This is a genomic window from Flavisolibacter tropicus, from assembly GCF_001644645.1.
GTDB lineage: Bacteria > Bacteroidota > Bacteroidia > Chitinophagales > Chitinophagaceae > Flavisolibacter > Flavisolibacter tropicus.
Map to the genome: position 1 here is coordinate 1,672,474 of NZ_CP011390.1, position 57,671 is coordinate 1,730,144.

The 57,671-nt window shown below is 40.2% G+C and carries 49 protein-coding genes (1 of these 49 running past the window's edge); 20 read left to right on the forward strand and 29 right to left on the reverse strand.

All coding sequences use genetic code 11. From position 1 onward, the window contains the following. Positions 1-23: 23 nt before the first annotated feature. The 3 genes from ykgO to SY85_RS07020 all read right to left on the reverse strand — a co-directional run bounded on the left by ykgO (position 24) and on the right by SY85_RS07020 (position 889). Complete coding sequence (gene ykgO, locus SY85_RS25010; RefSeq protein ID WP_014220631.1) at positions 24-140, reverse strand: type B 50S ribosomal protein L36; 117 nt, start codon at positions 138-140, stop codon at positions 24-26. 23 nt (positions 141-163) lie between these two features. Beyond that, a complete protein-coding gene (infA, locus tag SY85_RS07015; RefSeq protein WP_066402859.1) occupies positions 164-382 on the reverse strand; it encodes a translation initiation factor IF-1 in 219 nt (72 codons plus the stop codon). 102 nt (positions 383-484) lie between these two features. Then, a complete protein-coding gene (locus tag SY85_RS07020) occupies positions 485-889 on the reverse strand; it encodes a hypothetical protein (RefSeq protein ID WP_066402860.1) in 405 nt (134 codons plus the stop codon). Between the two features lie 431 nt (positions 890-1,320). Here SY85_RS07020 and SY85_RS07025 point away from each other — a divergent pair, with 431 nt between their 5' ends. The 6 genes from SY85_RS07025 (at position 1,321) to SY85_RS07050 (ending at position 9,130) form a co-directional block, all read left to right on the forward strand. Next, a complete protein-coding gene (locus tag SY85_RS07025; protein ID WP_066402862.1) occupies positions 1,321-2,199 on the forward strand; it encodes an alpha/beta fold hydrolase in 879 nt (292 codons plus the stop codon). A gap of 183 nt (positions 2,200-2,382) precedes the next feature. Then, the gene (locus tag SY85_RS07030) at positions 2,383-2,967 is read left to right on the forward strand and encodes an RNA polymerase sigma-70 factor (protein WP_066402863.1); all 585 of its coding nucleotides are present in this window, start codon (positions 2,383-2,385) and stop codon (positions 2,965-2,967) included. Then, positions 2,964-3,935: a FecR domain-containing protein gene (locus SY85_RS07035; protein WP_082886318.1), complete on the forward strand. Its 972-nt coding sequence runs from the start codon at positions 2,964-2,966 to the stop codon at positions 3,933-3,935. Before SY85_RS07030 ends, SY85_RS07035 begins: the two co-directional genes overlap by 4 nt. An 18-nt stretch (positions 3,936-3,953) precedes the next feature. Further along, entirely contained in the window at positions 3,954-5,789 is a 1,836-nt protein-coding gene (locus tag SY85_RS07040) for an LA_2272 family surface repeat-containing protein (protein ID WP_066402868.1), read from the forward strand. Between the two features lie 52 nt (positions 5,790-5,841). After that, the gene (locus SY85_RS07045) at positions 5,842-8,298 is read left to right on the forward strand and encodes a TonB-dependent receptor (RefSeq protein WP_226999034.1); all 2,457 of its coding nucleotides are present in this window, start codon (positions 5,842-5,844) and stop codon (positions 8,296-8,298) included. Between the two features lie 121 nt (positions 8,299-8,419). Continuing rightward, positions 8,420-9,130, forward strand: a complete 711-nt coding sequence (locus tag SY85_RS07050) for a head GIN domain-containing protein (protein ID WP_066402871.1) — start codon at positions 8,420-8,422, stop codon at positions 9,128-9,130. An 89-nt stretch (positions 9,131-9,219) separates the two neighbouring features. On the opposite strand, the gene SY85_RS07055 is transcribed toward SY85_RS07050, so the two are convergent. Continuing rightward, on the reverse strand, positions 9,220-10,383 hold the full coding sequence (locus SY85_RS07055; protein WP_066402874.1) for a homogentisate 1,2-dioxygenase: 1,164 nt from the start codon (positions 10,381-10,383) through the stop codon (positions 9,220-9,222). Positions 10,384-10,912: 529 nt separating this feature from the next. Between SY85_RS07055 and SY85_RS07060 the strand changes: the two genes are divergently transcribed. Beyond that, positions 10,913-13,018 (forward strand): OmpA family protein, encoded by a 2,106-nt coding sequence (locus SY85_RS07060; protein WP_066402880.1) that lies wholly within the window; start codon positions 10,913-10,915, stop codon positions 13,016-13,018. Between the two features lie 186 nt (positions 13,019-13,204). Continuing rightward, the gene (locus SY85_RS07065) at positions 13,205-14,017 is read left to right on the forward strand and encodes a hypothetical protein (protein ID WP_066402883.1); all 813 of its coding nucleotides are present in this window, start codon (positions 13,205-13,207) and stop codon (positions 14,015-14,017) included. A gap of 4 nt (positions 14,018-14,021) precedes the next feature. Here SY85_RS07065 and argH read toward each other — a convergent pair whose 3' ends face one another. Genes argH through SY85_RS07110 form a run of 9 tightly spaced genes read right to left on the reverse strand, consistent with a single transcriptional unit; the run spans position 14,022 to position 22,653 of the window. Beyond that, on the reverse strand, positions 14,022-15,320 hold the full coding sequence (argH, locus tag SY85_RS07070; protein WP_066402885.1) for an argininosuccinate lyase: 1,299 nt from the start codon (positions 15,318-15,320) through the stop codon (positions 14,022-14,024). After that, on the reverse strand, positions 15,317-16,390 hold the full coding sequence (locus SY85_RS07075; protein ID WP_066402888.1) for a M20 family metallo-hydrolase: 1,074 nt from the start codon (positions 16,388-16,390) through the stop codon (positions 15,317-15,319). Before SY85_RS07075 ends, argH begins: the two co-directional genes overlap by 4 nt. Further along, positions 16,383-17,168, reverse strand: a complete 786-nt coding sequence (gene argB, locus SY85_RS07080) for an acetylglutamate kinase (protein ID WP_066402890.1) — start codon at positions 17,166-17,168, stop codon at positions 16,383-16,385. Before argB ends, SY85_RS07075 begins: the two co-directional genes overlap by 8 nt. Further along, positions 17,161-18,111 carry an N-acetylornithine carbamoyltransferase gene (locus tag SY85_RS07085; protein WP_066402893.1) on the reverse strand — a complete coding sequence of 317 codons (951 nt, stop codon included), beginning with the start codon at positions 18,109-18,111 and terminating at the stop codon, positions 17,161-17,163. Before SY85_RS07085 ends, argB begins: the two co-directional genes overlap by 8 nt. A gap of 47 nt (positions 18,112-18,158) precedes the next feature. Next, on the reverse strand, positions 18,159-19,334 hold the full coding sequence (locus SY85_RS07090; protein WP_066402895.1) for an aspartate aminotransferase family protein: 1,176 nt from the start codon (positions 19,332-19,334) through the stop codon (positions 18,159-18,161). Positions 19,335-19,344: 10 nt separating this feature from the next. After that, entirely contained in the window at positions 19,345-20,325 is a 981-nt protein-coding gene (argC, locus tag SY85_RS07095; protein ID WP_066402897.1) for an N-acetyl-gamma-glutamyl-phosphate reductase, read from the reverse strand. Position 20,326: 1 nt separating this feature from the next. Then, positions 20,327-20,674, reverse strand: coding sequence for a cupin domain-containing protein (locus tag SY85_RS07100; RefSeq protein ID WP_066402898.1), 348 nt, complete (start codon positions 20,672-20,674; stop codon positions 20,327-20,329). Then, positions 20,675-21,868, reverse strand: a complete 1,194-nt coding sequence (locus tag SY85_RS07105; protein ID WP_066402905.1) for an argininosuccinate synthase — start codon at positions 21,866-21,868, stop codon at positions 20,675-20,677. It lies immediately after the preceding gene. A gap of 20 nt (positions 21,869-21,888) precedes the next feature. Further along, the gene (locus tag SY85_RS07110) at positions 21,889-22,653 is read right to left on the reverse strand and encodes a GNAT family N-acetyltransferase (protein WP_226999035.1); all 765 of its coding nucleotides are present in this window, start codon (positions 22,651-22,653) and stop codon (positions 21,889-21,891) included. Between the two features lie 520 nt (positions 22,654-23,173). Here SY85_RS07110 and SY85_RS07115 point away from each other — a divergent pair. Both SY85_RS07115 and SY85_RS07120 read left to right on the forward strand, forming a co-directional pair. After that, complete coding sequence (locus tag SY85_RS07115; RefSeq protein WP_066402910.1) at positions 23,174-23,680, forward strand: metallophosphoesterase family protein; 507 nt, start codon at positions 23,174-23,176, stop codon at positions 23,678-23,680. A gap of 179 nt (positions 23,681-23,859) precedes the next feature. Beyond that, entirely contained in the window at positions 23,860-24,969 is a 1,110-nt protein-coding gene (locus tag SY85_RS07120) for a pyridoxal phosphate-dependent aminotransferase (RefSeq protein WP_066402911.1), read from the forward strand. A gap of 162 nt (positions 24,970-25,131) precedes the next feature. On the opposite strand, the gene SY85_RS07125 is transcribed toward SY85_RS07120, so the two are convergent. Both SY85_RS07125 and SY85_RS07130 read right to left on the reverse strand, forming a co-directional pair. After that, the gene (locus SY85_RS07125) at positions 25,132-25,590 is read right to left on the reverse strand and encodes a hypothetical protein (RefSeq protein WP_066402912.1); all 459 of its coding nucleotides are present in this window, start codon (positions 25,588-25,590) and stop codon (positions 25,132-25,134) included. 166 nt (positions 25,591-25,756) lie between these two features. Next, positions 25,757-26,824, reverse strand: coding sequence for a TolB family protein (locus SY85_RS07130; protein ID WP_066402913.1), 1,068 nt, complete (start codon positions 26,822-26,824; stop codon positions 25,757-25,759). 73 nt (positions 26,825-26,897) lie between these two features. Here SY85_RS07130 and SY85_RS07135 point away from each other — a divergent pair, with 73 nt between their 5' ends. The 3 genes from SY85_RS07135 to SY85_RS07145 all read left to right on the forward strand — a co-directional run bounded on the left by SY85_RS07135 (position 26,898) and on the right by SY85_RS07145 (position 30,532). Then, positions 26,898-27,878 carry a tetratricopeptide repeat protein gene (locus SY85_RS07135; protein WP_066402914.1) on the forward strand — a complete coding sequence of 327 codons (981 nt, stop codon included), beginning with the start codon at positions 26,898-26,900 and terminating at the stop codon, positions 27,876-27,878. A 178-nt stretch (positions 27,879-28,056) separates the two neighbouring features. Further along, positions 28,057-29,151, forward strand: coding sequence for an Ldh family oxidoreductase (locus SY85_RS07140; RefSeq protein WP_066402920.1), 1,095 nt, complete (start codon positions 28,057-28,059; stop codon positions 29,149-29,151). Positions 29,152-29,212: 61 nt separating this feature from the next. Next, positions 29,213-30,532 carry an aspartate kinase gene (locus SY85_RS07145; RefSeq protein ID WP_066402922.1) on the forward strand — a complete coding sequence of 440 codons (1,320 nt, stop codon included), beginning with the start codon at positions 29,213-29,215 and terminating at the stop codon, positions 30,530-30,532. Between the two features lie 83 nt (positions 30,533-30,615). Here SY85_RS07145 and SY85_RS07150 read toward each other — a convergent pair whose 3' ends face one another. The 12 genes from SY85_RS07150 to SY85_RS07200 form a co-directional block, all read right to left on the reverse strand. Next, entirely contained in the window at positions 30,616-32,955 is a 2,340-nt protein-coding gene (locus SY85_RS07150) for a hypothetical protein (protein WP_066402923.1), read from the reverse strand. 250 nt (positions 32,956-33,205) lie between these two features. After that, on the reverse strand, positions 33,206-35,545 hold the full coding sequence (locus SY85_RS07155) for a hypothetical protein (protein ID WP_066402924.1): 2,340 nt from the start codon (positions 35,543-35,545) through the stop codon (positions 33,206-33,208). Between the two features lie 106 nt (positions 35,546-35,651). Next, positions 35,652-36,701, reverse strand: a complete 1,050-nt coding sequence (gene queA / locus SY85_RS07160) for a tRNA preQ1(34) S-adenosylmethionine ribosyltransferase-isomerase QueA (protein ID WP_066402925.1) — start codon at positions 36,699-36,701, stop codon at positions 35,652-35,654. Between the two features lie 372 nt (positions 36,702-37,073). Continuing rightward, a complete protein-coding gene (locus SY85_RS07165) occupies positions 37,074-37,490 on the reverse strand; it encodes a single-stranded DNA-binding protein (RefSeq protein ID WP_066402926.1) in 417 nt (138 codons plus the stop codon). A gap of 675 nt (positions 37,491-38,165) precedes the next feature. After that, the gene (locus SY85_RS07170; protein WP_066402928.1) at positions 38,166-40,649 is read right to left on the reverse strand and encodes a TonB-dependent receptor; all 2,484 of its coding nucleotides are present in this window, start codon (positions 40,647-40,649) and stop codon (positions 38,166-38,168) included. 52 nt (positions 40,650-40,701) lie between these two features. Continuing rightward, a complete protein-coding gene (locus tag SY85_RS25310) occupies positions 40,702-40,938 on the reverse strand; it encodes a hypothetical protein (protein ID WP_099459374.1) in 237 nt (78 codons plus the stop codon). A 60-nt stretch (positions 40,939-40,998) separates the two neighbouring features. Continuing rightward, the gene (locus tag SY85_RS25315) at positions 40,999-41,448 is read right to left on the reverse strand and encodes a class I SAM-dependent methyltransferase (protein ID WP_099459375.1); all 450 of its coding nucleotides are present in this window, start codon (positions 41,446-41,448) and stop codon (positions 40,999-41,001) included. Positions 41,449-41,452: 4 nt separating this feature from the next. Beyond that, on the reverse strand, positions 41,453-42,100 hold the full coding sequence (rpe, locus tag SY85_RS07180; protein ID WP_066402931.1) for a ribulose-phosphate 3-epimerase: 648 nt from the start codon (positions 42,098-42,100) through the stop codon (positions 41,453-41,455). 183 nt (positions 42,101-42,283) lie between these two features. Continuing rightward, entirely contained in the window at positions 42,284-43,813 is a 1,530-nt protein-coding gene (locus SY85_RS07185; protein ID WP_066402938.1) for an MBL fold metallo-hydrolase, read from the reverse strand. A gap of 336 nt (positions 43,814-44,149) precedes the next feature. Then, on the reverse strand, positions 44,150-45,514 hold the full coding sequence (locus SY85_RS07190) for an APC family permease (protein WP_066402940.1): 1,365 nt from the start codon (positions 45,512-45,514) through the stop codon (positions 44,150-44,152). Positions 45,515-46,182: 668 nt separating this feature from the next. Then, positions 46,183-47,523, reverse strand: coding sequence for a TlpA family protein disulfide reductase (locus tag SY85_RS07195; RefSeq protein ID WP_066402942.1), 1,341 nt, complete (start codon positions 47,521-47,523; stop codon positions 46,183-46,185). Between the two features lie 426 nt (positions 47,524-47,949). Continuing rightward, on the reverse strand, positions 47,950-50,517 hold the full coding sequence (locus SY85_RS07200; protein ID WP_066402944.1) for a M14 metallopeptidase family protein: 2,568 nt from the start codon (positions 50,515-50,517) through the stop codon (positions 47,950-47,952). A 405-nt stretch (positions 50,518-50,922) separates the two neighbouring features. On the opposite strand from SY85_RS07200, the gene SY85_RS07205 reads away from it, so the two are divergent. From SY85_RS07205 to SY85_RS07220, 4 genes are all read left to right on the forward strand, one after another. Further along, positions 50,923-51,957, forward strand: a complete 1,035-nt coding sequence (locus SY85_RS07205; RefSeq protein ID WP_066402947.1) for a PhoH family protein — start codon at positions 50,923-50,925, stop codon at positions 51,955-51,957. A gap of 204 nt (positions 51,958-52,161) precedes the next feature. Beyond that, positions 52,162-52,584, forward strand: a complete 423-nt coding sequence (locus SY85_RS07210) for a nuclear transport factor 2 family protein (RefSeq protein WP_066402948.1) — start codon at positions 52,162-52,164, stop codon at positions 52,582-52,584. A 325-nt stretch (positions 52,585-52,909) separates the two neighbouring features. Then, entirely contained in the window at positions 52,910-53,458 is a 549-nt protein-coding gene (locus SY85_RS07215) for an inorganic diphosphatase (RefSeq protein WP_066402949.1), read from the forward strand. Then, positions 53,455-53,877 (forward strand): sulfite exporter TauE/SafE family protein, encoded by a 423-nt coding sequence (locus SY85_RS07220; RefSeq protein WP_226999037.1) that lies wholly within the window; start codon positions 53,455-53,457, stop codon positions 53,875-53,877. The genes SY85_RS07215 and SY85_RS07220 overlap by 4 nt, the downstream gene beginning before the upstream one ends. 53 nt (positions 53,878-53,930) lie before the next feature. Here the strand turns inward: SY85_RS07220 and SY85_RS07225 are convergent, their stop codons facing one another. Further along, entirely contained in the window at positions 53,931-54,722 is a 792-nt protein-coding gene (locus SY85_RS07225) for a C40 family peptidase (protein ID WP_066409464.1), read from the reverse strand. Between the two features lie 147 nt (positions 54,723-54,869). Between SY85_RS07225 and SY85_RS07230 the strand changes: the two genes are divergently transcribed. Then, positions 54,870-55,451, forward strand: a complete 582-nt coding sequence (locus SY85_RS07230; RefSeq protein ID WP_066402953.1) for an RNA polymerase sigma factor — start codon at positions 54,870-54,872, stop codon at positions 55,449-55,451. Next, entirely contained in the window at positions 55,448-55,810 is a 363-nt protein-coding gene (locus tag SY85_RS07235) for a hypothetical protein (RefSeq protein WP_066402954.1), read from the forward strand. Before SY85_RS07230 ends, SY85_RS07235 begins: the two co-directional genes overlap by 4 nt. A gap of 26 nt (positions 55,811-55,836) precedes the next feature. On the opposite strand, the gene SY85_RS07240 is transcribed toward SY85_RS07235, so the two are convergent. Next, a complete protein-coding gene (locus SY85_RS07240) occupies positions 55,837-56,871 on the reverse strand; it encodes a hypothetical protein (RefSeq protein ID WP_066402955.1) in 1,035 nt (344 codons plus the stop codon). A 173-nt stretch (positions 56,872-57,044) separates the two neighbouring features. On the opposite strand from SY85_RS07240, the gene mnmA reads away from it, so the two are divergent. After that, positions 57,045-57,671 carry the 5' portion of a tRNA 2-thiouridine(34) synthase MnmA gene (mnmA, locus tag SY85_RS07245; RefSeq protein ID WP_066402958.1) on the forward strand. The gene runs 474 nt beyond the window's last position, so the window shows 627 of its 1,101 coding nt (coding positions 1-627); the start codon lies at positions 57,045-57,047; its stop codon lies beyond the right edge, outside the window.

A 57,671-nucleotide genomic window follows, 5' to 3' on the forward strand; every position in this document is an offset into this window, starting at 1 on the left:
AAATTATCAAATCTGAAATTTGATTATCCTTGTCTTTGCTTGTAACGAGGGTTCTTCTTGTTGATAACGTAAAGTCTCCCTTTGCGACGCACGATTTTGCAATCGGCACTACGTTTTTTTATTGATGCTCTAACTTTCATAAAATTTGAGTTCTATCAGTTTATTATTTATAACGGAAATTGATTCTTCCCCTCGTTAAATCATATGGGCTCATTTCAACGCCCACTTTATCACCAGGCAAAATCCGTATATAGTGCATCCGCATTTTACCAGAGATCGTTGCAATGATCTCATGGCCGTTTTCAAGCTTTACTCGAAACATTGCGTTTGACAATGCTTCTAAGATCGTTCCATCCTGTTTAATTAGCGGTTGTTTAGACATACTGATTTTGGGAGCGCAAAGATATAATAAATACTCAAAAAAAATAAAAGAGGCTCTAAAATATCACATTTTGAGCCTCAATTTTACGTAAAATTAAGATTTTCAATGAATTATTGGCTTCTCCAACGGCACTTTTGTCATCTGCAAATAGTGATTTTGCAGTTCGTGCACGTACAAAGGCATATCAAAATGCCGTTTATCTTCCCGGTACCACATCTCCAAATGTGAGAAATCGCCCGGCTTTGGCGTCAATACCCGGAAAGGTCCACGCAGGTATTTTATCCCCTCTGGCACTTCCTGCCGTTCAAAACCCAGCTTTAGCAACTCGTCTTCGTTTAAGGGAACCGGAAGGATCTGGTCAGGGGTAAACCAGAATTCTTGAACACCATTATCAATGCAAACCATGTCATCCTCGCGATCTACATCTGTTACAATGCCCTCTCTTTCAACGCCTTCATCCTTAACCCGTACAAAATCGCCAGGCTTTAAATCTGTGAGTTTTACCATAACCGTGTGTTTTTAGTTTTCCTAATTTAATCAAATAACCCAATAATTACACCACAGTAATTGCTTTACCTAAGGATTTCAAGCCCCGCCTGACCGAAAACTGTTCCCTTTTCAGTTTATTAATTTGCTTACAGCATTCGTTGCATTGCTGCTAGTATTTGAAAACAATCGCCATTTGCCCCTCTTTTGTCCTAATTATTTTAATTATAAATACCATGTAATTCCTATTTATCCTGTATATATCTCGTCTCTATATAGAGGCGAGATATATACGAGACATATACGAGTTATATACGGGTTATATACGAGATATTGCAGAATGAGGGAAGGCTAAAAAGACTGATTATTTATCATTCGCCCCTTCTCTAGGCCAGCCTCTCTCAGTATCGTTTAATCGCTTATTTTTATTGACCTAAATCAAACCAACTGTCATGAAAAAGGTCTGCTTGCTTTTGTTACCCCTTTTCCTGTCTTTCTTTTCTATTGCGCAGGATGAAATGGAAAAAGAATTTGCCCGCCTCACCAAGAACACTACTGGTGTTCCTTATGGCAATAACAAAGCCACAGGTAAGTACTACAACATTCGTGGTTTTAAGATGTATGCAGAAACTTATGGACAGGGAAAACCGCTTCTCATTATTCATGGCAACGGAGGCTCCATTGGCAACTTTGTACATAACCTCCCCTATTTTTCTAAAAAATATAAAGTGATAGTAGCTGACAGCCGTGCGCAAGGCAACTCAAAAGACCCTGCCGACTCCCTGTCCTACGAAATGATGGCTGATGATTATGCCGCCCTGCTAGACGCAATGAAGATCGATTCAGCCTATGTTATTGGATGGAGCGATGGTGGCATAAATGGCTTACTGCTGGCAATGCGCCACCCTGAAAAGGTAAAGAAGCTAGCCATTACCGGTGCCAACCTTTGGCCAGATACTACTGCCATATTCTCTGACATTGCAGAAATGCTGCAGCCAGCCTATACAGCCCTTAAAAACAAAGCCGATAAAAATGCCCAGGAGAAAGCGGGCTGGAAACTAATGCGCCTGCTGGTGGAAGAACCACATATTACAACAGACGATTTAAAAACTATACAGGTTCCCACTTTGGTCATTGGCGGTGATCAGGATATTATTCGCCCAGCGCATACCCTTTTAATTGCCCAAAATATCCCGCAATCCTATTTATGGATACTACCCAATTCTGGTCACTCTACCCCAATTATTTATAAAGATGAGTTCAATAAGACGATTGACAACTTTTTCAGCAAACCTTATCGAAAGCTTACAGGAATTAGCCGTGCATTCTAAAACAACGAGTATAACATCTTCTTAAAGGGCTTTTCAAAAAGCCCTTTTTTATTTCCACCAGCTGGAAAATCAACTTTTCTATTTAATATTTTTTGGCCACATAGGGGTATAGGCGTTCTGAGTTGTTTTCCTAATAAAGTAGTTTTGACAAGCGCAGTATACCTTGCACACCACCAAAACACAATGGACGAATCAGAAGACGAGCTGATAGAAAGGCTGAATAGTCGGGATGAAGCGGCTTTTGAACAGGTGTTCAAACAACACTACAAGAGCCTGCATGCCTATGCCTTTACAATGCTGAAGGATGATGATATGGCCGAGGAAGTGGTGCAAAATGTTTTTTATAAGCTTTGGGAACGGTCCACAGAGTTGAATATTACCAGTACAGTGGCCGCCTATCTTTTTAGGGCTGTACATAATGAATCGCTTAATCACCTCAAGCACCTCAAGGTGCGCTCCCAGCATCAATTATATGTTAGCTATCGCAACGATGCACATGCAGATACTGCTACCAAGAAGTTGCAGGTAAAAGAACTAGAGAAACGATTACATGCGGCCTTAACCGAGTTGCCTGAGGGCTGCCGTACGGTTTTTCAATTGAGTCGTTTTGAAGAATTGCGCTATAGTGAGATTGCCGATGTTTTAGGTATTTCCGTAAAAACAGTAGAGAACCAAATGGGCAAGGCTTTAAAGCTATTGCGTACCAAACTGGCCGGTTTTCTTACCCTGCTATTTATTTTATTAACCCTTTTAAACCGTTACCTGTGACCCCTAACTTCTACCATATTGACGACATGTTGCTGATGAAGTATTTGTTGGGCGAAGCCAATCGGGAAGAACGTGCTGCGGTAAAGGATTGGTTAAGTGCTGAAGAAGCCAACCGGCTTTATTTTCAACAAATGCAAACCATCTGGAACCAGAGCAAGACCTTAGCCACCACTAAAGTGGTGGATGAGAACCTGGCCTGGCAACGATTTCAAAGACGCATACACCCAGAGGAACCAGTAAGAAAAGTGGAACGATTTGCCTGGCTACGGATAGCGGCTTTATTCATTCTCATTGCCGGAGCAGCCCTGTTTGCCTACCAATGGTTAAACCGCGAAGCGCCTGTGCAACAATTAGCTGTACATACTCAGACCAATACGCTTATAGATACACTACCAGATGGTTCTGTCATTACACTAAACAAGAATTCCGAGCTCTCCTACCCTTCAAAATTTAAAGAAGACACACGCACTATAGCATTAAAGGGAGAAGCTTTCTTTAATGTAATGCCCGACAAGAAAAAGCCTTTTGTGATACATGTTAATGATGTATCCATACGTGTAGTAGGTACTTCATTTAATGTACGCAGTGAAAATGGCGCAACAGAAGTAATAGTAGAAACGGGAATAGTGCAGGTAACACGTGGCAATAAAACCATCGAACTGCGCCCTAAAGAAAAAGTAACTGTAGAATCGAAGGATACCACTTTAGCCAAAGCAGTTGAAGAAGAAAAACTCTATAATTACTATCGCACGAAAGAATTTGTGTGCGACAATACCCCACTGTGGAAACTGGTAGAAGTGTTAAATGAGGCTTACGGCTCCAATATTGTCATTGACCGGCCAGCCCTGCGCAACCTGCGAATGAGTACCACTTTTACCAACGAGTCACTAGATCAGGTATTAAATGTGATCAGTCTCACTTTTAATATCAACGTTACCCGAACCAAAGATTCCATCTTATTACGCTAAAAAGAATTAACAGCCACTATGAACACAAGAATGATTTGGAGACGTTTGCTCTTCACAGGGCTTTTATTAGGCAGCATTATTACAGCCTATACACAAAGCTTATTGGATAAAACAATCACCATAAATGTAAACAGTCAAAGACTGGAACATGTATTAGAGATCTTAAGTAATAAAGGAAACTTCTATTTCTCCTATAATACCAATATCTTAAAGAAGGATTCCCTGGTAACCTTGGCCGTTTCTAACAAACCGGTTCAACAGATCCTGCAAACTTTATTACCGGATCATTATGAGTTTCTTGAAAGCGGCAACTACATTATCATCCGTAAAGCGCCTATTAAAGTAACAGTCGTTACAAAGAAGGCTGTAAGTGATGACAAGTTTTATTTAGTGAGTGGTTATGTACTGGACAATGATACTTACCTGCATTTGCCCAATGCCAGTATTTATGAAAAAGCACAATTAGTTTCTGCCCTTACTAATAATGAAGGCTATTTCAAGCTGCGCCTAAAACAAAAAACCAAGCGTGCGGAATTAACCGTCAGTAAAGAGTTCTATCAGGATACGTCAGTAGTTGTAGACCCTGGGTTTAATCAGCAGGTAACTGTTACTATTTCACCTATTACTACTGGCACCTACAGTATTATTACTCCAGAGGATTTCATGGCCCCTGATCAATTAAAGGTGCGCGTAGAGAGAGATTCCACAATCACAGAATATACTTATACCAAAACAGACTCTACTGTTGTAGAGCGTACGGGTGTTGGCCGTTTTCTACTCTCTTCCTCCCAAAAGATCCAAAGTTTGAATCTAAAAAACTTCTTTACTTCACGCCCCTTTCAGTTGTCTTTAACTCCAGGACTTAGCACACAAGGCAAAATGAGTGGACAGGTAATAAACAACTTCTCGCTGAATGTATTTGGCGGATATACAGGCGGTGTGAATGGTGCTGAGATAGGCGGCTTATTCAACATCAATAAGAAATATGTGCAGTACTTCCAGGCAGCTGGTCTCTTTAACATAGCTGGTGAACATATGCATGGTTTCCAGGTGGCTGGTATTACCAATACAGTATTAGATACCGTCAAAGGATTCCAGGCAGCCGGTGTACACAACCACGTATCGGGTTCTCTTAGCGGGTTTCAAACCAGTGGGGTTTACAACCATGTGGGTGATAGCATGAAAGGATTCCAGGCAGTGGGTGTGGTCAACTACGTGCGCAATAAAGTAAGTGGAATGCAAGCGGCAGGTGTTATCAATTTTGCTAACAGGGAAATGAAGGGTGTGCAGGTTGCTGGTGTTGCTAACTATGCCAAAAACCTTAAAGGCTTACAAATAGGATTAATTAATATAGCTGACACTTCTAATGGTTTTAGTATTGGATTAATCAATATCATTTTAAAAGGGTATCATAAGTTTTCGCTCTTCAGCAATGAAGTAGTAAACTTTAATGCGGCCTTCAAAACCGGTAATTCAAAACTGTACAGCATACTGCAAGGAGGTATCAATCTAGACTCCTCAAGAAAAGTTTACACGTTTGGTTATGGCTTGGGAAGCGAGCGGCGCCTAAGTAGAGTGCTCTCGCTTAATCCTGAATTAACTTGTCAATATTTATATTTGGGCGCATGGGATTACACCAACCTGCTGAGTAAAGCGCATGTAAACCTGAACATACGTTTAGGAAAATATGTATCGCTATTTGGCGGACCTACATTCAATGTCTATTATTCAAACCAGGATGTAAACTTCCATGGTTATCGCGCCAGCATACCGCCATCTGGTTATCATACCTATGATTTGGGTACAGATGTTAAAGGATGGTTAGGATGGAATTTTGGAATTAATTTTTTCTAAATCAGCATAGGGGTTAAAGCGCGTACAGTTGTTATCCTTCAAAACGACTACAATGAGGATAATAGCAAGAAACCAAAACTCAAAGATGGAAGTTGTAGAGAAGCATTCCAAGTTCAGAAAAACCAGATTAGATTTTTCAAAGAAGCTCTTTAACATATTTGCCTTTTTATTGGTTATACAAGTAAGCGTATATGCACAAGCGCAAGAAAGCAAATCAAAAAACCAATCGCTTACACAACAATTGAGAGGCGTAATAGTAGATGCCGCCATTCAAGCACCAGTAGAAGGCGTAACCGTTTCTCTACCAGCTTTACATTTAACTGCAGTAACAGACGCAAATGGTGTGTTTAGATTTCCATCTGTACCAGTAGGTGTGCATCAAGTACATGTATCACATATAGGCTATAAAGATGTGGTACAGGATAATATATCCATCAACTCAGGAAAGGAAGTTGTACTAACAATAGCTATTGAAAACAAGATACAAACAGCTGAAGCTGTAGTAGTACAAGCCAAAAGCAAACGCAACAAGCCACTTAATGAAATGAGTGCGGTTAGTGCACGTGCGTTTACAGTAGAAGAAACGCAGAAATATGCGGCGGCTGTTAATGATCCATCGCGTATGGCCACTTCTTTTCCTGGAGTGATGACAACAGACGATGGCAATAATAATATTGTTATCCGTGGTAATTCTCCTACTGGATTACTATGGCGGATGGAAGGTGTAGATATACCTAACCCGAATCACTTCAGCAGTACAGGTAGCAGCGGTGGCGGTATTTCTATCCTGAGCGCACAGCTTTTGTCTAACTCTGATTTTATTACGGGTGCATTTGCTGCTGAGTATGGCAATGCGCTGAGTGGCGTGTTTGATCTGAAACTACGGAAAGGCAATAATGAGAAAAGAGAATATACATTGCAAGCAGGCCTCTTAGGATTAAACGCTGCGGCTGAAGGTCCGCTCGGTAAAAAAGGTGGCGGCTCATTCCTGGTAAACTATCGGTACTCCACATTAGAATTATTAACCAAGATTGGCGTGCCACTGGATGCAGGTACTACCAACTTCCAGGATATTTCCTACAACTTTTACCTACCTACCAAGAAGGCTGGAACATTTACCTTCTTTGGCTTTGGCGGCTTAAGCTCTCAAGCAGAGAAAGCAGAAATGGATTCTTTGAAATGGGAAAGCCGTGGTGATCGCTATACCTCTGAATTTATTTCTAATACAGCAGCTACAGGCCTTACACATACGATACTACTTGGCAACCGTACGAATCTACGCTCGGCCCTATCCTATTCATTTAACAAGATAGGCGACGACTATAAATATGTACAAGACGACTATAATTACCGCACCGATTATATTGATCGCTTTATAACAAAGAAGTGGACGCTAACATCAACACTGAATCATAAATTCTCCACGCGCAGTATGGTTCGTGCTGGTATTATAGCTACGAACACTGACATTGATTATTACCAAAAATCAAAAGAGAATGAAACCGCACCCATGAAAGAAGTGATCAATACGACAGGTACTACACAAACCTTACAAGGCTTTGTTCAAGAGCAATATAAAGTAGCCAACAATCTAACGGTAAATGCCGGCCTGCATTATCTAAAACTGCTATATAACCATACACAGGCTGTAGAACCAAGGGCCAGTATAAAATGGGATATGAATAACAGAAGCTCACTGGCCTTGGGTTATGGCCTGCACAGTCAGACACAAGCGCTGGGTGTATATTTTGCCCAAACAGAAAACAGCGATGGCACACACTCCAACCCCAATAAAGATCTAGGTCTCACAAAAGCTCACCACATTGTACTCTCCTATAGAAGAGCCCTTGGAGCTAATACAGCGCTGAAGGCCGAGGCTTACTACCAGCATTTGTTTAATGTACCCATTAGCACCAGTGATACGAATACCTTTTCTATGCTGAATGTACAAAGTGAATACATCACAGATCCGCTGGTTAACCAGGGCAAGGGTAAGAATTATGGATTAGAATTATCCCTGGAAAAATATTTAAGTCGCCATTTCTATTACGCCATCAACACTTCATTCTACCAATCAAAGTATACTGCTGCTGATGGAATTGAATACAATACCCGTTTTAATGGTGGTTACCTGGCCAATATCATTGCCGGTAAAGAATGGGTTTATGCAGAAGGGAAAAAGGCATTTGGCATTAACCTTAAAACCATCTATGCTGGTGGACTGCGAGATACGCCCATTGATGAAGCTGGTTCGGTGGCAGCCGGATATGCTATTTACTATCAGAAACGCGCCTACACAGAGCAGAACCCTGCTTACTTCCGCACTGACCTCCGTTTAAGCATGAAGTGGAATAGAGCTCACCTAACCAGCACACTATCTCTAGACGTACAGAACCTTACCAACCGCCAGAATGTATACGGTCAGTTTTTCGATAGTGAAAAAGGTAAAGTAACAACCAGTTATCAAGCAGGATTGATTCCTATTCTTAATTACAAAGTAGAGTTTTAAGAGCCTATTTAAAAATTGTATAAAGATCTGCCACGGTTTCAAAGAATGTTTATTTAGGCAAAAACGGTGGTAACCGTGGCAGACCATTCCAGATTTTAAAAAGTTATAAAAAGAGTATTACATGAAACAGTTAAGTATCTTATTCATTTCGCTGATCGCGCTTGTTAGCACTTCCTGTAAAAAAGTATATGGCGATGGTCCTATGGTTACAGAAACACGCGAGGTAAATAATTTTAGTGGTGCAGATCTACGGTGTTCAGGAGAGGTTATATACCGTCAAGGGAATGAATACAAAGTTGTAGTTACCGCCCAGCAGAATATTCTGAACATCCTTCAAACCTATACAAGCAACAATCGCCTAGTAATACGATTTAAAGATGATGTAAAAGTACGCTCACACGATCCCATACGTGTAGAAGTGACAGCGCCTACTGCTTCAGGCTTTCGGATCTCCGGTAATGGTAGTATACGCACTGAGGGTTTACTAACATCTTCACGTATGGACCTGGAAGTGAGTGGGTCTGGCAATATCAATATAAGTCAGTTTAAAGTGGATTATATTGATGCCACTATTAGTGGATCAGGAAACATGAGCGTAATTGAAGGATCGGCTAATGAAGAAAACACCCGTATTTCCGGGTCTGGCAATATTGATTTCTTAAATGTACCTGTAGCCAAGGCTACAACTGAAACAAGCGGATCTGGCGATACATATGTCAACGTATCACAAAACCTTGATGTTAAAATCTCAGGATCTGGATCCGTTTTCTACAAGGGTAGACCCGTAATCAGCACACGCATTTCTGGCTCAGGGAAAGTTTTACCCCGCTAATATTTCCTTTCAGAATTGACATAAGAAGAGGGCAGGTATTATACCTGCCCTCTTCTTTAAACATAAAATGAATTATTTTATTTAAAAGCTTATTCTGTAATTACCCAGCTCGTTGTATAGTCAGCATTCTCGATTGCTAATGCCTGCTTGGTAAGCATAAGCGGGTGGAAGGTATCGACCATTACAGCCAGCTCTTGTGTTTCTTTTTTACCAATACTTTTTTCTACAGTGCCTGGATGTGGACCATGAGGAATACCTGCAGGGTGCAATGTGATCATACCCCTTGTTACGTTCTTACGGCTCATAAAATCGCCGTCAACATAGTACAGCACCTCATCACTATCAATATTGCTGTGGTTATAAGGAGCGGGTATAGAATCAGGATGGTAATCGTATAAACGAGGCACGAAGCTGCACACTACAAAGTTGTTGGACTCAAATGTTTGGTGCACTGGCGGTGGCTGGTGCACGCGACCGGTAATCGGCTCAAAATCATGAATAGAAAAGGCGTATGGATAACAGCAACCATCCCAGCCTACTACATCGAATGGATGAGTACCGTAATGCAAGTTGTATAGCACACCTTTCTTTTTCGTACGTACTTGAAAATCGCCTTTCTCATCATGAGTCACCAGGTTCTGTGGTGCACGAATATCGCGTTCGCAGTAAGGCGCGTGTTCTAATAACTGACCATATTTGCTTAAATAGCGTTTAGGAAAGCGAATAGGGCTAAATGACTCTACAATAAAGAGACGGTTATATTCTTTTTCAAAATGAATTTGATAAATAGTACCACGTGGAATAACCAGGTAATCGCCATACCCAAAAGGCAGATCACCATACATGGTTTTTAATACCCCATTGCCCTCGTGAATAAAGATCATTTCATCAGCATCGGCATTCTTATAGAAGTAGTTTTCTACACTCTTCATTGGAGAAGACAATACAATATGACAGTCATTATTTACCAACACGGGTACACGGCTTTCTAAATAATCCTCAACTGGCTTTACGTGAAAGCCCTCAAAGCTGCGGTGACGTAACATTTTCTCCTCAGCCACTTCTGGCGCTACACTAACCGGGTTTTCTGTTTTTATGATCTGCGTAGGCGGGTGTACATGGTACAACAAGGTATAATCGTTAGAAAAGCCTTCTGTAGAAAACAGTTGTTCTGAATACAAACCACCATCAGGTTTGCGGAACTGTGTATGACGTTTATGAGGAACGTTTCCGAGTTTGTGATAATAAGGCATATAGCAATTTTCTGGGTAGCAAGGTAGGATATAGTGGAATAAAATGAAAATTTATGAAGCCCACTTATAAAAATGGCTAAAGAAGTAAAAACCATTTTAGAGACCCCACACTTGGCATTTAGGCTCCCCCTTTAATTTCATAAGAATCTCTGTTTAACGGCAACTCGAAACAGCAAATACAATTAAATAGAAATAAAAGATGGAAAAGGGAATAGCTACTGAAGTAAATTCTTAAATAAGATGCAGAATTCGGGAGATTGCTCTTTGAATTATAATAAAACAATGAACGATTTCATTACTACTTTTCATCTACTCCAAGGATATTAGCATTTTTATTAATGGGCGCTAAAAATTCAAATAGTCTAACAGGTAAGCTTGTCTTTACTTTCAAAGGAATTACAACATTTAAGTGTTTATAACTAACGTTTATTTAAAGGAAAAGCTAAACTGTAAAAATTAAGTATTACTAGTACTTCTTTGTATTTTCTTTGCGCCCAATTGTATTTAATACAGCAACCAACTTCTAACAATGAGAAAAAATTTAATCCCGTACCTGGCGTTATCAGCGTCCCTACTGCTGATGCGCAAGGAAAACCTTATAGCCCAGGACCTGATTGGCTATAATTACAACAATTATATAGGCGTCAATGGTGTAACCAGCAACCCGGCTTCTATTGCAGCTAGTCGTTATAAGTTTCACTTTAACCTTGTTACTGCAAATGGATATGGCGGCACGAATGCCTATATTATTAATAAAGGCAATAGCTCTTTTTTCAACTTTGATCAATGGAAAGAACGCCGGAACACAGTAAATGAAAAGAAAAATGGCTGGGCCAATATTGACATCTTAGGCCCTTCTTTCTTACTGAACTTAAATAAGAAAAACGCATTAGCCGTCACTACGCGTTTGCGTACTATGGCCAATATGTACAATCTTTCAAATGGAGCAATTTCTTTGTTTGAAGAGCCTACCTCTGATTTATTTGGCAAAACTTTCAATGAGAAAAACGTAAAAGTCAATGCACATGCCTTTGCTGATTTGGGCCTATCCTATGCCAAAGTCATTAAAGACCACGGTAAACACTTTCTAAAAGGAGGTGCAACTTTGAAATATATTCAGGGCTTCTCTGCTGGAACTATACGCATGGATAACCTGGATATTAATATCAAAGATGCCAACACGTTGAATCAAGCCAACGGAAATGGTTCTATTATGTATGCTAAAAGCCTGGACAGATGGATGGAAGGTGATGACTTCAAAACCAGCCAACTTAGTATGCGTAACGGAACCTTTGGACTAGACTTGGGTGCTGTATATGAGATCAGAAATGGAACGTTTAAGCCCAATGAGAATAAATTCAAATCTCAGTTCAGAACGATCCCCTATAACTTCCGCTTTAGTTTTGCTGTAACAGACTTTACTGTTGCTCCTATAAAATATAAAGCTGGGGCTCAAAGTGCTAAATACAAGCTAACAGCCGCCAATGTAAACATTGAGGAATTTGAAGGTAAGGGAACTGATAACATGGAGGAATATTTAAAATATCTTCAGTCTGAAAATCTGTTAACGAAAACAGCTGCTACTGAAGATGTAAAAATGTTCTTACCTACCAGCTTACGTGGCAATATAGATTGGCATGTTGCCAAACATTTTTTTGTAAATGCAGATGCCTTAGTAAGTGTGCATGGTGCAAACACTAAAAAGAATGGCACCAACTATATTTCAACGCTTAGTCTAACACCTCGTTTTGAATCACAATGGTTTGGGCTATCCTCTCCAATCTCCTTTAATAAGGAGGAATTTAATTGGGGTGCCAGCTTACGCGTAGGCCCTATATTCATTGGTTCTGGATCAATATTATCCAGCATGTTCAAGAAGGAGTTCAGCAACCTGGATGCTTATGCTGGATTATCTATTCCGTTGTATCAAGGCAAGCGCCAGAAAAAAGAAAAGAAAGAAACCCCGCCACCGCCACCAGTTGAAGCACCAGCTCCTAAGCCTGTGGTTGTTATTTTAGATAGAGACAAAGATGGAGTACCAGATGAGCAAGATGCTTGTCCTGATGTAGCAGGATTAGCCAAATACCAAGGCTGTCCAGATACAGATGGTGATGCCATCATAGATAGTAAAGACAAATGCCCTACGCTACCCGGCCTTGCTAAATATGACGGTTGCCCTATCCCAGATACAGATGGAGATGGCATTAATGATGAAGAAGATAAATGCCCAAACCAACCTGGTACAAAAGCCAATAATGGCTGTCCAGAAATTAAGGAAGAAATAAAGAAAACGGTAGAAAGAACAGCTAAACAATTGTTCTTTGTTTTTGGTAAGGCTACGATTACAACTAACAGTTATCCAGCGTTGAACGAGTTAGCAACTATAATGCAGGAAGACAATATGCTGTTACTGGATATTGAAGGACATACAGACAATGTAGGAAGTGATGCCAGCAACCAAAAGCTTTCCGAACAACGTGCCGAAGCTGCCAAACAGTACCTGATTCAAAAAGGAATCAATGCTGATCGTATAACCTCGAAAGGCTTTGGTGAAACACAACCTATTGCACCAAATACTACAATTGAAGGTCGGGCGCAAAACAGGAGAATTGTACTAACCATTCGAAATAATTAATTCCCAACTACTCTTTATAAATACCGCCTACTGGCGGTATTTTTTTTTGCTTTAAACTCAGCAATATTTTTAAAACTCATCAGTAAAAGAGTAATCACTTTCAGTTGATTTTAGGCTCAACATGTGGAATGATTTTTTCACAGCAATCTAACAAATGGAGTACGAATTACTTCATAATTTATTGTTGTGAAAAAACACCTGGCCATCCTCCTTTTCCTATGCGCCATTTTTATCAATGGGTATACGCAGGATATTTCTGGGTTTTGGAAAGGTACGCTAACGATGACCGGGGGGTGTTTTCCTATTAATCATATTGAACTGCAATTAACCATATCTGGCACTTCTGTTACTGGGGATTGCTACCAGTATATGGATATAAATAACTACATAAAAAAAAGATGTCGGGGTACATATGACCCAAACACCAAAAAGATAACCGTACAAGAGGAGATTGTAACAACCTATAAGATACCTCAGCATTGCGTAATCTGCATTAAAAACTTTGTTCTAACCTATAGCAAAGAAGGAAACGTGGAAACGTTAGATGGAGGGTGGACAGGCAGGATTTTAGACTCTCCTAGCGACTGCCTCCCTGGTACAATTGTGCTAAGCCGCATTAAAGAATCGGCCTTTACCAGTATACCTGAAGTGAAAGTAGATACCGGTACACTGCGGTTAGATTTTTATGATAATGGGCAAGTGGATGGCGATTCGATTACTGTATTGGTGAATGGCAAAGTAGTATTATCTCATCAACGATTAACAGGTCAGCCAATAACCACCTATGTTCGTATTGATATTGACAACCCCTTCCAGGAGATAGAAATGATCGCTGAAAACCTTGGTAGCATCCCTCCAAATACAGCTTTGCTTATCATAACAGCAGGAGAAAAGCGGTACCGATTATTCCTTTCCTCTACTGAAGCTAAAAGTGCTGTTGTACGCTTTGTCTATGAGCCACCTACGGTCGGGCAGCTCAACGGGACAACCAGTCAATGATGAGCTAAAACTTCTTTACGACTTGGTTAAACGCCTTGCGTATAGCATCATTGCCTAAGTTGCCAATACTTCCTTCATGCGTATGTGCCAAGCCTTTGCTAAAATCAAATTGGAAAACACCTTTTTCAATTTGATTTCCCACTTCTTGGTAGGCTTGTCTGAAAGGAATGCCCTTATTCACCAGCTCATTCACCGCTTCTACACTAAAGAGGTACTTATATTTCTCATCAGCCAGAAGGTTCTCTTTTACCTGAACTTGTTCCAACATTACACCCATTAGCTGCAAGCAGGCCTTTAATTCTTCAATCGCTGGAAATAAGATCTCCTTTGTAAGTTGAAGATCACGGTGATAACCAGAGGGCAAATTATTCAGCAATAATGTAAGCTCATTTGGGATTGACTGAATTCTATTACACTTGGCACGAATCAACTCAAACACATCAGGATTCTTCTTGTGCGGCATAATGCTGCTTCCTGTAGTCAATTCATTAGGGAAAGAAATAAAACCAAAGTTCTGGTTCATGTAAATGCAGCAGTCCATTGCCAACTTACTTAAGGTTGCAGCAATGGAGCTGAAGGCAAAAGCGGTGATCTTCTCTGTTTTACCCCTGGTCATTTGTGCATACACAGAGTTATGATTCAAGGAACCAAACTGAAGCAATTCAGTAGTGCGTGTTCTATTCAGCGGAAACGATGACCCATAACCTGCTCCACTTCCCAAAGGGTTTTTATTAGCCACAGCATAAGCGGCAGCGGCTAATTCCAGATCATCCACAAGACTTTCTGCATAAGCGCCAAACCATAAACCAAAAGAGGAAGGCATGGCAATTTGTAAATGCGTATAGCCGGGAAGTAAATGATCCTTATACTTTTCGCTTTGTGTGATCAGCAGATTAAATAACTCCTGAACTGCATCTTTTACATTTAGTATTTCTTGACGTAAATACAGCTTAATATCTACTGCTACCTGATCGTTACGACTACGACCGCTATGAATCTTTTTTCCAATATCACCTATACGTTCTGTCAGTAACAATTCTACTTGAGAATGTACGTCTTCAACATCTGGCTGAATACTAAAAGTTCCTTGATGGATCTCTTCAGCAATTGCTTTTAATGCCAGAACAGCTGTAGCCGCTTCGTCCTGGGTCATCAACCCAACTTCACCTAACATGGTCACATGGGCAATAGAACCTTGCACATCGTATTGAGCCAACAATTGATCAAACTCTTTGTCTCTTCCAACTGTAAAGGATTCAATCAATTTTGAAACAGAGGTATTCTCTTTTTGCCAAAGCTTCATAGCACTACTTTATTTAATAGCTGAATATATAGTTCAATGCCTTCATTGATCTCGTTAACATAAATAAACTCATCGGCGGAGTGACTCCGTGCCGAATCTCCCGGTCCCATTTTTAAAGCGGGGAATGGCATGAGGGCTTTATCGGAAGTTGTTGGTGATCCATAATAACTACGACCTAATGATGAGCCTGCTTTTACCAAAGGATGATCTAATGGAATCATAGATGAACGCAGGCGGGTGCTTCTCGGCATCATTTCGCTTTGCGTATTTGATTTAATGATATCCACAACTTCTTCAAAAGTATATAATTCGTTTACGCGAACATCTATTACAAAACGACACTGGGCAGGTACTACATTATGCGCTTTATTTTCCGTTTCAATAACCGTAACGCTCATTTTGGTTGGCCCTAGCAGTTCGGACACTTTTCCAAACGCATAACAATAGATCCACTCTATGTCCATCATCGCCTTATAAATCGCGTTCTCGCCCTCATTTCGCGCTGCATGCCCGGCCTTTCCTTTGGCGATACCATCAATAACCATCAAGCCTCTTTCTGCTACAGCCATTTGCATTAGAGTAGGCTCCCCTACAATGGCAAAATCAATAGAAGGTAGATATTTCAACACTTCTTCAACACCGCCAGTTCCGGAAATTTCTTCTTCTGCAGTAGCCGCAAATAAGAGGTTATATTTTAAATCAGGCAGTTCATAAAAATGGAGAAATGTAGCCAACAAGGATACAAGGCACCCGCCCGCATCATTACTCCCTAGCCCATACAATTTGCCATCCTCAATTGTTGCCGCAAAAGGATTACGACTATATTGAACATTCGGTTTTACCGTATCGTGATGAGAGTTTAAGAGAATTGTAGGCTTATTTGCATCGAAATGTAGGTTTTTGACAAAAACGTTATTACCTACTCTTGTCGATGTCATTCCTTTCATAGCCAGAAACCGACTAATAACGCTAGCCGTTTCCCATTCTTCTTTACTAAATGAAGGAATGGCAATCAACTCTTGCAAAAGAGCGATGGCCTCTTGTTGTAGTTTTTCTAAAGAATTAGTCATGAATGATAGATGTTCCGGATTCTCCAGTAATCAATTGCTGCAATACTTCAGCTTTACCAATAATCACTTTTTTCACACCACTATGTAACGCTGCAAAGGCATTATCCAATTTGGGCAACATACCTGCAAAAATGACTTGCTGTTCTTTCAGCTGTTTGTAAGTAGTTGGATTGATCTCTTTGATAACGGTAGCGTCATCATTAGCGTCCAGTAATACACCTGCTTTTTCAAAAGAGTAGATCAACTCTACATTATATAAACTACTTAACGCTTTTGCGGTTTCTTGTGCAATGGTATCAGCATTTGTATTGAGCAACTGTCCCTTACCATCATGTGTTATCGGCGCTAGCACTACGCAATCCTGTTGTTGCAGAATATTTTGAAAGAAAGAAGCATCTACGCTATCTATATCACCTACAAAGCCATAATCGGTAGCTGCACCTGTACGTTTATGCGCCAGGATAGCATTACCGTCTGCACCACAAACACCTACTGCATTGCAATTGGCAGCCTGTAACTGCGCTACAATATTTTTATTGATATATCCGGCGTATACCATGGTAACCACCTTTAGCGTTTCGCTATCAGTTATACGACGGCCATCGATCATTTGTTGAGGGATATTCAATTCGGCGGCAAGTCGGGTTGCCAATTTTCCACCGCCATGCACCAGAATTTTTTTGCCTTTAATGGCTGCAAATTGTAATAGAAATGCAGACAATTTGTTATCATCGTCGATAACATTACCGCCAATTTTTATGACATATAACTTATCCATGTAGTATTGATGCTAAAACAGCCTGAGCTGCCCAAACACGGTTTGAAGCTTCCTGCGTAATTATACTGTTAGGCCCATCCAATATCTCGTCACTTAATTCCACATTTCTTCTCACAGGAAGACAATGCATCACTTTAGCATTATTGGTGGTTTTCAGTTTATCTGATGTAAGCATCCAGCTTTGATCATTGCAAAGGATCTGACCATACTGCTCATAACTACTCCAGTTCTTTACATAGATATAATCAGCATCTTTTAATGCCGCATCCTGATCAGTAGTTATTGTAGCACCTTTTGTAAACTGCTCGTCTAACGCATACCCTTCAGGATGTGTAACAACAAAGTCCGCGTTCCCCCAAGCCGTCATCCATTGTGCAAAACTATTGGCTACACATTGCGGCAGTGGCTTTACGTGGGGAGCCCAGGTTAAAACTACCTTAGGTTTACGTTTTTCCTTAAAGGTTTCTGTAATGGTTATTACATCTGTAAGACTTTGAAGCGGATGCAGGGTAGCGCTTTCCAAACTCACTACGGGAATACCTGCATATTTTACAAACTGCTTTATATAGTTTTCACTATAATCCTCTTCACGATTCTTTAATGAAGGGAAAGTGCGTATAGCTAGTACATCAAAATAGTTTCCCATAATCGGAGCTGCATCTTTCACATGCTCAACTGATGTTCCGTTCATTACAGCACCGTCGGCAAATTCCAATGCCCAGCCTTCAGCACCAACATTAAAAACAATGGCTTCCATACCCAGATTCTGAGCAGCAATCTGTGTACTAAGGCGCGTACGCATACTAGGGTTCAAAAACAAACAACCTATACGCTTATTACTACCTAAGGTTTTATCCTGAAAAGGATTTGCTTTGTAGGCCAGTGCCTTTTGTACCAAGGCATCTATGTCACTTACATCATGAACGGAAAGAAACTGTTTCAACGACTAACTCTATTTATCTTAAAATGAAAAAAAGCCTATCTAATTATTTATCCTGCTGTGTTAGCAATACTTGAAGGGACAGTTGATAGCAACTGTTGTATTGCCTTTTTCACTGCAGCAATGAATGCATCCACCTGTTCTTTTGTTAAAGAAAGCGCTGGCAATAACCGAATCACATTAGGTTTTGCTTCACCAGTGAAAATTTGAAAATCACGTAACAATACTTTACGCAGGTCATTCAGTTCTTCAACTGTATTAAAACCAATCATTAAGCCTTGTCCACGCACATCTTTTATTCCTTCAATTGATTGCAATTGCTCCACTAAGTAGCTTCCTACTGTTGCAGCTTGCTCAATTAACTTTTCCTGCTCCATCACTTCTAACACAGCCAATGCTGCTGCACACGCTAAATGATTACCACCAAACGTAGTACCTAACATTCCATGCTTGGGTTGAATATGAGGAGCTATTAAAATACCGCCAATTGGAAATCCATTACCCATGCCTTTAGCCATACTGTAGATGTCGGCTTGAATATCTGCATTATCAATAGAGAAGAACTTTCCACTACGTCCATAACCACACTGTACTTCATCTGCTATAAGTAACGCTCCATTTTGATCACATAACTGGCGAATGGCTTGTAAAAAGGCAGCACTTGCTACATTGATACCACCCACGCCTTGTATACTTTCAATAATGACAGCAGCAGTTTCCTTACCATCACTTTCAAAATAGGCATTTAAAGCATCAACATCGTTGAATGGAAGGAAGGTAATATTCTCAGTAGCATTTACCGGTGCAACAATACTTAAATTATCAGTTGCAGCAACGGCCAATGAGGTACGACCATGAAAGGCTTTTTTAAACGCTACTACTTTTTTCCTGCCTGTATGAAAAGACGCTAGCTTAAGTGCATTTTCATTTGCTTCAGCCCCACTATTACACAGAAACAACTGGTAATCTTCTTTTCCGCTTACTCGTCCTAAGGTTTCAGCTAATTGTTTCTGAATAGGGATTTTTACAGAGTTAGAGTAAAAAGCTATTTGATGTAATTGATCTTCTATTCGTTTTACCCAATGCGGATGTGTATGACCAATGGAGATCACAGCATGACCACCATACATATCCAAATACTGAGTGCCCTTATCATCCCATACATAAGAGCCTGCTGCCTTTACTATAGTAATGTCATTAAGGGGGTAAACGTCAAATAAGTTCATGGCTATTGATTTAAAATCCTGTGGGTTTTAAGTGTAATCCTGCACATTCATCTAATCCGAATTGCAGGTTCATATTTTGCACGGCTTGTCCAGATGCGCCTTTTAATAAATTGTCAATGGCTGAATGCACCACCAGTTTAGTTCCTACTTTCTCTAGCTGGATGACACATTTATTGGTATTTACTACTTGTTTTAAAAAGATCTCTTGCTGACTTAAAATTGTAAAGGGATGATCAGCATAGAACTCTTTATATAAGTCAACCAGTGACTCCAGCTTCCAATCGCAGGTAATAGTTGAAGTGATAAAGATGCCTCGTGTAAAGTCTCCTCTCCAAGGCACAAAATTGAGCTCTATTTGTTCCGCACCAAATTGAGTAAGCGACTGATTGATCTCTTTTAAATGCTGGTGCGTTAGCGTTTTATAGGCTTGAATGTTATTGGCTCTCCAACTGAAATGCGATGTAGCCGACAAACTTTGTCCTGCACCAGTAGAACCAGTAATACCAGTAGTATTTATTTCGTTCTCTAACAATCCTGCTTTCGCCAACGGCAATAAGCCTAATTGAATAGCAGTGGCAAAACATCCAGGATTTGCAATATTCTGTGCTTTACGTATTTGCTCTTTGTTCAATTCTGGCAAACCATATACAAATGTTCGATCATCAATTGTAGCATGAGACTGTAAACGGAAGTCTTGCGAGAGATCAATGATCTTTACTTGCTGACCAATTTTGTTTTCTGTTAAAAACTTACGCGCTTCGCCATGTCCTGCACACAGAAACAAAATATCAATATTACTATTCAGTTCTGCCGCAAAGGTGAGATCAGACTCTCCTATCAGATCCTGGTGAATAGCCGCAATGGGTTTACCCGCATTGCTACGGCTATGTATAAATGAAATATTTACTTGTGGATGATGAAGGAGGATACGCAACAACTCACCACCGGTATACCCAGCACCTCCTACAATTCCTACGTTTACTTTCTTCATGTTAATCACAGTTTATACGGTCATTTATGGTTGAGGGTTGTGAGCAAAGAAGAAACTCTAATTCTTCATCCGTATTATTAAGTATCCGATGACGCTGGCCAGGTTTAATATGAATGCCTTCGCCTGCAACTACATCAATATGGTCACCCTCAATTTCAAATTGAGCAATCCCTTTGAGAATATAAAAGAATTGTTGCGCCTGGTTATGATAATGTTTTGCCTCTGCTGTCTTTGCTGGCATTCGCTCCTGCTTTACAGAAAGGCTATCTTCTGCCACCAGGTTCCACCCGTCACAATTGTCACCCCAGGTATAATGTTGCAAACAATTGTTTTTGGAAACAGGCTTCATTTACTTTACACTATCTTTTACTTGGTGAAAAATGGCTGTCTGATTACCAAAGATCTTACTAAAGCCACGTACGTCTTCTCCGCTCCAGCCGTTATTCATTTCACCATACTTTCCAAATTTGCTGCTCATCAAGTCATAAGGCGACTCAATACCGATAACTTGGAAATGATAAGGTTGTAGTTGTACAAACACATCACCTGTTACTTGTTGCTGGGCACTTTCAAAGAAAGCTTCAATATCGCGCATTACAGGGTCAAGGATCTGCCCTTCATGCAGCCAGTTGCCGTAGAATTGCGCCAACTGGTCTTTCCAGTTCAATTGCCATTTCGTCAACACATGCTTTTCTAATGCATGGTGGGCCTTTAAAATTACCATAGGAGCAGCCGCTTCAAAACCTACACGCCCTTTGATACCAATGATCGTATCACCTATATGAATATCACGGCCAATAGCAAAAGGTCCTGCCAGCTTCTGTAAATATTGAATAGATTCAGATGGATGATTGAAAGACTTATCATTCACCTTTTGCAACTCTCCTTTTACAAAACTTAGCTTAACTTCTTCAGGAGTAGTCTTAGTTAATTGAGTAGGCCAGGCTTCTTCAGGCAATACACCTTTAGAAGATAGTGTTTCTTTACCTCCAACACTGGTACCCCACAAACCTTTATTAATTGAGTAAACCGCCTTATCAAAATTCATTTCCACACCCTTAGCCTTTAGGTATGAAATCTCTTCTTCACGGCTAAGTTTCATATCGCGTATAGGCGTAATGATTTCCGCATTAGGAATCATTACATGGAAGATCATATCAAAGCGTACTTGATCATTACCAGCACCTGTACTACCGTGTGCTACAGCATCAGCCTCTAGCTTTTGTGCGTGTTCGGCAATGTGCAGTGCTTGAATAAGACGTTCAGCACTTACACTTAATGGATAGGTGTTATTCTTTAACACATTCCCATAAACCAAATACTTAATGATGCGGTCATAATAAGCAGGAACGGCATTTACTGTCGTATGCGTTTTCACCCCTAATTTATAGGCGTGTTGCTCTATGGTTTTTAATTCTTCTTCAGTGAAGCCACCGGTATTTACAATAATACTGTGCACTTCATAGCCTTTATCCTCGCTTAGGTATGTGGCGCAGTACGTAGTATCCAGGCCACCACTGAAACCAAGTACGACTTTCTTCATTTCTAGTTTGTGATGATTTATTAATGGAACAGATTAAACATTGATATTTTTAGCTTGCGGTTGGAGCTGCGATCTATATTAGTCAAGCGCTTCAGGAACTTATTCTGCTTGATTTTCAGCAGGCGCTCATAGATCTTACTTTTCTTTTCAAAATGCTCCTTTGTTTCCTTTGGTTCATAATGATCCTTAGGGTCAAATAGCATGGCGGTGCATAAGCAATTCTTACGGTCTTTGCTCATCAGAATTTCGTAATTGACACAGCTTTTGCAGCCAGCCCAAAACTTTTCGTCCTGAGTAAGTTCAGAGTAAGTCACCGGCTCATAACCCAGATCACTATTGATCTTCATTACAGCCAGTCCTGTTGTTAAACCAAAGATTTTTGCATCAGGGTACTTCTCCCGGCTTAGTTGGAAGATGCGCTGCTTTATTCCTTTAGCTACGCCGCTTTTACGGAAAGCAGGAGATACGATCAAGCCAGAATTGGCTACATATTCACCTTCCCAGGTTTCTATATAGCAAAAGCCTACCCAGGTACCATCTTCAGTAACAGCTATTACAGCCTTGCCCTCTTCCATTTTCAGGGCTACGTATTCAGGACTGCGTTTAGCGATTCCTGTTCCGCGCGCTTTAGCTGAAGCTTCCATTTCGTCAGTTATCAAAACTGAATACTTTTTATCAGCAGGTGTTGCCACTCTGATAATAATCTTCTGATTATCCACGATGTTGTAAAAGAAAGTTGTTGAATAAGTAAGTAGTAGATGACCAATCTTATAGAACAAATACAAGCCGGAGATATTTCACTGATAGGGACCTTGGTTAGCGGTTCGTCCTATCAGCATCCACGTCGTCTCGATAAATAGCGGAAAAGATCAAAACACACCTCATACACACCTGTAGCCAGGTGGGAATGGAATAAAATCTGCTTAGTGTGTGAATTTGATGCTATCATGTGTAATGAGTTACAAATGTATAATACCTTGAATAAAACGTGCCAACTTTTTTTGTTAATCCCTGTCAAGTGATATGTAAGCGGTTATTAAAGCTGAAAACATCGATGGCAAAAGCAACATTTAACGGGCTATTAAGAGCCCAACGCCGCGCTAATAAAAAAGTGACAAGTGCTTATTCCAAGAGGGAAATTCCTTTTCTCCGAGACAGTTTCAAATGGGCTAAATGTAGCAAATGGCGAAACCAATGCACAGGAACTACTCCATAAACTGCAGATGGCTTTCAAACCTCGTTTTTCCAATTACTTATCTTTACACCACCTCTAAGATTAGTTTTATACCTAGAGCCCTACCTGCTATGACCCGAATTGGATTGATTTCAGATACCCACAACTATTTAGACCCCGCCGTATTCAAACATTTTGAAACCTGTGACGAGATCTGGCATGCAGGTGATTTCGGCACTAAAGCAATAGCAGATGAACTTCAAGCTTTTAAGCCCTTAAAAGGCGTCTTTGGCAACATTGATGGTCGCGATATCCGAAGTGTTTATCCTGAAATACTGGTCTGGTCCTGTGAAGAGGTAACCGTTTACATGAAGCATATAGCCGGTTATCCTGGCCGCTATGCTCCAGGAGTAAAGCAAGACTTGGTTAACAACCAGGCGAAACTCTTCATCAGTGGGCACTCCCATATTTTAAAGGTTATTTACGATGACGATATCAATTGCCTGCATATGAATCCCGGAGCAGCTGGCAATCAAGGATGGCACCAGGTAAGAACGCTTATTCGCTTTGCTATTGATGGTAAAATCATAAAAGATTGTGAAGTTATTGAACTAGGCAGACGTGGATCACAATTATAAAAGCAATATCTATTGACATAAGCAGATGTGTGATTTTCCTTATCACTCCGTAGCCTATATCTATGATCAAAGAACACGGCCCATTCAGCCATACATCATAAAAAAACACCCCACTAGCATAATGGCTCTTGTATTCCTTTTTTTGAAAAGTTAATATTGCTTTAACAAAATCAGTTGTTATGTCCAGCACCATACATCGCCGTTCTTTACTCAAGCTTACCTCCTTATTGGCAATTGGCTCTGCACTCACCAAAGCTGACGTTTACGCTTCAGACTTTACGAATCAACGATTTGCTGAAGGCCCAATACGACTTACCTCAAATGAAAATCCCTATGGCCCCTCTCCTATGGCACGAAGGGCTATGGCTGATGCTATTACTCAATCTAATCGGTATCCTTGGGATGTCACTACCAAGCTGCTGGAAAAACTGGGTACACTATATGGCTTAACATCGGAGCATGTATTATTGGGTGCGGGCTCCTCTGAAATCCTGGGTTTGTCAACACTACTGGCAGCGTTAAATAAGGGAAATGCTATTACAGCAGCACCTACCTTCTCTATTTGGGCACCGGTTGCAGAAAAAATGGGCCTCACCGTCACCAAGGTGCCACTTTTGGAAGAAAAGATGAATGATCTGTCGGCTATGGTTAGCCAGCTAAATGAAAACACCCGCTTGTTTTATATCTGTAACCCAAACAACCCTTCAGGTACCATATTGCCAACCGCAGCCGTTAGAGATGCTGCAGAAGAAGCCAGCAAAAAAAGCCTGGTTCTTATAGATGAAGCTTATCTGGATTATACCAACGAGCCAAGCCTTGTAAACATGGTCAGTACTAATAAAAACATAATCATCGCAAAAACCTTTTCTAAGATATATGGACTGGCAGGGGCTCGTATTGGTTATGCTATTGCGCACCCCGATACTATTAATAAACTAGCGGCCCTTCAGCCATGGGCTAATGCAGGCGTTAGCGCTGTTTCTCTGGCTGCGGCTTTAGCCTCACTTGACGACAAATCCTTTGTTGCCAGCTCCAAAGAAAAGAATACAGAAGCAAGAATGTATACACAAAAAGAATTGGAAAGCCTGGGTATTAAAGTAATTCCTTCACACACCAATTTCATTTACTATTCTTTAGCTAATTACAAGGGCAATTGGCAGGAAGCACTCCGGGCTAAAAACATTCTTTCCGCAGGAACATATGAACAACAGGGGCAATGGACACGCACCACTGTAGGTACATTAAAGGAAATGCAGCAATTTATTTCTGCCGTAAAAGCAATAGTATAATTCTCTTTTAGGTTAAGTAGTTCGTATAGATGAAAGTGGACCGTTGATAGATGACTGGAGCCTGCAATCAACCGAATTCAACCCACTTTAATAAGAACCGTATTTATAAAAAGAAAAGGTCAACCAGTAACAGTTGACCTTTTCTTTTTATAAAATGAGGTGTTAGAACCATCCTCTACCAGCACCAATTTCACGTATTGGCCAAGGAATAGATGCCAATACAATCAATAAGGCAATTAGATAAAAGATAAATGTACGTTTATGCTTAGCACTATCAGGAATACTCTTTTTACTTTGGGCCTTACCAATATGAAGGAGGACTATTGCTACCAACATACCAATGGTATGTTCTACGGCAAAGAAACGTGAAACAGGGTCACCCATTACCTCACCCATACCTCTGTTAGAAATATTTTGATATCCCCAGGCACCCATAAACCAAAGTGCTATTCCCACCAACAGCATAATGTCAGCAAAAATGGTCAACAACAGGCCTACAGTGCGATCACTCTTTTCAAAAGGTCTGTTACCAGCTGTTGCACTTTTGAAAATAGCAACCAGCAATAAGATTAAAACGATCCACCGACCGAAACTATGCAAATGCAATAAGCCTGTATACATACACGTGTTGATTTTTGATATGCGCCAAAACTACAATAGCAATGGCGTAATACAAACTTTACTTATCCGCATTTCTCCTGTAGATTGTTATCTTACCTCATGTAATAAACAATTAAGAAGTAGCGGCCATTCTTTCACATTTCACTTTTCACGTCTCACGTCCCAATCATTTCACCCAATCAGCAATAAAAATATTCGTATCATGGGTACCGCCATTATTCCGGTTGCTGCAAAATACAATCTTCTTCCCGTCTGGACTAAACATAGGAAAGGCATCAAATCCTTTGTCCCGGCTAATCTTTTCTAACCCACTACCATCTTTATTTACGAGGTACATATTAAACGGAAAGCCCCTTTTATACTCGTGATTACTACAGAATATTATTCGGCCATCCTTTGTAAAATTTGGTGCCCAATTGGCTTGCCCAAGGTTGGTGATTTGATTAGCCCCACTACCGTCTGCATTGGCCACCCACACTTCCATTTTAGTAGGCGCTACTAAACCTTCCTTTAATAGGTCTTTATATTCCTTTACTTCCTCTTCCGTCTTGGGCCTACTTGCACGCCAGATAATTTGTTTCCCATCCGGACTAAACCAGGCACCCCCATCATAGCCCAATGTATTGGTTACCTGCTTGATCTTTCCTGTTTTCAAATCCATTACATACAAATCAAGATCACCATTTCGCGTAGAAGTAAAGATCATCTTACGCCCGTCGGCAGACAAGGTAGCTTCCGCATCATATCCTGGGGTATTCGTTAACTGTTTGGTTTGTTTTCCGCCTGTATCGGTAATGAAAATATCGTAGCTGCTATAGATTGGCCAGATATATTTATTGCCATATTTAGCTCTATCGGGCGTAGGAGGACACTCATCTCCAGCCTTATGGGTAGAGGCATATACTACGTGCTTATTGTCCTTTGTAATGAACGCACAGGTAGTGCGGCCTTTACCAGAAGAGATCATTTTGTATTGAAATGCCTCTCCCACCTTTGGCACACGCCCAATGAATATCTGGTCGCATGGCAAACCATCTTTTCGAGAAGTGCGTTGAAAAACAAGCGCTTTCCCATCATAGCTCCAATAAGCTTCTGCATTATCACCACCAAAGGTTAATTGCTGAAGATTACGAAAATGCGTTTCCTCTGGATAATGTAAGGTATCAGCAGGGGCTTGTGAATGAGCTGTTACCAGCAGCATCACAGAAACAAAAAGGCAAGCAGTTCTTCTCATGTAAAATTTATTGACAGTTATTAACGTAATGCAAAAATAATGGTTCACAATAAGCCTTTATTTAGATTTGCGCATGCGATATCTAGTCGGAATACTATCTACTCTGTCCGTTTTAACGGCATGCACCAATAGCGGCAACACAGATCCACTATTAACAAAAGAGCCTTACGACAAGCTATCCGATAGTATCAATCAGGCACCCAACGACGCCGAGCTATATTACAAGCGCGGCACTTTACTTTTTCAAAATAACGAACTTCATTATGCGCAATCAGACCTGCAAAAGGCCTGGAGCCTGGCACCAACAGAAGAGCACGCTTTAAGTCTCACTACCCTTTTGGCAAATAAACACAGCGACAGCGCCATTAACTTCCTGCAAATGGCCTTGCAAAAACTACCACAAAGCGTGGCATTAGAGGTAGGATTGGCTAGAGGCTACCAACAAAAAGGTGACTTTCAAAAAGCGTTGACACAGTGCGATCAGGTACTGACAAAACACCCAAATAGTATTGATGCTCTTTTATTAAAGGCCGAATTGCAGAAAGATTTGAAGCAGGATGCAGAAGCATTGAAAACTTTGGAACAAGCTTACCACCTGGCTCCTTTTGACTCAGAGTTAGTACACAGTCTAGCTTTTGCCTATGCGGAATCGAAGAATAGTAAAGTGCTTGACTTGTCAGACTCGTTGATTACCGCCGATATTAAAGGCATGCATGCAGAACCCTATTACTTCAAGGGCCTTTATTTTGTAAATATTGGAAATAAAGCAGAAGCCTTAAAGCAGTTAAATGCCGCTATTCAGCACGACTATTACTTCCTGGATGCTTACATGGAAAAAGGGCAATTGTATTACAATAATAAGCAGTACACAGAAGCGCTTAAAACCTTTCAATTAGCTACTACTATCTCTCCCACTTTTGCTGACGCCTATTATTGGCTAGGAAAAACTAAAGAAACCATGGGAAACAAAGCAGAAGCCAAACTGGATTATCAACGCGCCTTTGGATTGGATAAAAGCCTGACGGAAGCGAAACAAGCTGCAGACAAATTATAGTTTCAATACCAAGTCTAAAACCCATCACCTGGAACAGTATCAATACACCGTGCACTCGTTTTCATATCAAATTATCAACCTGTCAACTCCAATCAGACATCCTAAAATCAGCAATCCTCCATTCCTCTCCCCAATCCCTTAATCTTCCCAAATCGTGGTTCCGACTATCTTTGCGACCATGGCTACAATTACTTTTCTATATAAAGATTTATTACAGTATACAGAAGCAATATTCCAAAAACTAGGCAGTACCCCTGAAGACGCCGCACTGGCAGCTAAAGTTTTATTATCAGCCGATCTCAGGGGTGTCGACTCTCATGGTGTAGCGCGTTTAAGTGGCTATGTACGCCTTTGGGAGGTTAAAAGGGTAAATGCTACCCCCAATGTGCAGATCCTCCACCAAACGCCGTCTACAGCCACTGTAGACGGCGATTCCGGCCTGGGCCTGGTGGTGGCGCCTAAAGCCATGCAAATTGCCATCAATAAGGCAAAACAGGTAGGCACTGGCTGGGTAAGTGTTCAGAACAGCAATCACTTCGGAATTGCTGGTTTTCACGCAATGATGGCCTTGGAAGAAGATATGATTGGCATTTGCATGACCAATGCCAGCCCTTTAGTATCCCCCACATTCTCAGTAGAAAGACTATTAGGTACTAATCCTATATGTGTTGCCATACCAGCTGGCAAGCAGCCCGCTTTTGTAGCCGACATGGCCACTACCACTGCCGCTAATGGTAAGCTGGAAATCCTGCAGCGTAAAAACCTGGAGGCCCCTATTGGATGGATACAAGATGCCAATGGTGATGCAACAACCGATGCACATGCCTTGAAAAATGGTGGTGCGCTTTTACCGCTTGGTGGCAACAGAGAGCAAGGAAGCCATAAAGGCTATGCTTTGGGAGCCATCGTAGATATCTTTTCTGCTGTGCTCAGTGGAGCTAACTATGGACCTTGGGTTCCTCCTTTCCCGGCCTATGTACCAATGCCTACTAATATGCCCGGAAAAGGTATTGGCCACTTTTTTGGTGCCATGCGGGTAGATGCTTTCCGCCCTGCCGACGACTTCAAACGGCATATGGATCAATGGATTGAACGTTTCCGGCAGTCTCGAACAATTCAAGGTCAGGATAAAGTATTGATTCCCGGCGATCCAGAGCGAGAAATGGAAGAAGTACGTCTTCAACAAGGCATTCCCTTATTACATCCTGTAGTAGAAGATCTTAAGTCGCTGGCCCAACGCTTTGATGTAGAATTCCCATCACATAATTCCTAAACCGTATTTGAACAAACTATATTTGCGCCTCGAAGCCTTTATATAAGGGAATACTAGTCTTATGAAAGTAATGAAATTTGGTGGCACCTCAGTAGGAAAGCCACAGCGCATGCAGGAAGTAGCCAAACTGATCACAGCTGATTCAGAACCAAAGATCGTGGTATTGAGTGCTGTATCAGGCACTACCAATAGCCTGGTAGAAATCGGTAATTTGTTAGCCAGTGGTGATCGCTCTACAGCCAAACAAAAGATTGATGCACTGGAAGCCCAGTACCAGCAATTTGTTAGTGAGTTAGCAACCACAGAAACTGCTTTATCAGCAGCTAAAGACATCTTAAAAGAGCATTTTGAGTTCCTGAACATCATTCTGAAGATCTCTTATAGTGAAGCATTAAGCAAGGACATACTGGCGCAAGGAGAATTACTTTCAACTAAATTGTTCTCAGTATACCTGAATCAAAAGGGTATCAATCATATGTTGTTGCCAGCACTAGACTTCATGTCTATTGACAACAATAACGAGCCACAAGTTCCTCAGATCAAGACAAAGATCCAGGCTATTTTACAACAGAATGCTTCTACTCCACTCTTTATAACGCAAGGCTTTATCTGCCGCAATGCCAAAGGAGAAGTTGACAACCTGAAACGTGGTGGTAGCGATTACAGTGCTTCATTAATTGCAGCTGCTATTAATGCTTCTGTTTGTGAGATCTGGACAGATATCAGTGGTATGCACAACAACGACCCTCGCGTTGTAAATAAAACCATTCCTATTGAGCAACTAAGCTTCGATGAAGCAGCCGAGCTGGCGTACTTTGGCGCTAAGATCTTACACCCTGCTTCTATCTGGCCTGCACAACAATACAACATACCTGTTAAGCTGTTAAACACTATGGAGCCTCAGGCTAAAGGCACCCTAATTAGTGAACAAGCAGCCTCTCAAGGCGTAAAAGCGGTTGCTGCTAAGGACGGCATTACTGCTGTTAAAATTAAAAGTAGTCGCATGTTACTGGCATATGGCTTCTTACGCAAGGTGTTTGAGATCTTTGAAAAGCACCGTACTTCAATCGATATGATCACTACATCCGAAGTAGCAGTATCGGTAACAATTGACGACAATAGTGCACTGCCTCAAATCATAAAAGAACTGGAGGTACTGGGAACAGTAGAAATTGAAAAAGACCAAACCATTATTTCTGTCGTAGGAAATGAACTGGCTAAATCCAATGAAACACTGCAAAAGCTCTTTACCAGTGTTCAAACAGTTCCTGTTACAATGGTTAGCTATGGTGGTAGCCCACACAACGTATCCCTACTGGTTCCTTCATCATTTAAACAGCAAACTTTACAATTGCTGAACTCAGGACTTTTTGGTTTATAAATCAATAAAAAAGTACCATAAAGCGAGAAGCCATCCTTAGGGATGGCTTCTCGCTTTATACAAAATAGTTATTCTTTATAATTCTACCGCGGAACAATAACTTTTTCCATATACACTGGCAGTCCATTATTGGTAAATCCCATAACCACTATACGGTAAGACTTTGTAATATCATTATTATAGAACCTCACATTTGAGCTTCCTTTTTCACTGCTCATTGAAGTATTCCAATATAAAACTTCACGAGCATCATATTTCACCTGCTCAAATCCATCTTCGCCATAATTAAATGGGGTGTAGTTATCCAAGCTTTTATAACCCACAAGGTATCCTTGCGGCAATCCTACAGGATAACTTCTGTATCCGCGACGCGTATAAATAGCAATTGATTGCCCTTCACCGAAACGGCCGGTAAAATTTCGAAACACTTTTACCATAGCTACATCACTTACCGGCAACGTATAGGCTTCATGAAGAGATACGCTTATTTCATCAATATAAACTGAACGGGCATAATTAACTCCGGTTGATGCACCCGGCACACGCATTCTAATCCAGTCCATAATATTCGAATACCCATATGCATGTTGATCTTCATTGACAAAATCATAAACAACTTCATTGGCACTATGGAAAAGCAATGTACTAAGGCTATCATTTAGTCGATCTACAGCAGACTTCCTCTTTGCTTTTACAACCACCTCTTGCAAATTCTTGTATTTATTGTCTATAAGAAATTGTGTCTGATAAGCATCTAAACTGCGCTGTAAAGCAGTAGATACTGAGTCATTTGGCTTACGTGCTGCCATGTAATACGGCCCTGCCGGCAAAGAACCAACTAGTCGCTTAAACTGATTATTCCGTTCAAACAGCACCTTTACATTCTGAGCAGATACCTTCTTGGAGTTGATTTTATAAAACACTTTGATGGTATCTTCAAATAGAGCTCCGTTTATTTGAAATGCACCAGTGCTGTCAGTTGATACTTGTTGAAAAATTACACTTGAATCCCTGAACTGAAACAAAAGATTAATGTCTTTATTCAATTGTAGTTTCTTTCCATTAAATACAGTACCCGTAAAAGATAAATACTGTTCCTCTTTATAATCTCGTCTGGGAAACCTGCCATTCAACATATTCTGCCAGGTAAACCAACGCCATTTTTCCGTAATCAAAAAGGCGTCAAGAGCCCCTTTCTTTAAAGAATCATCGGCAGGAAAATACCAGGCTGGTTTCGCCGACTGAATGGTTATATCATTGCTAAGTAAAAGACTGCTAAGTAGATTATCCTTAAACGTAGGAATATTGTCATCCGCAACAAACATTGAATAGGTATAAAAACTAGCGCTATCAATACCAATTTTCCAAACATTAAGACTTCGCTTATTAAAAGACAAACTGTCTAAGGATAGTTCTGGAAACCTTATTTGACCTACATGAAAAAAAGATAGTCGTTCTGTAAGTGGTTGATCGTTATTATCGAATAGCGTAAAATGTATAATACCATCTGTCAGCAACTTTGCTGGCAACTTAACTGTTACAATTGAGTCAAGATTAGTAATACCAGCCTGGCAAACTAATTGATTCTGCATTTGACCAATTAACTTGAACCTATTTTTTGCAGGCTGATTCTTAAAAACCACTTTACAGATCATGGTATCAGCTTGTTGCTGCACTTTCAACAAAATACCTGAATGTTTCACATCTGGCAAGGAGATAGTTTTTACATGCCCCAAATTATCATTAATAACAGCCACATAGGCCTTACCTGCTTCTGGAGTAAAGTCAAAGGCACTGATCTCTTCATTGAAAGAAGTGAAGTGAGCAACAATCTTAAACGGATCATCTCTTTCTTTTACCACACCACTCCAGCTTGTTGGTAAAAAGGTTTCAGAAAATAAACGAATCGACACTTTATTTTCAATAGCAGCAATCAGTTGACCAGATTCAGCAAATGCCTTTGCATCCCACCGTACAGGCTTTACTTTCACTTGTTGGGCCGATTCAGGATTATAAATAACAAGTTGATGCAGATACGGAAAGTTTTCATCATAATTCAACATCCAAGAGGTATATGCCCGAATGTAATAGACGCCCTCATCTAATTGTTTATTCAGTGAAAAACTTCCCTCCCCTGCGCCATTAAGCAATGGTATAATGGATCGGTCTAGTAGTTGTTTCTGCTGACTATAAAGCTCTACATAAAGATTTGTAGACTGGCTTGATGGCGAGTATTCGGAAAACACATAGCCTTTGAACCACATTTTCTCACCTGCTATGTAACTTGTCTTATTATACTGTATAAAGACTTTCTCCAGTGGATAGTTGTCTTGAAAGTATTTCAATGCTTCTTCAGCTTTATTCTGAGCTATACCAAATAGGTAAAAACAAATAAAACATAGGAGAGTAAAATATCGTTTCATTATAGCAGTTATACCTCCAAATTATCAAAGAGTCTCAAACCAAAATGTTAAAGAAAAAAGCCCTACACCTAGCAGAGCCCTTTTCTTATTTTATTGATATACCAATTGGTTAATAACTACTTGGTGAAGAAGCAATATTTTACTTGATCACAATTTCAAGCTGCCATTCTTTAGCTAACTGTTTTAGATTAGCAGCAAACACAACTGTCCATTCATTACATGACTACTTATGCCCTTTAAAGATTGGGAGCTACTGCTTTGCTTGTAGTACCTGTTGCATGTAAACAGGTTGGCCTGCATTTGTAAAGCCAGTTACAACAACCCTGAACGTTTTTGTTACATCATTATTATAAAAATGTATTACCCCTTTCCCATTGTTTGAAGGCAATACGGTTTCCCAATACAATAGCTCTCGCCTGTCTTCATTAATAATACCAAAACTTTCATCTGCGTAATTAAAGGGCACCAAAGGCTTTTGAGTTTTATACCCCTTCAGAATGGCATGTGGCATACTAAGCATATTACTTCCGCCACCACTACGGGTATATATAGCGATAACATTACCATTAGAAATTGCGCCTTCACCATTACGAAACACTTTAATCATGGCCACTTCATTTGCTAGGGGCAAATCTTTACCAGCCAGCATTTCATCAACATATACATACATAGGAGTCTTATCATAACCAGTGAATGCAAGACCACCAACATGTTGGCGCACCCAAGCCAGAATATCTGCTCCTGGCGACATCACATATTTCCCATTTTCAAAATCAAATACAATTTCATTAGATGTCTGAAAGAAGGTTGAACTCAATCGTTTATTCAGTTGCTCCGTTACGGATTGCCTTTTTGCCTTAACCACTATTTCTTCTAACTTTTTGTATCGGCTTTCCACTAGCAATTGGTTCTTTAAAGCCAGCGCCCTATTACTCATTAATGGGTCAATAGCTGCAGTAGCTCGCCTTGTTACTAAATAATTACTTTGCGGCAATGAACCTAATAACCTTTTAAACTTATTGTTTAACTCAAATACTACTCGTATCGATTTTGCACTATACTTGTTTGAGTTCAACATGTAAAAAACTTTTGCTGAATCCAAAAGCAAGGCTCCATCTATTTGAAAGGAACCAGAGTTATCAGTATGAAATTGATGGTAGGCGAATGAAGAATCCCCAAAGCTAAAGAGTAAATTCACTGGCGTATTTAATAATAAACGTCTTGATCTAAAGACAGTACCAGTAAAGGAAAGATAATGTTCACGTTGATAAGCTGAGTTAGGAAAACGCCCATCCATTATATTTCCCCACGTAAACCAACGCCATCTTTCTGATACTAACAATGCATCAAGCGCTTCTTTATGGTGCTCATTCAGCTCATTAAAGTACCAGGCAGGATGATAAGGCCTATAAGTAATATCATTACTTAACCAAAGACTGCTAAGCAAATTTTCTTTAGACTCAGGCTGGTTTATATCCGCCACCAGTGCTGCATAACTATAACTGTTTGTACTATCTGTTTTTATTTGCCAGCTGTTAAGCGCTCTTGGTTTAAAAGAAATGGTATCAGCTACAAGCTGAGCTTTTGCCAAGGGTTTAGCATAAACAAATACAAGCCTTTCTACCAGCGGCACCTCCTTACTATCAAATAGCGTTAAATGAAGTAGACCATTTTCAATTCCTGCGGTTGGCAATTTCACAACTAGCAACGAATCCCTGAAAGCAATTGTGGTATTATAAATCAGCTTATGCTGTACTTGCCCCAAGAGTAAATACTTTTTTTCAGTAGTCTGTCTACCTTTAATCAGTATCTTACAAATTACGGTATCTCCCTCTTGCTTTGCTTTAAATAAAACACCGGAAGATCTAACAGCAGGAAGCAGGATTGTACGGGTATTGCCATAATTATCGGTTACTGTTGCCTGGTAGGTTTTATTTTCCTCTGCAACAAACTTGGTAGAGGCCACTTCCTGATTAAAAGAAGAAAAGGTTGAAATAATCTTTGAAGCATCCCCTTTCTCCTTTATCACTCCTTCCCAGCTTGGTGGCAAAAAACTCTCAGTAAACAATCGTATGGATATATTATTTTCTACACCGCCAATTAGCTGACCAGACTCAGCAAAAGCTTGCGCTGCCCAACGGATAGGCTTAGCCTTAAGCTGATATTCGGATTGCGGATTATAAACCAGGAAGGTATGTAGGTAAGGGAAATTCTCATCAAAATTGAGCATCCAAGCCGTATATGCTCTTATATAATACACCCCCTCTGGCAATTGATTATTTAACAAGAAACTACCCTCGCCAATACCATTGAATAATGGTATCATAGATTTATCGAGTAGTTGCTTATCCTGGTTGTATAACTCAATATATAAATTAGAAGATAAATCAGTTGGAAGATAGCCTTTGAATACATAGCATTTAAACCGGACAGTCTCACCAGCTAAATAGCTTTCATTATCATACTGAATGAAGACCTTTTCAACCGGATGTTTTTCGTAGTATTTGTTTAAGGCGGTTTCGGCTTTGCTTTGTGCAGAAAGGGTACAACAAATCTTTAAAAAGCATATCAACAACAATGCTTTTCTCATAAGAAGATAGTTTCAACTAAACTAAAAAACATCTTGTTTTAAGAATGTTAAAGCAATAAAAAAGGCCTGGATTAAATCAAGGCCTTTTAAAATTATACTTTACGAATTAGATGATTAACATCGCATCGCCATAGCTGAAGAAACGATATTTATCCTTGATCGCTTTTTGATAAGCTTCCATCATCAGGTCATAACCCGCAAACGCACACGCCATGATCAGCAAGCTGGTTTTAGGCAAGTGGAAGTTGGTTACTAATGAATCAGCAATGCTGAAATCATAAGGTGGATGAATAAAGTTATTGGTCCAACCTTCAGAAGGCTTTAATAAACGTTGTGCAGTAAACGAAGATTCCAACGCACGCATGGTAGTAGTACCAATGGAGCAAATGCGGTGATTGGTTTCTTTCGCCTTGTTTACAATCTTACAAGCTTGTTCTTCTATACGGTAGTATTCCGCATCCATTTTATGCTTGCTCAGATCTTCTACTTCAATAGGACGGAAAGTACCTAACCCAGTGTGTAAGGTTACTTCAGAAAAGCGGATACCCTTGATCTCACAACGCTTGATCAACTCGCGGCTAAAGTGCAACCCTGCGGTTGGGGCAGCTACTGCACCTTCATGCTTAGCATAAACAGTTTGATAACGCTCGCGATCTTCCTCATCGGGCTTGCGCTTGATGTATTTAGGCAATGGAGTTTCACCATGTTTTTCTAAGATCTGGCGGAAGCCTTCATCATCGCCTTCAAATAAAAATTTAATGGTACGGCCACGAGATGTGGTATTATCAATTACTTCTGCTACTAAGTCCTCATCATCACCGAAATATAATTTATTACCTACACGAATCTTTCTTGCGGGATCAACTATTACGTCCCATAGGCGTTGTTCTTTATTTAATTCACGAAGCAGGAAAACCTCGATCTTGGCACCAGTCTTTTCCTTGCGGCCATACATGCGGGCAGGAAATACTTTTGTATTGTTTACCACAAAAGTATCCTTGTCATCAAAGTAATCTAGGATGTCACGGAAGTGTTTGTTTTCAATTTCCCCGGTTTTTCTGTGAACCACCATCAGGCGGGCGTCTTCACGTTTCTTGGCTGGATTTTGTGCAATAAGGTTTAACGGCAGGTCAAACTTAAATTGTGAAAGCTTCATGTACTTATTTACTTAGGATTTTTAGCCGTATGACTAAACCAAAATGCGTAGCGAGAGAAGAAGGAGAAAGGAACAAAAAGGTCCTATATCACTAGGGGCAGCCTTTGGATTCTATCCTTTCCCAAACCTCGGTCTTACGGCACCGGGACTGGTCAATAAGCTTCTAAAGTGGGCAAAAGTAAGACGGAATTTCTGATTTCTGATTTCTGGGTTTCCGAATTTTTTATTGTTCAGTATAACTCACTGATTGTCTACCCTTTACTTAAAGTTAAATTGGGAATCTTGAGTTTAAATAAGCACCACAACCGCAACTCCATTGACATAAATAAAAATGCCCCGAAGAGTCGGGGCATTCCATCATTCTCTGTTGTATTAAAACGGAAGGTCATCCGCAACATCATCAATACTAGCAGAAGCTGGGGCGCCTTGACGCTGTGGCATTGAAGAATCCATAGAAGATCCGCCACCTTCGCCTTTGCGACCTAACAACTGTACTTCACGAACCCGCATAGAAAGAGAAGCGCCGGCAGTACCATCGTTGCGTTGGAAAGAACGCACTTCCGGTGTGCCCTCTGCAAATACTTGCGTTCCTTTTGTCAGGTAAGGAGCTACAGCTGTACGATCAGTCCAATATGCACAATCAACCCAAGTTGTTTTTTCCTGGTTGTTGCCTTGACTGTCTTTGTACTTTTCAGTGTGGGCCACTGTAAAGTTGATTACATTTTTACCATTAACCGTGTTTACTACACAATCTTTACCAAGATTGCCAATTACTTGCATTTTAATCATAGTGCTCAATATTAGGGCAACAAGATACCGCTTTTTTGAGCGTATTCCTATCAAACGCCGCTTACTATTTGTTAGAATTTTATCCCCATTAGAAAGATTTATAATTTGATAATTCAGATAGTTTTGCTAAGAATAATGGAGACATGGAGCGTGAAAGTAAGAGTCTCCGCTACCAGCCTGCTTCTTTGTTTCTACACCCGTCCTCCTATCTAAATGATTACTCCATTGCTACTCCATAAACACTCCTATATTACTTCACAGCCACTTCACTGCTTCTTCATAGTAAAGCCTATGTAAAGCCATAGTAACGTCATGGTAGCCTGTAGGTTCACCCGTACCTCACCCGTACCTCACCCCTATCTTGGGCGTACCTCACCCGTACCTTGACGCGTATCAGGCTATCTACGCACCGTTATAAACTCATAAGAAATAGTAAAGAAAAGTATAATAAGAAGGGCTGCGGATGCCCTAAAAGAGAAGACCCTAAAGATACAAACCAGCCCCTATAGAGCAAGTTCTACTGCCTTGAACATTGAAAATTGAGCATTGAACATTTCCTTTCTTGTTCCTTGTTTCTTGCCCCTTGTGCCTTTCCTCCACTTCTTCCTTCATCCTTCCTTGTTCATTATTCTTCCCCTTGTCAACCTATCAACTTGTTAACCTGTCAACTGCCATCTACCAACGCGCCACAATCTTAAAGTTCAATAACCTTGGCGTTAAGCGGTTGGGCATAGTGAATGTATTATTGGCAAAGTCTTTTACCAACAGATAGGAAATAGTGTTGGGGCGATCAATAAGGTTAAATACTTCTAAGCTGGCCCAGATATTTTCAAAATTGTGGAAAGGACTGTGGCTACGGCGGGCAGTTTTATCGCCATCCAAAAGCAAAGCACTAAAGCCAATATCAGCGCGTATGTATGGTTGTATATAAAGTGCATTCCGGTACTTGATACTACCCGGAATATTATAGGGAAGATTACTACCGTAAAGCGTACTTAAATACACCTTGAAGTTTTTATTGGTAGATAAATAGTCTTGAAAGAAAAGACCTACTGTTATGAGCCTGTCCGTAGGGCGACGGAACCATCCCCCTTCTACCGTTGTACTATCAATTGGTTTATGGTTTTCATCCAGCGTATATTCTTTATATACATCTCCCTCTAAATCTTCCTTGGTTTTCATCAACCCTATGCTCACCCAACTCTCGGCATCTTTTACTAATTCGCCAAACAAACGCATCTCTACACCGGCAGCATAGGCCTTAGCCATGTTCTCACCAAAATAACGCAGGCGTACATTGTCAATATCATAAGGTACTACATTGGTCATGTACTTATAATAGGCTTCTGCTGTTAAGCGCAGCGGGCGGCGCAAACCAATGAAATTATAATCTAAGCCCGCTACTCCCTGCCAGCTACGCTGTGCTTTCACATCAGTGTTCAGCGTTCCATCATATCTGCGTAGTTCCCTATAGAAAGGAGGCTGATGGTATGCTCCAGCTGCTGCACGGAAAACAATATCGCGCTTCCAATTTGGCTTCCACGAAGCGCCCATACGAGGCGCTATTAGAAGTTCATTATTCAGATCATTATAGTTAAACCGCACTCCCGCCTGTAGCGTAATTGCACGAGCAGAATCTCTAAAAGCAATATTGTCTTGAATATAACCATTGAGGCGATTTACATTCAAATCAGCTTGCGAATAAATAAACTTACTAAGCCGTAATTCATCTGGGTTATAGGGTAAAGAGTAACCGCCAGAATCCTGCATTTCAAATTCATGCAATTGATCTTGAATTGCGGTTCTATCATATCCCGCTCCCCACTGTACTATATGTCGTCCTCTATCCCAACTGCCTTTATGCGAAAGATTATAATCGGTGATCTTTAGATCATTGCGTGCATAATTCTGAAACACCCCAGCACCAAGAGGGTTTACAATTAAACCAAAGGAATTACTGGATTTGTCAAAATCACGATCCCCAAACAAATAAGCGCCAGCAATATCAATATTCTCTTCTTCATTATTCTGAAAACGAGACCCCAGGAACTTCAAGCGTATTGATCGATTGGGCTGATAGGTAGTTGAAACGCCAAGCATTTGCGTACTATAGGCATCCCGTTCACGTCCTTCAAAAAAAATATCCATTCCCAGGTTGGCCGTAAAGTAGGGGGAGAAAACCGAGGATGTAAGCTGGCTGTATTGAGGTGATAAGCGGAACTTGGTTTGAGAAAGGTTTCCCAATATTTCTGTCTGCCATTTGGCATTCCACTGGTAGTTGATTAGTGCTTGAATATCGGATGATGACGGCACATAACTGCCTTGCGTTTCTTGTCTGCTAAGCAAGTTGCGATTGCTCCGATTACGAACACCAATCAAATAAGAAAGCCGGTTCTTATTTGTAACCCCTTCTAAATGGAAACTTTGCTCCAGGATACTGATATAGGCCGAACCTCCAAAAGCTCGTGGCTTATTGTACTGAACATCCAACACAGAGCTCATTTTATCGCCATAACGCGCTTGGTATCCGCCATTATAGAAATTAATGTTGCGTACCATTTCAGGATTGATAAAGCTTAATCCTTCCTGCTGTCCGCTGCGTACTAAATAAGGTCTATAGATCTCAAAGTCGTTTACATAAACCAGGTTCTCATCATAGCTACCGCCACGTACATTGTATTGCGAAGTCAGTTCGTTATTAGATCCCACAATCACTTTGATCATGCTCTCCACTCCTACTACGGGAGAAGGCAGATTCAATATATTTTTAGGATTAGGCTTTATCAATCCAGCCTCCGTTCGCGTCCGCTGGTCGGTAACCACTACTTCCTGCAAGGATTGGCCCCCAGCCTCCATTCGGATAGTAACTATCTCTTGCTCTCCTTCATTCAATAAAAAGTTTTGTTGTACTGTTTTATAACCAGTGTAGGAAAAAACTAAAGCAATGGCTTTATCAGCCGGCACCTTAATACTGAAAGCCCCGCTATCGTTAGTAGCAATACCATTTTGCTGCCCCAATACAATTACGGAAACATGGGGCAATGGCTTTTCGCTTTCATCCAGCACTTTACCACTGATAGTGGCCCGGTTTCTTTGGGCAACGGTAAGCAGGGAGAATAGTAAGCAAAAGGATAGGAATAAAAGTGAACGGCAACTCACTAGCTTCAAGTATTTGGGCTCTAAAATAATTCTTTCAAGCTAAGCTGGCGGTTTATTTTACAACCCTACCTATACGCAAACAGAGAGGGATGGCTAGTTTCATTTTCTCTTCATCTCCCCAAAGTGTATTCAGTCTTTCTTCAATAATGCTTAGGGGTGATACGCCATTTGCCTTAGTATATTTCTGGGTGGCCGACCAGGTTTCAAGGTAACCTTTAAACTGTTGCTTGGTCCACTCCAGCTCTATCTCAAAGTTTTGAATAGGTAAAGGCTGAAAGCTAAAATCCACCGTTTGGTATTGCTCGTCTACATAACGGCGTTCTGGGTCCCAATAGGGACCAACAATCTCTCAATAAAACTGAAAGTATAACTGTTGCAAGGCATCATCTGGCATGCGCATGGTATAGGTAGCCCAGGCAGCTACTACACAGCCCTGTTTACCCACACGGGTAGCTTCTTTAAAGAAGACATCCCAATTGAGCCAGTGATAAGCGGTAGCTACTGTTATTAAGTCAAATGTATTATCGGTAAAAGGAGTTGTTTCCGCCGTACTTATCTGGTAATGGATATTTTCTTTAGGAACAGCGTTCTGCAATTGGGCTTCACTGATGTCAGTAGCTTCTACCCTTTCAAAATAATTGGCCAGGCGCACTGCCGCCTGGCCATTACCTGTAGCACAGTCCCACGCCACCTTTCTTTCCTGTACAAAAGACAAAATGTACTCAAATAACGCCTCCGGATAAGTAGGCCGGTATTGCGCATACAAATTGGCTCGTTCAGAAAAGAGGTCCTTGGCCATGGCCTTATATCTTTTTCAGCTGAGCGATGGTTTCGGTTGGATTAGCTGATTTAAATACAGTATTTCCGGCAACCAACACATCGGCCCCCGCTTCTATAATGGATTTAGCGTTTTCTAAGGTAACACCGCCATCAATTTCAATCTTCACATTCGCGCCTTTCTCATCAATCATACGGCGAAGTTCTTTGATCTTGGTCAAGGTGTGTGGAATAAACTTCTGTCCACCAAATCCGGGATTCACACTCATTAAACATACTACATCAATATCAGCAATGATATCTTGTAAAAACGATACCGGCGTATGCGGATTTACAGCCACACCAGCCTGCATACCTAAGGATTTGATCTGCTGAATATTACGGTGCAGGTGAGTACAAGCTTCAATATGAACTGTTAAGATATCTGCACCGGCATTTTTGAAAGCCTCAGCATAGGTACCTGGCTCTAGAATCATCAGGTGCACATCACAAACTTTTGTAGTGGTTTTGCGTATATGCTCAATTACAGGCAAACCGAAAGAGATGTTTGGAACAAAACGTCCATCCATTACATCTAGGTGAAACCAATCGGCCTCACTTTTATTCAACATTTCACAATCAGCCGCTAAGTTTAAGAAATTGGCAGACAATAAAGAGGGTGCTATCAAAGCCATAATGAAGCGTATTAATTTGCGGCGGCAAGTTAGTCAAACCTCAAATAGAAAGACGCATTTATTCTTTTCTCACGCTTAAAGTTTGCTTTCTGATAACAGTACGGTAGTGAATTAAAGTCACCCTGTTAACAATTTACTTACATATGGCGCTCTAGTTTACCATCTTATAAATCAAATACCCCCTTATGAGCGCGTATTTTCAGAATTGATTTTAGCCTGAGGAGTTTGCGCTTTTATTGCATTTTCAAAATCGGCAAACTTCACCGCCTTCCAATGAACACCATAAATCGTTTCTACTTTAAGCTTATGCTTCTTGATTTGCTGATACAATTCAAAATTTACCGGTATCAGCGGTTTTACCAAACCACCCTTATCAGTAGAAATTAGCAAATCCGCCTGGTAGAGTATCTTTTCTTTAGGGAAGTATAAAACCAAAAGTTCTTGCGCATGACTATTAGGTCCAAAATCGATTAATTGTACCTGCAAACTATCATCTTGCAAGGTTTTGCTTCCAACAAATGTTTCTACAACAGGCTTTTTATTTTCAATACCCAAGGCAAACAAAGAATGTTGCGCCTGGGTTAAATGTCTTATGTAACTAACATTATCAGGGGTCGTGATAATGGGAATATCCTTTTTAATAAAGCAATCCAGCCGCCCCGCATGGTCTTCATGATAATGGGTGATAACAACATTTTTAATGGGCTTTCCGGGAAATTTCTTTTCGGCAATTGCTATTGCTTCTTGGGCCGCTGCAGGAGCTTCTACTAGAACCAAATGATCTTTAAAATTTAAGATCAAAGGATTATAACCACTTAGGCCTTCTAACATAAAGATATTTTTTCCAATCTCTTTAGTAGCAAAAGGAAGTATTTCACTCGCCCCATATTGAACCGGCTTAACAAATAACGCTTCTCCTTTCCGCTCATTAATGATAATGGTACTGGCAAATTCCTTCCGAACAAGTTTACCATTACTGGTTACTGTTTTTACTTGAGGGAAGAGAACTCCATTGAAGTCTTTATAATCCGAAAACTGATAACTCAATCGCTGATTCCCATGTATGATATTATCAGTAAAAAACTCAAACTTCTTAAGCAGTTTTGACGAGGGATCAAAGTATAGATCCAGAGTGAGTGTTGTATTATAAGGAAAGGCAACAACTTCATAATTCTCACCGCCCTCTTCTTTTAAACCAAGATATCGTAAAGTAAGTTTCTTATCCAGAGCTGCCTTAAGTAAGTAATTGGGTAGGTTTCGCAGAATGACATCATTCTTCACAACATTCTTATCTGCCAATGATAAATTAGTTACGCCAGAGAACCTCATTTGTGGCACTTCATAACTAAAGGCACTTGAATCAGTATATACACTTCTGAAATGAAAAATATACCCACCTAAAAAACGATTGACAACTTCATTGACAACCCTATCTTTTTCAAAATCTACAACAACTGTGTTTTGAAAAGGCAAACTAACATTGTCTTTATTAAAACTTACACTTTGGCCATCCATATATTTCTGGCCAGTATAGTCTATATATAGATATTTTATGTTTTTGGTATTCTCCTCACCACCCAATGCCTTCATACCATCAACCACTAAGGATATAGCCTTCGTAAAAGCAGGCAAATAATAATCAGGTGCTTGCGCACGAACGCCTATTGACAAACAGAAAACTAAAACAAAAAATAACAAGAATACATTTCTCATATTGGCTTGGTTTAAAGAAAACAGATAGGGTAATGATGCAGCACCTTTACCAACTGCACAAAGCGATGAAATGATTAACCAGTTAATATGTATGATTTAATAATGTCACACCAAATGCATCATAAATAAAAATAATAAGTGGCTTAGATTTAAGAAACTATAACAGTTGAAATGACATATACGTTGTTTCAACTGTATTCTTAAATAATCGCACATGTATCGCCGGAATGGGATCGTTTCTTGCATACATACATGGCTGTCAGTTAAAATGCAGGCTTTTGTACTATAAAGAAAGAATTTCTAGAATGCCATTCTTCAAGCTTCCCGGAATTTATATCAAACATTTGGAATCACTTTGGGCTCAGCATCCTCTCGGCGTTCATCCTTAGAGGATACGAACATTTTAAAAGCTGGATATGAACAGGCTATTATCCCAAGTGTAACCAGTAAGCTTATTTGATCACTAACGGCAAAGCCAACCATCAATGCCAATGTTACCAAAACAAGAAAATAAGAAGCATATGGATACCCCCAGGCCTTGTAAGGGCGATTTAAAGTTGGCTCATTTTGTCGCAATCGAATTAGTGAAGCAAAAGCAAAGGTTGTTACAATGGTCATGAAAAATGCCCCAAGAGAAAAAAGTAGATCAAAGGAACCTACAGCTATTAAGGCGGTTGCTAAAATGTAACAAAGCAACATTGAAAAATAAGGAGATCCTCCTTTGTTTACAATCTGGCCTTGCTTGATGAAAAACCCATCCCTGCTTAATCCAAATAATATTCGCGAAGGAATCATCATATAGGCATTCAATATGCTGACCAAAGACAGCATTGATATAATGATAATAAAGTCAGTACTCCAGCTACCAAAAGCAATAGCAGCTGCATCTGCTGCAGCCAAAGGCGAGTTCGCAATGGCTTTTACAGGCAAAACATACAAAATAGCCGCATTGATCATTATATATATTAAGGCTATGGTTAAAGCACCAATGAGGTATGACTTAGGAATGTTTTTAGATGGATTTTGATCTTCTTCTGAGAAATACGAAACAGACATCCATCCATCGTAGGCACCCATAATTAATTGTAAGGATCTGAATATTCCAATCACAAATCCTCCTTGTATTATCGAATGCTCTACGGCTGGTAAATGCTTAGCGGGTTCACTGATAAAACACCCTCCTATCAACACTAGAAAAAGCAGTATTTTAATGGCACTGGTTATTTGTTGGATTACACTTCCGCTTTTTACCCCGGGCAGATTAATCAACGTAAATAGGGTTAAAAATGAAAGCGCAACTAACGTAGTAAAAGGACGAAGTGCTGGGAATAATAAAACACTGTATTCACTTAAAACAATACAGAAATAAGCTGGTGCTATAGCATTGCAAAAAAAATCAAACCAGCCACTAATGAAACCTGCATAATTCCCAAAGGCTCTTTTAATGTAATTATAAGCACCTCCGGCTTTGGGAAACATTGTGGTCAATTCGGCATACGAACTAGCCGAAAGCAATATATACAGGCCAATACCTGTCCAGCATAACAAAATGAGAATAGCGTTTGGTAATAAAGCTGCAATAATACCGGGAGTACGCAGAATACCCACACCTATAGTACCACCTGTAACAATAGCAATCCCAAAAGCAACGCCTAAGGCTTTCTTTAACCCTACTGAATGAAGAGGCTTATTAACAGCCATAATTATTGTTTAAGAAAATGTGCTAATCAGTAGAGCTAGGAGCTGGCAAGAAATAGGATATTTATTTATGTTAGATTAAAGATAGTAAACGCTTAAAACTTATACTAACCTTTTAGGCAATTGATTACGGGCATTTTAAAGGTTTCAAAAAGTCATAACTGGCTAGCCTGATTGTGTCTCTCCTTTTTTAAGCCCTTACATGTTTCAAAAAAGGAAGTATCTGTTATAAATAAACCCCGCCGAAGCGGGGTTTATTTTATTTGTTTGTGCCAGGCAACTTAAAGTTGGCCTTAAAGCTCCTAGTCCTTAATTGCCTAAATGGCATTGGTTTGTTGCTACCATGCGTAAGCAGGTGGGACCACAATCCATTGTGCCTGGCTGTTTATAAAAAAAGAAAGACATAAAAGTATTTTATAGGTTTTTGTTAGCCAGATAGCCTACTAAACTTAGCTTGAAGGTGATACCTACGTAATGAATTACGTTTTGAAGCAAGAGTGTTCAAAGGCCCATTATCTTCTAACTACCTTATTGCACCAAACATAAAAAATACAAGCAGCTACACCAGATGTTTAGCGTCTGTCAGAATAAGTCGTATCGCTTCTAGTACCGTATTACATAAGCTCAGTTACTTAAATTGGGATACCATTTCTACCCCAAATGGATATATATTACTGAAGCATTTTTTCAATGAGCTGTAGCGCTTCAGCACTGGAAGGCATAGGTCCTCTCATCGCATAAATCTTAAAGTTCTGATCAATTAAGATAGTTCTTGGAATCTCTGATACTTGATAAGGTGCTAATGTTGATATATCTCCACTCCATTGAATACCAGAAAGCTGGTGTTTACTAATATAATTTAACCAATCGGCTTCATTCCTATCAATCGACAAAGACACAAAAGCTATATCCGAATGGTCTTTAAATCGATTGATTAGTGAGTCCAGATAAGGTTGCTCTTTGATACAAGGACTACACCAGGTGGCCCAGACGTCTATGAATATAATTTTTCCACGCAAACTGCTAAGTTTAATTTTATTGCCTTTGCTGTCATTTAAAACAAGATCAGCAGCCGTCGTTCCATTAAAGCTTAAAAACTTATTAAAGGTCTCCGCAACCTTCTTGCGATATATTGGTGTTTTGATTAAATCAATTTGTTGATTACTGAAGTTTGCTGTATCTGTTTGCATCAGGTGTATTAGGCCCTTAGCCCGAAACCAGTCTTTGATCTTGATAGCTTCTTTTCCATTGGAATCTGCGACTTGTAACTTTAAAATTCTTGGAACAACATCACGATAAACTTCAAGTTTCATAAGTCCAGCATTCAAATCCATTGGTACATACTTTTTGGCAAAACTGTCTACTTTGTTTAAAAACTCAGTCTGGAACTTCGCTAAACTGTCTCCCGTAAGCTTATGTACCCTAGGATAATAAGTTCGTAGCGCATAGAAACTATTTAGCAAATCAGCATTGATTCGCTTGCCCTCTAAATACTTAAAATCTTTAGACAACTTTGCTATAGCATCCAAGCGCGTTTTTCTTTGCTTCGCAGCATCCACTAACACATAAAATGTTTGTTCGATGGTGGATCTAACAGTTTGCCCACCTTCTAAATACGATCCTGCTTTGGGATAAGGGATTGATTTTAAATACTCATTTTCTTTAGAATGACTGCCTCTAAAAGAAGCGTTCCGTGCATCTTCATAATCAATGATGGCCTCTAATTTGTCGCCTGGAGATAAGTAAACTGAATTTCGTGCGATACGAAAGTATTTGGGTTCCTCCAAAGTAAACGTAATTGCAAATCGTCCATTACTGTCTGGCACAAATGACCTTTCAGAATTGGCTATATCAAACGGTTCTGTGTAATCTTTATCTACAATCTCTATGACATTTCTATAATTTTTTATGATTCCGAAAACCGATACTTTATTATTCGGTTTCTGCCCATAGCTCATTGAAAGAGAAATAAAAACAACAATAAAGAGAATATACAGCCTGGCTAATTTCACAGAACAATAATTTACTTTGCAAAATTAAATTTAGAAAGAGTTAGACAAGACACGTAGCCGTTATCTTGTCTAACAATACAACTTATTATTTTGGAACGCACTCATGAATGCTTGAACAAGACTGCCCCGGCAACCACATAAATATAGTTTCGAAAATCGAGCGAGTCCACCTACGATCTATCGTAGGCTTTTTAGACGAACCCATTGAATATCAATAATACAGTATTGTAGAGTTTAACACAACTAACTTTACAAACTTCCGAAACACCGTTCTTCAACACTAAAAAAACGAGAGAGCGAATCTCCGCTCTCTCGTAGGCTTTATGAATACCCAATGCAATAATTTGACACTTAACTTTCCTTAAATAAATCTACTTGGAATAACGCGTGAACACCTTAACTTGTAAACAAGTAAACTTACCTCCACTATTCTGCTACCGAAAAATTAGTATCAATTAACTTTCCAAAGAAAATAGCATTCATCATCAACTTGGAGCCACCTAACCAAAACGCCCGGAAGTTGGGGTTATCAGCTATGGAAATCACTTTTCCACTTCCTACCCCATTTACTACCACGGCAGCAGCATTTTTGATTACATCTAGGTTTTGGCGACTTACCCAGCCACTCTGTAAAGGATTGGCTTTGTATACAAATGGCGTCATGAATGGATTTTTAGTGCGCTCCATAAATACTTTATTTGCCTTAAATACGCTCACCGTTGGCTGCGTATAACCATAAGCTAATGGGTGTGTCAAATCCACTTGCGTCTGAAAGATCGCACCACTTACAACCTGCGAACCTTCTATTTGCTGTTTATCGGTGTATGGCAATAATAGAGACGAATCAACAGCACCTTTCGTACGTTTAAACGTAACATTGCTAATTCCATTTTGAGCAGCCCAGGTTACGGCTTCCTCCATTACAATTAGATTACCGCCACCTTGTACCCAGGCCTTTAATTTCTCTTTATTTAATTCATTATAATTACCGGCTACCAGCACCAATGTATTATACTTACCAAGATCGATACGATTAAATGTAGCAGGCTCTAAATGCGTTACAGGTATGTTGAAACGCTGATCCATCAAATGCCAGAATTCACCAGCATCTAAGGCACTCACGCCACTACCGGCAATCATTGCAATAGCGGGCTTACCTACAGAAATAAAACGACTACTACCAAGATCACTTCCTGCAGAAACACTACCAGAAGTAACAGCATATACAGGTAATTCATATTTCTGTGCAATCCGGCTAAGCGTTTCATAAATACGGTCCCCACCCATTGTTTGTAGTTGCAGTGGAATAGTGATGGTGCCATAACCAAATTTTTTACTACCAGTATTTACACTCATTTCAAACGCATTGGTAGCAACACGTGTTGTAATACCACTGCTCTGTAATTCATATAAAGCAGCAGGAGCATAAAACTCTGTCCACTCTATCAGGTAAGCATAATTGCTCTTGGGTACAGTAATCGAAGGAGTGCTTGCTGGAGCATACTTCTCACCTAATAAGCTGTTATTATATTGAGTAGCGTTTAGTTCAGCATAAGGCAGCCCAAAGGCCAACGGCATCGTCCAGGAAGTAATATCATAGAATAAACTATCCTGATAGTTTAAGGTTTTATCAAAAATAGCACGTATCAGACGATGCTGAGGTTGGTTAGCAGGAACAATGAAAGATGTTCCTTTTTTAAAAGCACCGGCTTCTGTACGCAGATCATTGCTCAGATTAAAAACATCGATCTGATGACGCTGCAGCATCGTTAAAAATGTAGCAGTTTTACCCCGATCTTTTTCATCACCAAACACATATCCTTTTACAGGTGCAGCAGCAGCTTCAGCCGATGCCGTTTTATAAAAGTCTCGCTGCATGGATAACAGCTCTGTTCTAAGGTTTTTAACAGCCTCAAGAGTAGATAATGTGGTAACAAATTGATTGCGGATAGTAAAAGGAAAACGCAATACGCCATTGGGTGTTTGTTGAGCATGTCCGCGGCTGGAGGCTTGTTCAAACAGGATTCCAATTGCCCCGTTTACATCCGGATAAGTTGAACCTTTACCGTAATAAAAATCATCATAGTTCTCCTTGGTGAAATAAAGAGAGCCGATCCTGTCTAAATAACTAGCATGATAAGTCCCCATTTTAGCAGTCAACTCCTGGTTGATTTTCGGTGTCAAAGGGTTTACTCTCGAAGGCACTCCCGGTTGAAAGAAAAAAGTAGCATTACTACCTTGCTCATGATGATCTGTCAGCACATTTGGCTTCCAAAGATGAAACCATTTCAGGCGATTCTGACTTTCAACATGTACTGCTGGCAGCCAATCCCGGTTCAAATCGAACCAGTAGTGATTATACCTTCCACCTGGCCATACTTCATTAAACTCTCTGGAACTTGGATCTGTTACCAGGTTTTTGCTTTTATGTTGGTTTACCCAGGTTGAAAAGCGTTGTAAGCCATCTGGATTAAAGGAAGGGTCAAACAGAATAACTACATTATCCAGCAATTCATCAATTTGCTTACCCTGTGCAGCAGCCAGATAATAAGCGCTTACAAGCGATGCATTGGCACCACTGGCCTCATTACCGTGTATAGAATGCCCAATCCAAACTACAGCTGGCATATTTTGAATAGTAGCGGCACCAGACTTCGTTGGGTCTGTTAACTGTACATGCTGTTGACGTATCTGTTCCAGGTTTTGATGATTCTTGGGCGAGGTAATGATCAGCAATACTTGCGGTCGCTGTTCATAGGTAAAACCCATCGTCTCTAGCTTTACCCGATCAGGCGCAGCAGCAGCAACAGCTTTCATATAGCTAACCAGGCGGTCGTGTGTTACATGCCACTCACCTACTTCATGGTAGATCACATCTTTGGGTTTGGGAACGGCAGGATTGTAGCGTACACTATCGGGTAGATAATAGCTTAAATCCTGTGCCTTTGCAATACAGGCAAAGAACAAGCAGCAGATAAATAACAATCTTCTCATGTGTGTTAGTTAAGGCATGAAAATAAGAAGAGTTTACTGTTTATGTTCCAATCTTCCAATTGTAGCAATATTTATCCGGCAGTCGAATAGGGAAATTAAAATAGTAATCTATTCCGTAAGCCTGAATGAGGCTATTATCAAAACCTCCTAATTATATTAGAAATTCACAAATAGAAAGGTTAGGGTAAGAGTTCAAATAAATTACTAGAATATGGGGCTATTTCCATAATGATTTATTCACATAAGTGAACAACTTTTTTATAGAATCGGCACGCTTTTTTAATTAACATTACAAGAACAAGTAACTACCATTTCCTTAACACAAGGTGTCGTAAATTGTAGCTAGAAAAACTTGAGATTGATAAGCCGGAAAACCGGACATTTTCCATTAAAACAGCGTACAAATTGAGAGAAACAATTATCAACCTGGAAACCGTTAACCCTATTGAGTTCTTTGGAGTAAATAACGGTAAACTGGATATTTTGAAAAAGAAATTTCCACTCTTAAAAATTCTTTCTCGCGGTACACAAATCAAATTAAGCGGCGCACCAGAACAAGTTGATGGTGCCAAGGAAAAGATTGAACTGATCGTTCAATACTTGGAACGTAACGGCCATTTAAGTGAAAACTATTTTGAACAAATTTTAGGCGGTGATGATACGGAATCAGTTGACAACTTTGTAGAGCGTAATCCTAATGACATCCTAGTTTTTGGCCCAAATGGCAAAACAGTTCGTGCACGCACGCATAATCAAAAGCGTTTGGTTACTGCTGCAGAAAAGAACGATGTCGTATTCGCTATCGGCCCTGCCGGTACAGGTAAAACGTATACTGCAGTAGCTATGGCAGTTCGCGCCTTAAAGAACAAGGCAGTAAAAAAGATCATTTTAACCCGACCAGCAGTAGAAGCAGGCGAAAGCCTGGGATTCCTGCCTGGCGATCTAAAAGAAAAGGTAGATCCATATCTGCGTCCTTTATATGATGCGCTGGATGATATGATTCCCGCAGACAAACTGGGATATTATATGAGTACGCGCACTATAGAAATTGCGCCGTTGGCGTACATGCGCGGTCGTACATTGGATAATGCCTTTATCATTCTTGACGAGGCTCAGAATGCTACAGATGTACAGTTGAAGATGTTCTTAACCCGTATTGGTGCTAATGCAAAAGCCATCATAACTGGCGATCTGACACAGGTAGACTTACCTCGTCACCAGCGTAGTGGCTTAGAAAAAGCCAGCCGCATTTTGCGCAATATTGACGGTATAGGATATATTGAACTGGACGAAGAAGACGTAGTACGTCACCGCTTGGTAAAAGCCATCCTTAAAGCATACAATGCTGAAGGACAGCGGGAAATAGAACAGGAAGAGACTGAAAAGAAAGAGCGTAAAGAACGTCGTAATTTTTACGACCGCGAGCGCAGAATTGACTAAGAGTATAAAATGAATGTAAGGAGAAAAGGAGAGCCTAACGGCAACACTCCTTTTCTCCTTTTTTCTTGCCCTTACTCCTTTTCAACTTTTATTTTAACTATTTGCATCCCTCTCTTGCATTCCATTTTCTTTTGTACCATCCCTCTTTATCTCTTTCGCCTCTTTTATCGCCTAGATTCACTTTTGTCGCTTAGTTTTGCTGCAATGAAATGCTTATCTATTTTCAGCGGTTTTTGTATAATACTCCTTTCTGCCTGCGGAAACAACGAAACGGCTAGTTCCTCAGAAAATGATGTAGACGCTGCACGCAATTTCATACGCGCAGCACTAGATGGCCAATATACGGAAGCGCAGCACCTAATAGTGGCAGACTCAATGAACTTACAATACCTGGATGCATTTGCCACCAATTATAGGGAGCGCATGAACAGAGAGGATAAGCGTGGTTATCGAGAATCATCAATTAATATTCATGATATTCAGTCAGTAAATGACTCCGTTACTATCGTTCACTATTCTAATTCCTATAAGCAGATACCAGAATCGCTGAGAGTGGTACGACGCAATAACAATTGGCTGGTCGACTTAAAATATTCCTTTACACCTGCCGACTCTACCCATAAATAAACCCTATCAGTTTAGTAGGCATTCGACGCATAGCATACGCACAAGGCTTTTTACGCTGAGCACAGTAAGGGTTCACTTTCTGGGACTCTTATTAAATGATATTGTATAGACACTTGTGAAAAAAACAGACGTAGCAACCCTAGGCACAACACTGTAATGGCGGCTTTTTGTGGTGGCTTTACAATATTCCCCTCATTTACACGGGAAAGCCTACAATTATAACAGGATAATCAGTATTTATTTTCCATAGTTTACATAATTAGTAATGTAGTTATTGAATTATAAGCCACCTTTGCCGGGTATAAAATTTTAGCAACATCTGATTATGCGCTCAACAACTGTTTTACATCCTTGGCACGGTGCCTCCTACGGGAAGAATGCACCACAACGTGTGAATGCTTTAATTGAAATTTCTCAAGGCTCCCGTACAAAATACGAAATTGATAAGACTACTGGCTTACTAAAGCTAGACCGGGTGGTTTACTCTTCTTTCCACTACCCTGTCAACTATGGTTTTATCCCTCAAACCTTAGGTCTGGATGGAGATCCGCTCGATATTTTGGTCCTTTGCTCACAATCTATACAGCCACTTTGCTTGGTCGAGGCCACTGTTATTGGGAATATGCAAATGATTGATTCCGGTGAAGAAGATGATAAGATCATTGCGGTAGCTACCAAAGATCCCTCTGTAAATCACATTACGTCTATCGAACATTTACCACCTCACTTTATCAATGAGTTGAAGAACTATTTCGAACAATATAAAGTGCTGGAAAATAAAGAAGTTCGAATTGAAGATTTTCAGAGTAAAGAAATAGCATTTAACGTCATTTCTGACTCAATTAAATTATACCAGGAAAAATTTGCCTCGTGATTGAACAACCCCAAAAGAAGCCAATGACTTTTCAAATAATACTTTTGATCTCATTAATAGGTCTTATTGCTGGTATACTTAGTGGGCTGGTGGGTGTAGGTGGCGGTATTATTATTGTTCCGGCCCTTGTCTTCTTTTTAGGGTTTTCACAATATCAGGCTCAAGGAACCTCCTTGGGATTATTATTACTTCCAGTAGGAATTTTTGCTGTAATCAATTATTATAATAAAGGCTATATAGACATAAAGGTTGTTGCCATTATGAGTATAGCTTTTATTATTGGCGGTTATTTTGGAAGTAAACTTTCATTAATACTTTCACAAGATGTATTAAGAAAGATATTTGCAATTGTTCTTTTCTATACGGCTTTTAAAATGCTGGAATGGGATAAGTGGATTTTCAATCTGTTTAAAAAATAATTGAACACTTCTATATAAAAAAGCCTGAGAAACAATCTCAGGCTTTTTTATAGCTATTCGGCTAACTCTTTCATCCTTCGTATACAAGTGAGGCTATGTGTACGCTGCCCTGTTTCCGCATTAGTAATTCCCTCTTCATCAATACGGTCAATTCGTACTTTTCCAGATGCGTGAATAATTTCAGAATTACTTAAAAGAATGCCTACATGAATGATCCGGCCAGCATCATTATGAAAAAAGGCAGTGTCTCCTATTTTGGAATCTGCTAAGTTGTCAATCTGTACACCCTGATCGGCTTGCAAATGAGCATCTCTCAATAAACGAATGTCAAACATTTTATAAACCTGTTGCACAAATCCGCTGCAATCCAAACCATAGATGGAGCGACCTCCCCACAGGTAAGCTGTATGTAAATATTTATTAGCTACTGCTCGCAAATTGGCGGCTGTGTAAGGCATTTTACTGGCATCCCATTGCTTGGGCGATTCGGGATAAGAAAACTCATAGGGACCAATGGCTAAAGAATGATCACCTCCATATTTGGCATATACTGGAGTTGCAAATGAAACATGCATAGCCTCACTGCCTTTTACATGTATTGAACTTACTTCAGCATCAGTATAAATCGTCGTTTCTGTTACGGCGTCTGCATTCACAAATGCTACCTGATTTAAGGCCACCCAGCCTTCATAACCATCGTACAAACATTTAATCCGAACAAAATCAGGCTGCTGCTCCATTACAAAACCAAACTCACCAAATAACAACTGGCTCACCATTTCACTTCTGTGTGAAGGATCTTTCCGCATGGCAGCCACAGATACAGTACAAAAAATATATTGCATAATTCTCCAGTAAATATGTGAATTTATTCCCGCTTTTGCATCATAGTAAAAGAAAGCAAACAGGATTTTATCAATTGCGTACTTTTTACAAGTAACTTTCCGCAAGCTATTAGAAATTCTTTTTATAACAATAGCATCAATTGACTTTTGAAACCCGGCCGCTATGACCATATCACCGACGAGCAGCTATTAAGCCTCTACAATGCTGATGGGAACCAGGAATGGATTGGCATTCTTCTGGAACGCTATACCCTTTTATTATTGGGTGTTTGCATGAAATACCTTAAAAACGAGGAAGATGCAAAAGATAGTGTCCAACAGATTTTTTTAAAAGTGCTTACAGAAGCTTCTAAATATCAAATTACGTATTTCAAGTCCTGGCTTTATATGGTAGCCAAAAACCACTGTCTTATGAAGTTGCGTGGCGGACAGAACAAAAACCCGCAAGAGTTAACTGAAAACCTGGCAAATGCACCGGCAGAAGACAAAAAGCATGAAATATTTGAAAACGAAAGAACCTATACGTTGTTAGAGGAGGCCATAGAAGAACTGAATGAAGAGCAAAAGCAATGTGTAACTTTGTTTTATATACATAAGTATAGCTACAACCAGATTGTGGAAAAAACAAATTTCAACCTATCACAGGTGAAAAGCTATATTCAAAACGGTAAACGTAACCTGAAACTATTACTAGAAAGAAAGTTAAACGAGAACCCAACAAAACGATGAAGGACAACCTGAAAGACATATTATCCAACTTAAATCCGGATATTGATCAGGAAACTTTATTGTTATACCTGCAAGGCAAACTCTCCGCTGAAAAACAGCATGAACTAGAAATGCAAATGTTGGATAGCGATTTTGATATCGATGCCATGGAAGGCCTTCAAAGCTTATCAAGTACCCAAAACGTTTCCCATCTGGTAGAACAACTAAACCGGGATCTAAGAAAACGCACTGCGCAAAAGAAAAGCCGCAGAGAAAAACTGCGGCTTAAATCAGACCCTTGGATCTGGGTAACTATTTTAATTACGTTATTACTAATTGTTGTCAGCTATCTTATTATTCACCAATTCTTAAAAAGTTAAACGCTCACGTTTCACAAACGCTACTCTTACTGGTACTGTATATAGATCGGCGCAGGCTTCAGCTTCAACACATCTTTCTTAGACATCATTTCCTTTTCACCCGACTTTTCAGTATCGTTTACATAAAATAGTTTGAAGCCTGTAAATTGTACAGGTTGAGGATGAATCCAGCTGTAATAAGTGCTTATTTTCTTAGCAGGTGGACCCCATCCATCCATATCCATGATAATTTGCAACTCAGGATGCAGCTTAATTTGATTAGCATTGGTAACCATACCTTGTGTAAAGCGGTGTACCATGAACATTTTAGGAGGCAGGTTATTTTTCTTTACAATATCAGCTAAATAATCAGCAGCGAAGTTGATATCAGCAGCATCTAAGGTACCAATTACAGATCCCGGACGCTTACCACCTTTTCCTGCCATCGCAAACTCTGGATCTATACCCAAGTGAACATTTGGATGAGCCAAATACTTTTCAAAATATGGTAGTTCCTTTTGCAAGGAGCTCAATCCAATTTGTATATCAATAAATACGATAGCGTTGATCTCTTTAGCCCAGTTTAAAATGGTATCGATCTGTGATAATGGCATGCGGTAGCGATACATTCCATCTTTTCCGGGTGCCGCTTGTGCCGTAGAAGCAATATAATGTAGTGCTGGAACAGCTTTAATTACAGTATCAGCTTCATTCCATTCTTTTACCTCTTGCAATAAACGCTGAATCATTTCCTGTTTAGGCCATTTCCCTAAAGCCCCCATCCGGTTAGAATACAGGTTACCGTAATAAGCAATCACACGATTAAACGGCAGAATAGCACCGGCTTGAGGATAGGGCGCGTTCTTAACCGGCCAATGACCAGACGAATCGCCATTGGTCATATACGTCATCAACTCGTTGTATTTAGCTGTATCTAAAGCTGGAGTTGTTGGGGAAGCTACAACTGAGGAATCTTCTCCACTTTTCTCAATACTTTTAAATTGATTTGTTATAGGCTGCGCTTTGTCGCTGGAACAAGACGCAAAGAGTACAAGACCGCCCAATAGGGTAATTAATTTCATGGTTGGATATTTCATAAGATGCTGCCAAATTAGGATAATATCATCATAACTCAGCAGCCATCCATTGCTTTATTACCATATCTTAACAAACATCATTCCGTCATCAGTCAGGGGTAATTGTATCTTTGCGCCCTGACGCGCCGGACTTTGAACCCGGTTAGCGTTGATAGACTATGAGTAAAAAAGGAAAAGTTTTAGTCGCCATGAGTGGCGGTATTGACAGTACAGTAGCCTCTTTAATGCTTCACCATGAAGGGTATGAAGTCATCGGCATTACCATGAAAACATGGGATTATACAGCCAGCGGAGGAGGCAAAAAAGAAACAGGTTGTTGTAACCTCGATTCTTTTAATGATGCCCGTATGGCGGCCGTACAACACGGTTTCCCCCACTTTATTTTAGACATCCGCGAAGAATTTGGCTCATTTGTAGTAGAGAATTTCGTAGATGAATACCTGGCCGGACGCACCCCCAACCCTTGTGTTTTATGTAATACTCATATCAAGTGGCGTGCACTTTTGAAACGGGCAGATGCCTTGGGTTGCGACTTTATTGCCACCGGTCATTATGCTTCTATTTACCAGCATACCAACGGACGGCATGTTATTACGAAGGGTTTAGATGAAACAAAAGACCAAAGTTATGTACTGTGGGGGCTGGAGCAGGACCTTCTGAGCCGCACTATCCTGCCACTGGGTACTTACCGAAAAACAGAAATACGCCAAATGGCCCATGATTTTGGCTACCCCGAGCTGGCTAAAAAAAGCGAGAGCTATGAAATCTGTTTTGTTCCCGATAAT

What these genes read in the sequence shown, in the direction of transcription:
- ykgO (WP_014220631.1), bottom strand. Translation starts at nt 140, where the DNA reads ATGAAAGTTAGAGCATCAATAAAAAAACGTAGTGCCGATTGCAAAATC.
- infA (WP_066402859.1), bottom strand. Translation starts at nt 382, where the DNA reads ATGTCTAAACAACCGCTAATTAAACAGGATGGAACGATCTTAGAAGCA.
- SY85_RS07020 (WP_066402860.1), bottom strand. Translation starts at nt 889, where the DNA reads ATGGTAAAACTCACAGATTTAAAGCCTGGCGATTTTGTACGGGTTAAG.
- SY85_RS07025 (WP_066402862.1), top strand. Translation starts at nt 1,321, where the DNA reads ATGAAAAAGGTCTGCTTGCTTTTGTTACCCCTTTTCCTGTCTTTCTTT.
- SY85_RS07030 (WP_066402863.1), top strand. Translation starts at nt 2,383, where the DNA reads ATGGACGAATCAGAAGACGAGCTGATAGAAAGGCTGAATAGTCGGGAT.
- SY85_RS07040 (WP_066402868.1), top strand. Translation starts at nt 3,954, where the DNA reads ATGAACACAAGAATGATTTGGAGACGTTTGCTCTTCACAGGGCTTTTA.
- SY85_RS07045 (WP_226999034.1), top strand. Translation starts at nt 5,842, where the DNA reads ATGAGGATAATAGCAAGAAACCAAAACTCAAAGATGGAAGTTGTAGAG.
- SY85_RS07050 (WP_066402871.1), top strand. Translation starts at nt 8,420, where the DNA reads ATGAAACAGTTAAGTATCTTATTCATTTCGCTGATCGCGCTTGTTAGC.
- SY85_RS07055 (WP_066402874.1), bottom strand. Translation starts at nt 10,383, where the DNA reads ATGCCTTATTATCACAAACTCGGAAACGTTCCTCATAAACGTCATACA.
- SY85_RS07060 (WP_066402880.1), top strand. Translation starts at nt 10,913, where the DNA reads ATGAGAAAAAATTTAATCCCGTACCTGGCGTTATCAGCGTCCCTACTG.
- argH (WP_066402885.1), bottom strand. Translation starts at nt 15,320, where the DNA reads ATGAAGCTTTGGCAAAAAGAGAATACCTCTGTTTCAAAATTGATTGAA.
- SY85_RS07075 (WP_066402888.1), bottom strand. Translation starts at nt 16,390, where the DNA reads ATGACTAATTCTTTAGAAAAACTACAACAAGAGGCCATCGCTCTTTTG.
- argB (WP_066402890.1), bottom strand. Translation starts at nt 17,168, where the DNA reads ATGGATAAGTTATATGTCATAAAAATTGGCGGTAATGTTATCGACGAT.
- SY85_RS07090 (WP_066402895.1), bottom strand. Translation starts at nt 19,334, where the DNA reads ATGAACTTATTTGACGTTTACCCCCTTAATGACATTACTATAGTAAAG.
- argC (WP_066402897.1), bottom strand. Translation starts at nt 20,325, where the DNA reads ATGAAGAAAGTAAACGTAGGAATTGTAGGAGGTGCTGGGTATACCGGT.
- SY85_RS07100 (WP_066402898.1), bottom strand. Translation starts at nt 20,674, where the DNA reads ATGAAGCCTGTTTCCAAAAACAATTGTTTGCAACATTATACCTGGGGT.
- SY85_RS07105 (WP_066402905.1), bottom strand. Translation starts at nt 21,868, where the DNA reads ATGAAGAAAGTCGTACTTGGTTTCAGTGGTGGCCTGGATACTACGTAC.
- SY85_RS07115 (WP_066402910.1), top strand. Translation starts at nt 23,174, where the DNA reads ATGACCCGAATTGGATTGATTTCAGATACCCACAACTATTTAGACCCC.
- SY85_RS07120 (WP_066402911.1), top strand. Translation starts at nt 23,860, where the DNA reads ATGTCCAGCACCATACATCGCCGTTCTTTACTCAAGCTTACCTCCTTA.
- SY85_RS07125 (WP_066402912.1), bottom strand. Translation starts at nt 25,590, where the DNA reads ATGTATACAGGCTTATTGCATTTGCATAGTTTCGGTCGGTGGATCGTT.
- SY85_RS07130 (WP_066402913.1), bottom strand. Translation starts at nt 26,824, where the DNA reads ATGAGAAGAACTGCTTGCCTTTTTGTTTCTGTGATGCTGCTGGTAACA.
- SY85_RS07135 (WP_066402914.1), top strand. Translation starts at nt 26,898, where the DNA reads ATGCGATATCTAGTCGGAATACTATCTACTCTGTCCGTTTTAACGGCA.
- SY85_RS07140 (WP_066402920.1), top strand. Translation starts at nt 28,057, where the DNA reads ATGGCTACAATTACTTTTCTATATAAAGATTTATTACAGTATACAGAA.
- SY85_RS07145 (WP_066402922.1), top strand. Translation starts at nt 29,213, where the DNA reads ATGAAAGTAATGAAATTTGGTGGCACCTCAGTAGGAAAGCCACAGCGC.
- SY85_RS07150 (WP_066402923.1), bottom strand. Translation starts at nt 32,955, where the DNA reads ATGAAACGATATTTTACTCTCCTATGTTTTATTTGTTTTTACCTATTT.
- SY85_RS07155 (WP_066402924.1), bottom strand. Translation starts at nt 35,545, where the DNA reads ATGAGAAAAGCATTGTTGTTGATATGCTTTTTAAAGATTTGTTGTACC.
- queA (WP_066402925.1), bottom strand. Translation starts at nt 36,701, where the DNA reads ATGAAGCTTTCACAATTTAAGTTTGACCTGCCGTTAAACCTTATTGCA.
- SY85_RS07165 (WP_066402926.1), bottom strand. Translation starts at nt 37,490, where the DNA reads ATGATTAAAATGCAAGTAATTGGCAATCTTGGTAAAGATTGTGTAGTA.
- SY85_RS25315 (WP_099459375.1), bottom strand. Translation starts at nt 41,448, where the DNA reads ATGGCCAAGGACCTCTTTTCTGAACGAGCCAATTTGTATGCGCAATAC.
- rpe (WP_066402931.1), bottom strand. Translation starts at nt 42,100, where the DNA reads ATGGCTTTGATAGCACCCTCTTTATTGTCTGCCAATTTCTTAAACTTA.
- SY85_RS07185 (WP_066402938.1), bottom strand. Translation starts at nt 43,813, where the DNA reads ATGAGAAATGTATTCTTGTTATTTTTTGTTTTAGTTTTCTGTTTGTCA.
- SY85_RS07190 (WP_066402940.1), bottom strand. Translation starts at nt 45,514, where the DNA reads ATGGCTGTTAATAAGCCTCTTCATTCAGTAGGGTTAAAGAAAGCCTTA.
- SY85_RS07200 (WP_066402944.1), bottom strand. Translation starts at nt 50,517, where the DNA reads ATGAGAAGATTGTTATTTATCTGCTGCTTGTTCTTTGCCTGTATTGCA.
- SY85_RS07210 (WP_066402948.1), top strand. Translation starts at nt 52,162, where the DNA reads ATGAAATGCTTATCTATTTTCAGCGGTTTTTGTATAATACTCCTTTCT.
- SY85_RS07215 (WP_066402949.1), top strand. Translation starts at nt 52,910, where the DNA reads ATGCGCTCAACAACTGTTTTACATCCTTGGCACGGTGCCTCCTACGGG.
- SY85_RS07225 (WP_066409464.1), bottom strand. Translation starts at nt 54,722, where the DNA reads ATGCAATATATTTTTTGTACTGTATCTGTGGCTGCCATGCGGAAAGAT.
- SY85_RS07235 (WP_066402954.1), top strand. Translation starts at nt 55,448, where the DNA reads ATGAAGGACAACCTGAAAGACATATTATCCAACTTAAATCCGGATATT.
- SY85_RS07240 (WP_066402955.1), bottom strand. Translation starts at nt 56,871, where the DNA reads ATGAAATTAATTACCCTATTGGGCGGTCTTGTACTCTTTGCGTCTTGT.